Annotated in this window: 37 protein-coding genes and 2 tRNA genes (2 of these 39 running past the window's edge); 26 read left to right on the forward strand and 13 right to left on the reverse strand. The window is 24.7% G+C overall.

Features of this window, described 5'->3' with window-relative positions; genetic code table 4:
- On the forward strand, positions 1-2087 hold the 3' portion of the coding sequence (locus tag GE118_RS02175) for an ATP-binding cassette domain-containing protein (protein WP_158763818.1). 487 nt of this gene lie to the left of the window's left edge; 2087 of the gene's 2574 nt are visible here — the last part of the coding sequence; the start codon falls outside the window, past its left edge; its stop codon occupies positions 2085-2087.
- Positions 2077-2541, forward strand: coding sequence for a DUF3899 domain-containing protein (locus GE118_RS02180; RefSeq protein ID WP_158763819.1), 465 nt, complete (start codon positions 2077-2079; stop codon positions 2539-2541). The genes GE118_RS02175 and GE118_RS02180 overlap by 11 nt, the downstream gene beginning before the upstream one ends.
- Positions 2542-3242: 701 nt before the next feature.
- Here the strand turns inward: GE118_RS02180 and asnS are convergent.
- Both asnS and GE118_RS02190 read right to left on the reverse strand, forming a co-directional pair.
- Positions 3243-4595, reverse strand: coding sequence for an asparagine--tRNA ligase (asnS, locus tag GE118_RS02185; protein ID WP_158763820.1), 1353 nt, complete (start codon positions 4593-4595; stop codon positions 3243-3245).
- A gap of 8 nt (positions 4596-4603) precedes the next feature.
- The gene (locus GE118_RS02190) at positions 4604-5077 is read right to left on the reverse strand and encodes a YhcH/YjgK/YiaL family protein (RefSeq protein ID WP_158763821.1); all 474 of its coding nucleotides are present in this window, start codon (positions 5075-5077) and stop codon (positions 4604-4606) included.
- Between the two features lie 117 nt (positions 5078-5194).
- Between GE118_RS02190 and rsmD the strand changes: the two genes are divergently transcribed.
- Both rsmD and rlmD read left to right on the forward strand, forming a co-directional pair.
- Complete coding sequence (gene rsmD / locus GE118_RS02195; RefSeq protein WP_158763822.1) at positions 5195-5737, forward strand: 16S rRNA (guanine(966)-N(2))-methyltransferase RsmD; 543 nt, start codon at positions 5195-5197, stop codon at positions 5735-5737.
- Position 5738: 1 nt separating this feature from the next.
- On the forward strand, positions 5739-7055 hold the full coding sequence (gene rlmD / locus GE118_RS02200; protein WP_158763823.1) for a 23S rRNA (uracil(1939)-C(5))-methyltransferase RlmD: 1317 nt from the start codon (positions 5739-5741) through the stop codon (positions 7053-7055).
- A gap of 156 nt (positions 7056-7211) precedes the next feature.
- Here the strand turns inward: rlmD and GE118_RS02205 are convergent, their stop codons facing one another.
- From GE118_RS02205 to GE118_RS02235, 7 genes are all read right to left on the reverse strand, one after another.
- Positions 7212-8285: a hypothetical protein gene (locus GE118_RS02205; RefSeq protein WP_158763824.1), complete on the reverse strand. Its 1074-nt coding sequence runs from the start codon at positions 8283-8285 to the stop codon at positions 7212-7214.
- Between the two features lie 1143 nt (positions 8286-9428).
- Positions 9429-11093 (reverse strand): IS1634 family transposase, encoded by a 1665-nt coding sequence (locus GE118_RS02210; protein ID WP_158763451.1) that lies wholly within the window; start codon positions 11091-11093, stop codon positions 9429-9431.
- 253 nt (positions 11094-11346) lie between these two features.
- Positions 11347-11420: transfer RNA gene (locus GE118_RS02215), tRNA-Trp, on the reverse strand.
- 11 nt (positions 11421-11431) lie between these two features.
- Positions 11432-12532, reverse strand: coding sequence for a redox-regulated ATPase YchF (gene ychF / locus GE118_RS02220; RefSeq protein ID WP_158763825.1), 1101 nt, complete (start codon positions 12530-12532; stop codon positions 11432-11434).
- Positions 12533-12612: 80 nt separating this feature from the next.
- Positions 12613-14484 carry an ABC transporter ATP-binding protein gene (locus GE118_RS02225; protein ID WP_158763826.1) on the reverse strand — a complete coding sequence of 624 codons (1872 nt, stop codon included), beginning with the start codon at positions 14482-14484 and terminating at the stop codon, positions 12613-12615.
- Positions 14477-16207: an ABC transporter ATP-binding protein gene (locus GE118_RS02230; RefSeq protein WP_158763827.1), complete on the reverse strand. Its 1731-nt coding sequence runs from the start codon at positions 16205-16207 to the stop codon at positions 14477-14479. Before GE118_RS02230 ends, GE118_RS02225 begins: the two co-directional genes overlap by 8 nt.
- A 43-nt stretch (positions 16208-16250) precedes the next feature.
- The gene (locus GE118_RS02235; protein WP_158763828.1) at positions 16251-17435 is read right to left on the reverse strand and encodes a phosphoglycerate kinase; all 1185 of its coding nucleotides are present in this window, start codon (positions 17433-17435) and stop codon (positions 16251-16253) included.
- Between the two features lie 296 nt (positions 17436-17731).
- On the opposite strand from GE118_RS02235, the gene GE118_RS02240 reads away from it, so the two are divergent.
- Positions 17732-17995, forward strand: a complete 264-nt coding sequence (locus GE118_RS02240) for an HPr family phosphocarrier protein (protein ID WP_158763829.1) — start codon at positions 17732-17734, stop codon at positions 17993-17995.
- Between the two features lie 72 nt (positions 17996-18067).
- On the opposite strand, the gene GE118_RS02245 is transcribed toward GE118_RS02240, so the two are convergent.
- A tRNA-Leu gene (locus GE118_RS02245) sits at positions 18068-18152 on the reverse strand.
- Positions 18153-18321: 169 nt separating this feature from the next.
- On the opposite strand from GE118_RS02245, the gene GE118_RS02250 reads away from it, so the two are divergent.
- The 9 genes from GE118_RS02250 (at position 18322) to GE118_RS02290 (ending at position 29264) form a co-directional block, all read left to right on the forward strand.
- On the forward strand, positions 18322-19548 hold the full coding sequence (locus tag GE118_RS02250) for a replication-associated recombination protein A (protein WP_370452021.1): 1227 nt from the start codon (positions 18322-18324) through the stop codon (positions 19546-19548).
- Positions 19538-20491, forward strand: a complete 954-nt coding sequence (pheS, locus tag GE118_RS02255; RefSeq protein WP_158763830.1) for a phenylalanine--tRNA ligase subunit alpha — start codon at positions 19538-19540, stop codon at positions 20489-20491. The genes GE118_RS02250 and pheS overlap by 11 nt, the downstream gene beginning before the upstream one ends.
- Entirely contained in the window at positions 20481-21143 is a 663-nt protein-coding gene (locus GE118_RS02260) for a uracil-DNA glycosylase (RefSeq protein ID WP_158763831.1), read from the forward strand. The genes pheS and GE118_RS02260 overlap by 11 nt, the downstream gene beginning before the upstream one ends.
- A 9-nt stretch (positions 21144-21152) precedes the next feature.
- The gene (locus tag GE118_RS02265; RefSeq protein ID WP_158763832.1) at positions 21153-23315 is read left to right on the forward strand and encodes a phenylalanine--tRNA ligase subunit beta; all 2163 of its coding nucleotides are present in this window, start codon (positions 21153-21155) and stop codon (positions 23313-23315) included.
- Between the two features lie 10 nt (positions 23316-23325).
- On the forward strand, positions 23326-24597 hold the full coding sequence (glyA, locus tag GE118_RS02270) for a serine hydroxymethyltransferase (protein WP_158763833.1): 1272 nt from the start codon (positions 23326-23328) through the stop codon (positions 24595-24597).
- A 169-nt stretch (positions 24598-24766) separates the two neighbouring features.
- Positions 24767-25909, forward strand: coding sequence for a PstS family phosphate ABC transporter substrate-binding protein (locus GE118_RS02275; protein WP_158763834.1), 1143 nt, complete (start codon positions 24767-24769; stop codon positions 25907-25909).
- On the forward strand, positions 25896-27770 hold the full coding sequence (locus GE118_RS02280; RefSeq protein WP_233262739.1) for an ABC transporter permease subunit: 1875 nt from the start codon (positions 25896-25898) through the stop codon (positions 27768-27770). Before GE118_RS02275 ends, GE118_RS02280 begins: the two co-directional genes overlap by 14 nt.
- On the forward strand, positions 27733-28584 hold the full coding sequence (gene pstB / locus GE118_RS02285) for a phosphate ABC transporter ATP-binding protein PstB (protein WP_158763836.1): 852 nt from the start codon (positions 27733-27735) through the stop codon (positions 28582-28584). The genes GE118_RS02280 and pstB overlap by 38 nt, the downstream gene beginning before the upstream one ends.
- Positions 28584-29264, forward strand: coding sequence for a PhoU domain-containing protein (locus GE118_RS02290; protein ID WP_158763837.1), 681 nt, complete (start codon positions 28584-28586; stop codon positions 29262-29264). The genes pstB and GE118_RS02290 overlap by 1 nt, the downstream gene beginning before the upstream one ends.
- Positions 29265-29304: 40 nt before the next feature.
- Here the strand turns inward: GE118_RS02290 and GE118_RS02295 are convergent, their stop codons facing one another.
- Positions 29305-29868 (reverse strand): hypothetical protein, encoded by a 564-nt coding sequence (locus GE118_RS02295; protein WP_158763838.1) that lies wholly within the window; start codon positions 29866-29868, stop codon positions 29305-29307.
- A gap of 629 nt (positions 29869-30497) precedes the next feature.
- Between GE118_RS02295 and GE118_RS02300 the strand changes: the two genes are divergently transcribed.
- The gene (locus GE118_RS02300) at positions 30498-42425 is read left to right on the forward strand and encodes a hypothetical protein (protein ID WP_158763839.1); all 11928 of its coding nucleotides are present in this window, start codon (positions 30498-30500) and stop codon (positions 42423-42425) included.
- A gap of 166 nt (positions 42426-42591) precedes the next feature.
- Here GE118_RS02300 and GE118_RS02305 read toward each other — a convergent pair whose 3' ends face one another.
- Positions 42592-43062: an L-threonylcarbamoyladenylate synthase gene (locus GE118_RS02305; RefSeq protein WP_158763840.1), complete on the reverse strand. Its 471-nt coding sequence runs from the start codon at positions 43060-43062 to the stop codon at positions 42592-42594.
- Positions 43063-43101: 39 nt separating this feature from the next.
- Between GE118_RS02305 and GE118_RS02310 the strand changes: the two genes are divergently transcribed.
- The 6 genes from GE118_RS02310 (at position 43102) to GE118_RS02335 (ending at position 51904) form a co-directional block, all read left to right on the forward strand.
- Positions 43102-44394: an amidohydrolase gene (locus tag GE118_RS02310; RefSeq protein ID WP_158763841.1), complete on the forward strand. Its 1293-nt coding sequence runs from the start codon at positions 43102-43104 to the stop codon at positions 44392-44394.
- 137 nt (positions 44395-44531) lie between these two features.
- Complete coding sequence (locus GE118_RS02315; RefSeq protein WP_158763842.1) at positions 44532-45857, forward strand: BMP family ABC transporter substrate-binding protein; 1326 nt, start codon at positions 44532-44534, stop codon at positions 45855-45857.
- 75 nt (positions 45858-45932) lie between these two features.
- Positions 45933-48209 (forward strand): ATP-binding cassette domain-containing protein, encoded by a 2277-nt coding sequence (locus tag GE118_RS02320; protein WP_158763843.1) that lies wholly within the window; start codon positions 45933-45935, stop codon positions 48207-48209.
- The gene (locus GE118_RS02325) at positions 48196-49806 is read left to right on the forward strand and encodes an ABC transporter permease (RefSeq protein ID WP_158763844.1); all 1611 of its coding nucleotides are present in this window, start codon (positions 48196-48198) and stop codon (positions 49804-49806) included. Before GE118_RS02320 ends, GE118_RS02325 begins: the two co-directional genes overlap by 14 nt.
- A 1-nt stretch (position 49807) precedes the next feature.
- Positions 49808-50770 carry an ABC transporter permease gene (locus tag GE118_RS02330; RefSeq protein ID WP_158763845.1) on the forward strand — a complete coding sequence of 321 codons (963 nt, stop codon included), beginning with the start codon at positions 49808-49810 and terminating at the stop codon, positions 50768-50770.
- Positions 50771-50836: 66 nt separating this feature from the next.
- Positions 50837-51904 carry a hypothetical protein gene (locus tag GE118_RS02335; protein ID WP_158763846.1) on the forward strand — a complete coding sequence of 356 codons (1068 nt, stop codon included), beginning with the start codon at positions 50837-50839 and terminating at the stop codon, positions 51902-51904.
- A gap of 16 nt (positions 51905-51920) precedes the next feature.
- Here GE118_RS02335 and GE118_RS02340 read toward each other — a convergent pair whose 3' ends face one another.
- Positions 51921-52769: an HAD-IIB family hydrolase gene (locus GE118_RS02340; protein WP_370452023.1), complete on the reverse strand. Its 849-nt coding sequence runs from the start codon at positions 52767-52769 to the stop codon at positions 51921-51923.
- Between the two features lie 39 nt (positions 52770-52808).
- Between GE118_RS02340 and GE118_RS02345 the strand changes: the two genes are divergently transcribed.
- From GE118_RS02345 to GE118_RS02365, 5 genes are all read left to right on the forward strand, one after another.
- Positions 52809-53288: a hypothetical protein gene (locus tag GE118_RS02345; protein ID WP_158763847.1), complete on the forward strand. Its 480-nt coding sequence runs from the start codon at positions 52809-52811 to the stop codon at positions 53286-53288.
- Positions 53266-53799: a DUF4231 domain-containing protein gene (locus GE118_RS02350; RefSeq protein WP_158763848.1), complete on the forward strand. Its 534-nt coding sequence runs from the start codon at positions 53266-53268 to the stop codon at positions 53797-53799. The genes GE118_RS02345 and GE118_RS02350 overlap by 23 nt, the downstream gene beginning before the upstream one ends.
- A complete protein-coding gene (locus GE118_RS02355) occupies positions 53786-54166 on the forward strand; it encodes a hypothetical protein (RefSeq protein ID WP_158763849.1) in 381 nt (126 codons plus the stop codon). The genes GE118_RS02350 and GE118_RS02355 overlap by 14 nt, the downstream gene beginning before the upstream one ends.
- Before the next feature lie 67 nt (positions 54167-54233).
- A complete protein-coding gene (locus GE118_RS02360; RefSeq protein ID WP_158763850.1) occupies positions 54234-56171 on the forward strand; it encodes an endonuclease in 1938 nt (645 codons plus the stop codon).
- Positions 56172-56307: 136 nt separating this feature from the next.
- A protein-coding gene (locus GE118_RS02365; RefSeq protein ID WP_158763851.1) for a ribonuclease J crosses the window boundary here: on the forward strand, positions 56308-57671 show its 5' portion. 289 nt of this gene lie beyond the right edge of the window; 1364 of the gene's 1653 nt are visible here — the first part of the coding sequence; the start codon lies at positions 56308-56310; its stop codon lies off the right edge, out of view.

A 57671-nucleotide genomic window follows, 5' to 3' on the forward strand; every position in this document is an offset into this window, starting at 1 on the left:
TAAAAATTTCTAATCAATATTGAGAACCATTTTTAACTAAATGACAAAAAGAATTTCAAAATATTGAGTTTTTAACTAATGAAACAAATGAAGATATGTTTAATTCATACTTCTCATATTTAGAAGAAAAAAATAAAATTAATTCAATAGTAATTAATAACTTATATAACAATAATGAAAAATTAATTAATCTTTATAATCAAAAACAAAAAGATTTTAGAGATCAAAACATTGATTTTGATGAAGTAGAACTTGAAAAAGCTAAATCAGAATACAAAAAAGCACTATTACACGCTAAACATACAGCTAAATACTATGAATTAAAACAAAAAATCGCTCACCAAAAAGAAAAAATAGCTGATTTAAAAAGCGATATGGAACAAGTGGTTGATATTGCTACTAACTCATTAAATAACTTCATTAATGAGTTAAAAAATGAAACTTTAATGTATCGTAATGAAGCTTTTTCAGCTACTATGTTAGATTTATATTTACACAAATATAAGTTATATATCACTAATAAAAAAATTCTTAAAGAATTAAAATTACAACGTAGTTCATTAAAATACTTAAGTTTTAATGAACTAAAAGATTTAAGTGCTGATTTAAACACTTATTTAAAAACTTTTTATCAAAAGCATTTAAATATTAATCCTTTAACTTTTGAACAAAACACTAAATCTTCTACTATTGAAATTTCTGATGTTAGTTTTGAAGAGCAATTTAAAAAGATTAAAGTAGCTAAATTATCAGATATCACTAATCATTTTAAAACTCTTGTTGAACAAAATTTTGATTTTGATTTTGAGAGATTTATTACTATATCTAACCAAAGACATAATAAATATAATCAAGAGTTAAATGAACAAAATGAAATTCTAAATGCTTTAGTTGCTGAAGCAGAAACAGAAAAAGCTATTTCAGTTTCAGATAATCAAGATACTATTGCTAAAGCTAAAATTAATATGGATCAAGCTCAAAAAGTGTTTGATCAAGAATTGGCTAAATACATTGAACAATATAATGTAAGAATTGAACAATTAAGAAATGAAATTGATCAGCAAACTAAAAAACGTGATGAATTAGTTTCTTTAGAAAAAGAGCATGATAAAACGTTTTTTGCAACTCACAAACAATTTGTTCAATTCTATAAAGAAAATATGATTAATGTAGCTAAAAAGAAAGTATTAGATTGTGTTAAAACTTTATCATTAAAAGATAAAATTCAATATTACATTAATCCAAACAAATTATTAAATCCAACTTTTAAACCAATTTATGTTAACTATCGTCAAAAATTAATTGAATTAAAAGTTTATGAAACTAATGTTACTCAAAGATTAAATGGTATAGATTCTTTTGGTGTTGAATTAAAAAACCTTAATAAAGATTTAAATAAAATTAAAACTTTATTAGGAATTAATTCATTAAATATTGCTGGATTAGATAAAAAATGAAGCAATGTGCTTGATTTAGTACTAAAACCAATTAGATTAAGTAATCTTAAGAAACTATTTATCAAAAATACCATTTATAAAGCTTTAGAAGATGTTGGGTTATTAAAACAATTTGCTTATAGATATCCTCATGAATTCTCGGGAGGACAAAGACAAAGAATTGTTATCGCTAGAGCTTTAATTACTGAACCTAAAATCATTGTAGCTGATGAACCAATTGCTTCATTAGATATTTCAATTCAAGCTCAAGTTGTTAACTTGTTAAAAGATTTATGTAAAAATAAAAATATTGGAATGGTCTTTATTGCTCATGATTTATCTATGATTGAATATATTGCTGATCAAGTTCAAATTATGCACTTAGGTAAAATTGTTGAATTTGGTGATACTGAAGCTATTTATGCTAATCCAATTCATCCATACACAATCAACTTATTTAAAGCTATTCCTAAAATTTCAAATGCTAATGAAAAATTCCAAGATGTTAAATTTGAAATTTCATACTTACAAGAACAACAATATCCAAATATCCCATCAGTACATTGTGTTGAAAAAGATAAACACTTTGTATTTGGAACAAAACAACAATTTGATAAATGAATGAAATTAAATTATCACAATGAAAAATAAAATTAAAAATAAACTAATTAAAGAATTTGGTTCATTAAGATTTTGATTAATTAATTTAGGATTCTTAATATTAGGAATAACCTTATTCTTGCTATCATATTTTTATAAAAACAGTGATTCTAACTATGCTAGAAGAACTTTATTAGATAGTATTAGTTTTTCATCTTATATAGTAGCTTTAGTAAGTATCTTATTTATTGTTTTTAAACTAGGATTTTTATCTAATGTTATTAAGAACTTTAAAGAAGGTAGAGCAAGTTATAAAAAAGCTGCTGAAGAACGTAAGTTAAAAAAGATGACCCCAAAAGAGAAAGAAGTTTATTTAAAACTCCAAAAGAAAGATCTTGAAAAAAAGCAAAATCAACCTAAAAAAACTTTATTTCCTTTTATCTTTGTTTTCTTACTCTATGGAATTCCATCAATTGTTTTTATTATCATTGCATTAACTGTATAGAAAAAAGCGCCGGATTATGAAGGCGCTTTTTATAATAATTATTTTATATAAAATATGTAAAAATATGTGTAAACATTAAGAAAGGTTTTATTTATTTATTTAAAAAAGAAATCATAAAATAAATAAAATCAAAAAAAGGAGTGTAAACTAAAATATATCTTTAATATTTAATGTAAAACCTTGTACTATATGTTCCTAGAAAGATAATTTTTATAAGAAAATCATGATCTTTGGCGAGTGCCATAAACATACAAACATAACACTTACTAATCTTTTTAAAAAATATTTGGAATAACGTATTGAAAAGTAAAGTAACCAATTAAAAAATATAAATGAGTCAACAAAATTAATTTTACAACGAGTTTTGATAATTAATAAATATTTAAACTTGATATATAACGATTTTTAAATGATATTTAATTAATAGAATAGATTTTTATAGAATTTTAATAAATAATAAGAATGATTTGATTTTGTACGAATTTTGTAAATTTATAAATAAATATATATGAGGTGTGGTAATTGTTTAGTACCACAATTTTGTCTAAACAATGAGATATTTCTATCTCATAAATATTATAAAATTTATTTAGAAAAAATTATTTAAAATATTTTTAATTTTTTTTAATTGTGAAACTTATGATTAATAATTTAAATCATACTTTTATGAATAAAATAAAAACTAAGTTTTAACTTAGTTTTTACATTCTTATATTTCCAGTAGTTCTTGGATAAGGGATAGCATCTCTAATGTTTTCGATTCCAGTTACATACATTACTAATCTTTCAAATCCTACACCAAATCCAGCACTTTGCATATGACCAAATCTTCTAAGATCTAAATATCATTTTAAATCTTTTTCATCAATGTTTAATTCTTTAACTCTTTGAACTAATTTATCATAATTTGATTCACGTTCACTTCCACCTACTAATTCACCAATTCCAGGAACTAAAAGGTCAAAAGCCGCTACTGTTTGATTATCATCATTTTGATACATATAAAATGCTTTAAATTCTTTAGGGAAATTAATTACAGCTATTGGACATTTATAAACTTGTTCAGTTAAATATTTTTCGTGTTCACTTGCAAGATCTAAACCAAAATAAATATTTTTTTCTTCAAAAATATCTTTAACTTTTTTTAATTCAGCTATTGCTTCTTTATAATCAACTATTTTTAAAGGCGATTCTAAAAAGTGCTCAAGTTTAGCAATTAAAGTATTATTAGAAACTGAATCTAATAACTCTAATTCAAATTTATGTTGAGCCATTGTGTTTCTAATTACTACTTTTAACATATCATCTGCAAGTTTAATTACATCATTTAATTTATAAAATGCAACTTCAGGTTCAATCATTCAAAACTCTGCTAAATGACGTTTGGTGTTTGATCTTTCAGCTCTAAAAGTAGGTGCAAAAGTATAAATTTTATTCATACCAATTGCATAACTTTCTCCATGAAGTTGTCCTGTTACACCTAAAGTAGCTTTATTTCCGACTCCAAAAAATGGATCTTTTTGTGAATCATCAACATTAAAAGTTTCTCCAGCACCTTCACCATCATTTGAAGTAATAATAGGGCTATTCATATAGTAAAATTCTCTATTAATAAAGAATTTATGTACTTCTTGAGCTAAAGTTGAACGAATTAACATAACTGCACGTAAAATGTTAGTTCTATGTCTTAAATGCGGAATTTCTCTTAATGTTTCAAGTTTCATTTCTTGGTTTTGGATCGGATAATCTTCATCAACATTTTTTAATTCGAGCAACTCATTTGCTACTAATTCAATAGGTTGTTTTGCATTAGGTGTAGCATTTAAAGTTCCTTTAATTACCATAGCAGCTCCAGGTCTAATGCTATCTAATTGTTCAAAATCAAAATCACCTTTAAATACAACTTGAAGGTTTTTAATGGTAGAACCATCATTTAGTTCAATAAAACGAATTTTTTTATTACCTCTGTTTGATGAAACTCATCCTTTAACTACAACATCAGTTCATCCGTCATAAAAAACTGGTTTTAATAAATATTTTTTAATTGAATTCATTTGTTCCTCTAATCTAATTTAATTTTTACTATTATTTTATTAATTTTACTTAAGTTTGAATCTGCTATTTTTGGAGCGTGAAATTCTTTTGGTAAAAATAAAGCAAAATATCCATCTTTTAAAATTACACTATTTTGATATTCATCAACTTTTACAAAAGCAACATCTTTATCTAAGAAACTATCTAATGTATTTTCTTTTGTAACTTTTGTATCATTATCAAAATAAATAATTTCATTACAATCTCCACCATAAAGATGAATATCAACAGTTCTTTGGTGAATTTCACCAAATTTTTCTTCATAATTTGACTCAAAATCTTTTTTAACTAAGAAAATACCATCCATTATTTCAGTCATTCCTGCTGAAATTTTATTGATATCAATTAATTGAATTAATGATAAAGCACGATTAATTTTTTGTCCATTAGCATCATCACTAAATTGATAATTACTTGCATTGATTATTTTGTCATAAATCATAATTTAAACCTTCTTTTTTTGTATAATATATTTTCAATTATAACATATTAAAAATAATATATATAAGCATAGTTTTATGCTTATTAATTAATATAATAATCAACTTAAAGGAGTATTATGCTAAGAATAATTGCTGGAAAACATCGTAATAGATTATTAGAACAACCTAGTAAATCAAACACAAGAGCCACAACTGAAAGAGTAAGGGAAGCAGTATTTTCTTCAATCCAATTTGATTTAGTAGATAAATCATTTTTAGATTTATTTGCAGGAAGTGGTGCTTGAGGACTAGAAGCTATTAGTCGTGATGCAAGTTATGTAGAATTTGTAGATAATAATAAAGAAGCATTTAATGTAATTTCTGCTAATGCTAAAAGTTTAAAAGAAAATAATTTAAAGATTTGACAAATGAGTGCTTTAGAATATTTAAAAAGAACAAAACAAACTTTTGATTTTATTTTTATTGATGCTCCATTTGAAGAATATGATTTAGTTAATCAAGTTTTAAGTTCAATTAACGAACTTAAAACTTTAAATAATAATGGAACTATCATTGTAGAAACTAATAAATTAGATCAAATTATTTTACCAGCTGAGTATGAAATGATCAAACATAAAAGATATGGAAAAATTGATATTTTATATATCAAAGAAAGATAATATGTCTAAATTAAACAATGTTAAATGTAAAGAATTAAGCTATGAAGGGTTAGGAGTGGCTAATTTAGATGATAAAAAATTATTTGTTTATAATTTCTTACCTAATGAAGTAGCTAATATAAATATCATTAAACAAACTAAACATATTTCTTTTGGTATAGCAAAAGAAATATTAACCGCTTCAACAGATAGAATTAATAATGATTTTTCATATTCTTTTCCATTAGAAATCTTAGATTATCAAAAACAATTAGAAGCTAAAAATAACTATTTAAATAGTTTATTTTCTAGAAATTTAAATCTTAAAAATAAGATCTTAAAACCAATTATAGCTTGTGATAATAAAAATAACTATAGAAATAAAGTAAGAATTGCTTTTGATACAAAAATAGTAGATAATAATCCAAGGTTAATCTTGGTTGAACATCAAGGTAAAAGTGAGAAATTGGTTGAATTAAACTCAATTAATCAAACTAATTTTATTAAACCTCAAGTTTTAGAAACTATTTTTAATCTCTTGCAAACTTATGTTAAACCTTCAAGTTATAAAATGCTTAAAGGATTAACTATTAGAATAAATCAATTAAATCAAATTGATTTATTAATTTTAGTTAATAATGATTTTGATTTACCTAAGCAATTAGTTTCAAATATCATTAATACTTTTGGTTCTAATAAAATTAAACTCCAAGAAGCTAAATTAAACCATAAAACTAATACTCAAAAAATTAAAATAATTAACAATATTGATTTTAAAATGCAATTATGCAATCAAAATTTTGCTATTGACATCAATTCATTTTTTCAAGTTAATAACTTTATTGCAAATAAAATGTTTGAATACATTCAAAATCTAACTAAAGATCAAAACAGCAATACTATTTTAGACCTTTATTGTGGTAGTGGTATTATTGGGCAATTAATTGGTTCTAATAACAAAATTATAGGTATTGATATTGATAAAGATTCAATTATTCAAGCTAAAAATAATGCTTTAATTAATAACAAAATCAATAGTAAATATTACGCAGGAGATGTTTATAAAGTTATATCTAAGTTAAATTTAGATCTTACTAATGCATTAGTAATAGTAGATCCTCCAAGAAAAGGTTTATCAAAAGAATTTATAGAATGGTTTAACTCTAATAAATTTACTCAATTAATTTATATCTCTTGTGATCCCAGAACATTAACAAGAGATTTAATAGAATTACAAAAATTAAATTATCAAATTGATTCAATACAACCATTTGATATGTTTCCAAACACTTTTCACTTAGAAAATGTTGTTTTAATTTCTAAAAATAAAATAATATAAAAGATGGATAAAACCAAAACAAAAAAGATGGATATAAATTCCATCTTTTTTGTTTAATTCTCTATTGATTCAATAGTATTATTCTTGACAAATCAAGAATAAGAATTATGAAAACAATTTAAAAAACATATGTCTTTTGATAAAGACATATGTTTTTTATTGGATAATATTTAAACTATCGTTTTCGATCACTTTTTTAACATATTTATCTTGTTTAATTTTCGATCATAAAAATAAACCAAAAAACAATAATGAAAGTGTTGGGATTAAAAGGAATAATGCAAACAATCCTTTTAAATCTGCATAAGAACCTAATGAAGTTTTTAACCAAATAGACACTACAACACCTAAAAATAGCAACAGTAGCACAAATACAATATTTAAATAGTGTTTGAAGTTTATTCACTTTAGTACATCATCATTTTTTACATCAATTAATTCCAAATCTTTTGATTTCAAAGTGAATTCGGTATTACTTTGTCTCATTAACGAATTAAAGAATTTATATTTTTGGTATGAAACATAACCTGTATAACCGTTATAAGTCATTATAGATATTGACAATATAAAAAACATTGCATATAAAATCATTAACTCTTTTGCAATTTCACTTCTATATAAAAGTGTCATTATTAAAATAAGTAATAAACCTATATTAAAAAATATTAATGATAAACTAATTAAATATCTTTGTCTTAAATGTGGTACTCTTAAAAATAAATAACCTTTAGAAACAATTGTTGTTTGGTTTTGATCATTAAATGAGTTAAAGATATATTTTTTATAATTATCAATTGTAATAACAGTGTAAAAAATATAACTAATAAACATTGCATAAAACATCAATGGTATTATTGGACTAGTTTTTCATGCAAGAAACGTAAATTGAAGTTTAGTATATATTTCAACGATAAATAACACCCCATAAACAAGTAAGTTTATTAAAGTTGCTACTCTAAAAATCAAATATTGTTTATCTTGATATTTGCTTATAAGTTTAATTATTTTTAAATTTATATTCCTATTAAATAGTTTTAACAGAATTCAAAGATTAGACAAACTCAATAACATCAATAAAGCTATATTGAAAATTATCATCCATCAAAAATCACCTTTTATTATTGTGATGGTTATTAAAAATATAGATATAGCTAAATTGATAAAGAACAAAATAATAGTTAGCATAATGTTATTTTTATTAATTAAGTTGTTTTTGTTTTCGTTTTTCATTATTCCACCTTTTTTATAAATATTTGATACACAATTTATCTACTGAATTAGATCTTTAAAAATACAAATCATACTTTAGTTTTTTATTTAATTTACAATGGTTAAATTATTAACTATAGTACTGGTTTTGTTTGTAATTTGACTTATTTATTTTTTTATCATTTCATATTTTTATAACAAACACAATACTATTACCCACAAATAAAACACAACTTAAACCAACATATATGATGAAAGATATTCCTTTTGAAAAAAATGATAAAAATAAAACCCATTCAAACACTGATAAGTGAAACATTAATATAGATAGTACAAAAAGAATAAATGTTAGTATTAAAATGAATCCAAATTTAAAGTTTACTCACCTTCTTATTTGAATATTGTTAGAATCTAAGTATTCTATTTTATCGTACTCAAAAGTAATTTCATTTTGTTCTACAAGAAACAAACCGTTTAAAAAATTAAATTTATTATAAGCACTTCTTGCTGCTCTAGCATAAAAATATCAACAAAACATTAACAATACAATTACAATGCTAGAAACCATAAAATATATATATTGAACACTTGACATAATACCGATAAATAATACAAAAATTAGCATAATAGAAGACCCTAAGAGTCCAAACATTATAAATTGATGTACATTTCTACAGCTTTGATTGTAATAAACTAGTTCTTCTTTTGTTAAGGTGATAGTATTTATTTTTTTATAAAATAATGGTAGAATAATATCCTTGTAAGTTTTCATTGTCATACAACAATATAGCAAAAATAATATAAATAATAAATAGTACATTATTGTTAATGTATCACTTGCTAATAACGCTCTTCTTGCAATAAAATAATTACTTAAGAATAAATCAGCAATATATAATAAACTATAAATTAAAAAACTAATTAAGAAACTTAATCTAAAAAATAAATACTGTTTATCACAAATTCTTAATAATAAAATTACAATTTTTGATGACTTTCAATTTTTAAATAAACTTAATAGCATAATGATATTAGGTCAACTAATGAAAACAGTAATTAAAACCCCAATTATTAACCATCATCAAAGTTTATCATCCAACTTAAACTTTTAACAATTTATAACGACTAAACGATTTTTTAGACCTTTGAAACACCATTTAAAGGCTATTGATCGTTTAGTTTTTTTATTAATTTTAGTACGTAATTTTCATCAATATCAAAGCATTCATAAATTCGTTTTTGTTTGCTTGTTAATCTGTATTTTCTTTTAATTTTTCCGTCTTCGTTTACCACAATATATTTAATTAGTTCACCTAAAATTGTTGGTAAAGTTACGTTGGAATCCATACTTCTTAATTCTTCGGTTTTGTGATAAATTGAAGATGAAATTATTGTCGAAATAAATCCAATTAACATCTTTGAGCTAAAGATACTTGAGTTAGTTGAATAGGTTTTGTAAAGGTCACATTGTGACTTTAAAACCTTAAATGTTTTTTCGATATTGTCTCTTCTTTTATAAATTTTTAACACTTCTTCAGGTGTTAAATTTTCATTAGAAACAATTACAAAATAACCAGATTGATCAATCACTTCTTGTAATTTTTCTTTATTTATTCCGATATTTGTAATACGTTTTGTTGTTTCATCAAATTCAATAGTTAAATAATTTTTAGTTTCTAAAAGCATTTGTTCATTAACTTTTTTAACGTTTGAAAACTGTTTCTTTAACACCTTTGCAACGTTTTTAAAATAATTAATTTCTCTTTCTGATTTTGCAGCACTATAAAAAATAAAAGTATTGTATTTTTTATTAATTGCTTTGTAAACAAATTCCTTAGATTTAATTCCATAAACATCAAAATCTTCAATATAGTTAGCTGTGTTTAAATAAACATCTTTCTTAAATTTGTTAATAAGTTCTTTGATAGTTTTGATGTAAGTTTTAGCCATACATACGAATTTATAACCTTTTTTATCTATAAAACTTAGGTTTTCAGCACTATAGTAACCTCTGTCCGCAACAAAACATAGGTCTTTAAAACCTAAATTATTAGCTTTTTCAACCACCATCGAACATTGTGTTTGATCAGTTATTGAACCCGGATAAACATCGTGAAAAAGTGGTAATCCGTAATGTTGATCATTTAAATAAACTACATTAATGATTGGATTATTTTCTTGATCTTTTGCATAACCATATTCTGCAATATCGATATTTGGAGAACTGAAATTGAAGTTTGTACCATCTAAATTTACAAATACTTTCTTAATGTTGTGTAGTAAAGACTGAGCGTGTTTAGCTCATTTTGTATTAAATTCAGCAATGGTTTTATCGTCAATTTCTTTGTTTAAAATGTTAGAAATTGTACCTTGTGAGGGAACTTTATTTAATCCACAATAATTGTTAAATGCTCATTTTTCAAAATGTTGAATTTTTGAATTTTTGTTTTCTAAAAAGTAGTATGCAAGTGCTTTTATAATCTCCGCTCTATCTCCAAAAACTTCTTCAAAAATCTTATCAAGTCCTAGATCTTCAATAATCTTTTCAAATAAAGCATAGTGTCCAAAATTTTGTGAAAAATTAAATTGTTGATTTTCACATTCATCAATTTTTTCTTTGTTTGGAAAGATCTCAAAGTATCTATCATTTGGGATTAATTTCTTTGGATCTTTTGGGTCAAGTTTTCCAATTAAAACCCTTTTATCAAGACTATACTTTTTACCTTTTTGATACTCTGAAGATATTGAAAAATAAACATATTTTTGATTGTTTTTATTTGTTAAAATTCTTGTTCTTGGTGGTAAGTCAACTGATGTATATTTAGCCATTTTTTCTCCTTCGATATAGTAGTTATATTATATAACTATTATATCATAAAAGTAAAGAAAAAATTCACGAAAAATTAACTTTTTTTGACAATTTTTCGTGAATTAAATCAGTTTAACAACTTTAGTTATAATTTGTTAAAAGTTTAAGTAATAAGTTTAATAACTAAAGCAAAATAAAAAGCATAGATTAAGTAATCTATGCTAATAGTTTAATTAAAAATGTAAAAAATGTATTTTGAATTGTAAGAATTGTTGGCGGGGGTTAAAGGAATCGAACCCTTATCATCGGTTTTGGAGACCACTATATTGCCATTATACTAAACCCCCATTTTGGTAAATTATTTACCAAAACGAAAGTGACATACATCACCATCTTTCATTATATAATTTTTTCCTTCAGAACGAAGTTTTCCAGCAGCTTTAGCTCCTGCTTCACCATTATTATTAATGTAATCTTCAAAGGCGATAACATCAGCTTTAATGAATTTTTTCTCAAAATCTGTATGGATAACTCCAGCACATTTAGGAGCGGTTCAACCTTTGTGATATACTCAAGCTCTAGCTTCTAAAACTCCTGCAGTAAAATAAGTTTCTAAATTTAATAAATCAAAAGCTTCTCTAGTTAAAACATCTAATCCAGAAGTTTCAATTCCATACATTCCAAGTAATTCAGCTTTTTCTTCTTCGTTTTCAACTTCAATTAATTCACTTTCTAATTGAACACAAATTGGAATGATTTTTTCATTATCTTTTAATGAGTTTTTTAAAGCACTAAATAAAGGATCATTTGCATAATTAGCAAATTGGTCATTGCTTAAATTAGCTACATAAATAATAGGTTTAAAGGTTAATAAATGATAACCTTTAACGTATTTTAATTCATTTTCATCAAATTCTAAATCTCTAACAGGTACTTCAGTTTCTAATGCTTGTTTAATTTTTAAAGCAGCATTTTGCTCGATAATACCTTCTTTATCACCTGCTTTAGCTTTTTTAGCAACCCTATTTAAAACATTGTTAATAGTTTCTAAATCTGCAAGCATTAATTCATAATTGATGATTTCTTTATCTCTAACAGGATCAACTGAGTTAGCAACGTGCATTATGTCTTTATTTTCAAAACATCTAACTACGTGGATAATAGCATCAACTTCACGAATGTTAGCTAAGAATTTATTACCTAAACCTTCACCTTTTGACGCTCCTTGAACTAATCCAGCAATATCAACAAAGTCAAATGTCGCATAGATAATTCTTTCAGGATTAATAATTTCTGCAATTTGTTGTAATCTTTTATCAACTAAAGGAACTGATGAAATATTAGGTTCAATAGTTGTAAAAGCATAATTACATGATTCAACTTGTTTTTTAGTAATTGCACTAAATAAAGTACTTTTTCCTACGTTAGGTAAGCCTACAATTCCTGCTTTTAATGCCATAATTTCTCCTTAATTAGTATATTATGCATATTTTACTAAAATTTAGCAAAAATAAAAATGTTTGTTTGACCAAACATTTTTTAGTTTTCTTTTAATCCAACAGTGTTATTTGTTCATAGTTCATAATAAAGTTGTTTATTTTTAAGTAGTTCCAAATGAGTACCTTTTTCAAGAATTTTTCCTTGATTTAATACTAAAATTAAATCACACTTTTTAATAGTGCTTAATCTATGAGCAATAATCAAAGTGGTTTTATTTTTGATTAATTTATCCATTGCGTTTTGAACTACAAATTCAGTTTTAGTATCGATATTACTTGTTGCTTCATCTAACACTAAAATAGGAGCATTTTTAAAGTTAGCTCTTGCAATAGAAATTAATTGTTTTTGACCTTGAGATAAGGTGTTACCTGAGTTTTTAATCAATGTTTCATATTTATTTTTCATTTTATCAATATGAATATCTAAGTTAGAAATTTTAGCTGCATTTTGAATTTCTTCTTCTTGGTTTTCGGTTAAAGTTTCACCATAAGTAATATTATTTTTAACTGTATCAGTAAAAATAATAGAATCTTGTAAAACATAAGATATTGCTTTACGCAAGGAATCTTTTTCAATATTTTTAATATCAATCCCATCAATTGTTATAGTTCCTTTAGTGATTTCGTAAAATCTAGCTAAAAGATTAATAATAGTAGTTTTTCCTGCACCTGTATGACCTACTAAAGCTACTTTTTGACCTGGCTTAACACTAAATGAAATATCTTGCAAAATTGTAATATCACCATATCCAAAACTAACATTATCAAAAACAATTTGTCCTTTAACTAAAGTTAATTGATCATTATTGTTTCAAGCTAGTTCATAATTTGGGTCATTTTCAATATAATCAATGATTTGATTATTTTTATCTAAAGATACTTTTTGAATTGAGATTGTTCCACTATCTTGTTCAATTGGTTGATCTAAAAGATTAAAGATTCTTCTAGCTCCTGCAAGTGCAGAAGCAAAAGAACTATAATTTAAAGCAATATCAGAAACAGGGTTAGCAAATGATTTAGAAAATTGTGTGAATGAAATCAAAGTACCAACACTTAGAGTAATAAAAGTTCAATTACCTTGATTTAAAACAATTATTCCACCAATTAAAGTAACAATTGCATATCCTATATTTCCAAGGTTAAATGATGTACTTCAAATAATTTTACTAAGCATTGATGACTTAGAATCATATTGATATAAGTTATCATTTTGACTTTTAAAATCATTAATAACTTTAGTTTGTTGATTAAAAATTTTAATTGTTTTTAAGTCATTTAACATCTCTTCAGTAAATGAATTTAATTTACCAATAGATTGTTGTTTAGATTTAAATAGTTTTTTAGATTTTTTGCTAATTAATAAATCAATAACAAAAATCATCATTATCATAGCAATCATAAATAAAGTTAATAATCAATTAAGATTAAACATTATTATTATTGAGCTGACAATAATAATAACTGAACGAATTAAAGTAGGAAAAGTTTGATTTAGAAAAACTTTTAAAGTATTAATATCAACAGTGAAATTAGATAAAATATCACCTTTTTTATTTTGATCAAAATAACTTACTGGTAATTTTTGTAAATGTTGATACATTTTGATTCTTAATTTTGACATTGTATTATAAGTGATTTTAATCATAATTCGAGTTTGTATAAATGAAATTAATACACTTAAAATAAAAATTAAAAATGAATAAAATAAAGTTCAATAAAACTTAGAATAAGGGAAGGTTTTAACTGTGTATTGATTTGAAGCTAAAAATTGTCCAATTATAATTTTACCGATAAATACTTGGTTGTAAATAATACCTGCAGAACTAAGTAAAATTAAAAATGCAACAAAAACTAATCATCATTTATTATCTTGTCATAATAATTTAATTAATCTTTTAGAGTTATTATTCATTATTATCTCCTAACTCCATTTGCATTTGATATAGTTCTTGATAATATTTACAATTTTTTAATAATTCTTGATGCGTACCTATTTGTTCAATTTTTCCTTGATTTAGCACAATAATTTGATTTAAATCAATAACTGAAGAAATTTTATGAGAAATGATTACTTTAGTTAAGTTATTAATTTTATTAATGCTTTGTTTAATTGAGTTTTCAGTTTGACTATCTAAAGCACTAGTAGCATCATCTAAAATTAATAATTGTGGTTGTTTAATTAAAGCTCTAGCTAGTAAAAATCTTTGTTTTTGACCACCACTAAGATTATTACCTTGTTCTTCAATCATTGAATCTAATCCATCATTTTGCTCAAGAACATATTGTTGGTACATATTTGCTTCTTTTAATACTTCAATCATTTGTTCATTAGTTGCATTAGGATTAGCAAAAAGTAAATTATCTTTAATGCTTCCGGAGAATAAAAAATTATTTTGAAATACTGCACTAATATTATTTCTTAAAGAATGAGGATTAATTTGATTAATATCAGTATTATTGATTAATATTTTTCCATCACTAGCAGGATAAAAATTAGCCATTAAATTAATAATAGTACTTTTACCGCTTCCTGTAGCACCTAATATACCAACTGAACTATTAAATGGAATTTTAAATGAGACATTATTTAATATTTTAGTTTTATCTATTTGATAACTAACATTAACAAATTCAATATCACCAATAAAATCAATTTCTTGTCCATTATTAGCTTCAGAAGTTTGATATTTAAATATTTCATTTACTCTTTTTAAAGAAGGTAAGCTCATTAAAGCTCGACCAAAGGTATTGATTAATCCAATTAATGAACCTGATACCATTCAAATATATGAACCAAAAGCAACTATAGTACCAATTTGAATTTTTTGGTGTAATACTTGCATAGTTCCAATGTATGCTAATGCTAAAATACTCATAAAAATTGTACCCATAATAATAGGACTAATTCATGAAATGTATTTATCTGCTTTAATGTTAGTGTCTTTAACATCGTTAGTAATTTGAGTTACTTTTTGATTTTCATTACCTTGAGCAACATAAGATTTAATTACTCTAATGCTTGAAATATTTTCTTGTATTTTAGAGTTATATTTATCATAAGTTTTTTGAACTTTTTTAAATCAAGGATAAGCAAATCTTATAACTATAATAAATAATATAGTCATTAATGGTAAGCTTACTGCAAAAATAGTTGATAAGCTTAAACTTTCATTAATTGAAAAAATTAAAGCTAAAATCAACATAATTGGGGTTTTAAAAATACCTACAATAGCTTGATTAAAAGCAAATTGAATATTATTAACATCATTATTGATTCTATTAATAATGCTAGCTTTAGAAAAATGATCAACATCTTTTAAAGCAAAAGTTTGCACTTTAGAAAATAATGAATATCGCATATTTCTAGCAAAACCTGCAGCAGATTTAGTTAAACAAACATTTGCTATGATGCTTACTAGAAAAATAACCAATGCCATTATTACTAATTTAACACCGTATTCTAAAGTTTTTTTATAATCACTATTATTTAGGCCTTGATTTATTAAATTTTTTAATAAAGTAGGTAAATAAACTTGGAGGGTAATTTCGACTAAACTTAAAATAATTCCAATTAAGATTAATCAACGAAATTTATAAGTACATTGTCAAAGAGAAATTTTTTGATTTTGTTTCATTATAAAGTTGTATAAGAAAAAAAGCGTTATAAACGCTTTTTAATTATTTATCTTGAACAGCATCTACTCCTGGAAGTACTAATCCTTGTAATAATTCTAAACTAGCTCCTCCACCTGTAGATACGTGTGAGAATTTTTCTTCCATTCCAAGTTTTTCAACAGCAGCAACACTATCACCACCACCAACAACAGAATAACATCCATCTAATGCAGCAATAGCTTTACATACAGCTAATGTACCATTTTTGTAGTGTTCAAATTCAGTAACACCCATAGGTCCATTTCAAACAACTGTTTTAGCTCCTTCAAGAGCTTTTGAGAATAATTCGATTGATTTAGGTCCTAAATCTAATCCCATGTATCCTGCAGGAATATCACCTTCGAAGAATTTAGGTTCTTCATCAGCGAATTTTGTAGAACAAGCATGATCAACAGGTAAAATAACTTTATCTGAGTATTTAGCTAAGAAATCTTTTGCTAATTCTACATAATCATCTTCTACTAATGATGTTCCAATTGTTTCACCTTTAGCTTTCATGAAAGTATAAGCCATACCTCCACCAATGATCATTTTATCAGCAATTTTTACTAAGTTTTCTAATACTTGAATTTTATCTGAAACTTTAGCTCCACCAATAATAGCTACATAAGGGTGTTCTGCACCTTCAATAGCTTTTCCTAATGAACTAACTTCTTTTTCCATTAAGTATCCTAAAGCTGATTCTTTAATGTTTTTAGCAATACCAACGTTTGAAGCGTGAGCTCTATGTGCTGTACCAAAAGCATCATTAATAAATACATCTCCTAAAGAAGCTCAGTATTTACCTAATTCTGGATCATTTTTGCTTTCAGCTTTGTTGTTTAAATCTTCAAAACGTGTGTTTTCAACTAAAACAACTACACCATCTTTCATTTCATCAATAGTTTTTTCTAATAATTCACCACGTGTTTGGTTTACAAAAACAACAGGTGATCCTAATTGATTAGCTAATTCTACAGCAACTGGTTTAAGTGATTTTGATAATTTATCTTCTTCACTTTTAACTCTACCTAAGTGAGAAAATAAGATTGGTTTTCCACCTTCTGCAAGAATTTTTTTAATTGTTGGTAAAGCAGCTGTAATTCTTTTGGTTGAAGTAATAACACCATCTTTAACTGGTACATTAAAGTCAACTCTAACTAAAACTTTTTTACCTGATAAAACAACATCATCAATTGTTTTTTTCATAATAAATTACTCCTTAAAATATTTAATTTTTAAAAATTATAACACTTATAATAAACATTTTATGATTAAATAAATTTAAAATTTTTATACTTTAAAATAGTATTTTAAATAATTAAATTTATTAAAAATACTTAAAAAGTTGCATTAATCGCTTAAAAAATATATTTCATTAATATTATTAAATATGGTAAAATAAAAAAACTATGCTGCTTATTTTAATAAGTAGCTATGTTTTAAATGTGGTATAATTATCATAGTATTTTTAAACTACACAATCAAGTAGAAAGGTTTGTTTTATGAAAGAAATTACAGTTAAAATTATTGATCCTGTAGGTATTCACGCTCGTCCAGCAACAATGTTAACAGGTGCTGCTACAAAATTCAAATCAGAATGCAAAATAATTACAGGACAAAAAGAAGCTAACCTTAAGTCAATTATGAACGTTATGGCTTTAGGTGTTAAATGTGGTACAGATATCACTATTAGAGTAAATGGTGAAGATGAAGATGCTGCATTAGAAAACATTGAAAAAGTTTTAAAAGACAACAATTTAATTTAATTATCATAAACTACCTTCAAGGTAGTTTTATTTTAAAAAAATGTAATAAAAAAACTACCTAGAAGGTAGATATGGTGCCCAAGACAGGACTTGAACCTGCACGGATTGCTCCACTAGATCCTTAGTCTAGCGTGTCTGCCAATTTCACCACTCGGGCAATTGATATTATTATACCATTATATTTAATAGTTCAAAACTATTAAAACAAATAATGATAGTAATTTTAATACTATATTTAATTACTTAATTTTTATAACTCAAATACTTAAAATTAAGTAATTAAATATTAAATAAAAATGAATTAAAAGTATAATTTAAAATAAATTATGAACAAGAATTTAGCTAATCAACTTCGACCTAACAAGATCGATGATATTGTCGGTCAAACTCATGTTAAAAAGTTATTAAAACAAGTTGTAAAAAACAACCTTACAACTAGTTTTTTATTTTTCGGTGAAAGCGGTATTGGCAAAACCACTGCAGCAATGTGCTTAGCTAATGAGATGAATTTAAATTGAGGTTATTTTAATGCTAGTGTGGATGCTAAAAATAAATTAATTGAAATTTTAGATAATTGTGATGTAGTAATTATTGATGAAATTCATCGTTTAAATAAGGATAAACAAGATATTTTGCTTTCTTATTTAGAATTTGACAAAATCATAGTTTATGCAACAACTACTGAAAACCCATATTTTAAAGTAGTTCCTGCTTTAAGAAGTAGAATGCAAATTTTAGAATTATATAAATTAAGTATCAATGATATAGTAGATGGTTTAAGAAAAATAATTGATCAAAATTTTAACAATCTAAATATCAGCGATAAAATGCTAATTGAATTAGCTAATTATTCTGCAGGAGATTATCGTTCTAGCATTAATAATTTACAAATGTTAGCTTTGTTAAAATCAAATAATGAACCAGTATCTTTAGCCGATTTAAAAGATATTATTCCTAATATTAATTTTTATAGTGATGCAAATTCAACAGCTCATTATGATAATTTATCAGCTTTTCATAAATCTTTAAGAGGAAGTGATTATAATGCTGCTTTATATTATGGTTTATTGATTTTAAAAAGTGGTGATTATGATGGTTTATTTCGTAGAATGCTTTGTGTAGCTTATGAAGATATTGGATTGGCCTCTATTGGAATTGGATCTAGAGTCGAAAATGCAATTAAAGCTTATGAAAGATTAGGAATGCCTGAAGGAAAATTACCTATAACTTATGCAATTATGGATTTAGCTTTAGCTCCTAAATCTAATTCAGTTTATCAAGCAATTAATCAAGTTGAGCAAGTATTAAATCAAGGTCAAATTTATCAAGTTCCTAAACATTTAAAAGATGCTCATTATAATAGTGCTAAAAAATTAGGATATGGATTAGAATATTTATATCCACATGATTATCCTAACAATTACATTAAACAAGATTATTTACCTAAGGAATTACTAAATTATCAATTTTTTGAATTTGGTGATAATTTAGTTGAAAAAAAATTAAAGCAATATTGAACTAATATTAAAAAAGGAGATAAAGATGAAGTTTAATTTAGAAACAATTAATACTTTAGAAGATTTAAAACAAATTAAAGCTAAAGTATATTCAAATGATGGAGAAATATTTCAATTACAACAACAATTAAAATCTGCACCAGTAGATCAAAAAAAAGCTATTGGACAACAAATTAATGTTTTAAAACAAGAGTACCAAAAATTCTTTGATCTAGCTGAAGCTAGAATCAAAGAATTAGAAATTAATCGTAAAATTAATTCTGAATTTATTGATGTAACTACACCAGTATTAAAAACCGCTTCATTAAATCCTATTACAATTATTGAAGAAAGAATGAAAGATTGATTTCTTGCTCATGGATATTATCAAGAAGAAATGGGTGAAATTGTTTCAGATTTATATAACTTTGAACGTCTAAATATTGCAAAAGATCACCCTGCTAGAGCTATGCATGATTCATTATATTTAAATGCAACTACTTTATTAAGAACTCACAACACAGGAATTACAGCTAAAGTTTTAGAAGATAATAAAAACAAAGTAATATCAACTTTTGCAATAGGTAAAGTTTATCGTAATGATGAAGATGATGCAACTCATAGTCATCAATTTACTCAAGTAGATTTTGTAAGTGTTGGAAAAGTTAGTTTTTCTAATTTAATTTGAACTTTAAAATCATTATTATCTTATGTTTTAGAAGCAGAAATTGAAATTAGATTAAGACCTAGTTATTTCCCTTTTACTGAACCTAGTGTTGAAGTTGATATGTTTTACAATAATAGATGAATTGAAGTTTTAGGTGCAGGAATGCTTCATCCACAAGTGTTAAAACTTGCAGGATATTCAAACGAATACAATGGATTTGCAGCAGGAATAGGAATTGAAAGAATTACAATGATTAAATATGGATTTAGTGATATTAGAGATTTATATAAAAATGATTTAAGAATAATGGAGCAATTTAGAAATGAAAGATAGTTTTTTAAAAATATTACAACAAGAAGGTCAAAAAGAATATTTCACTAATATTTTAAATTCCCTAAAAGCTGCTGAAATTGCAGGATTAGAAGTTTATCCACATCAAATGGATTTATTTAAAGCGTTTGAATTTTTCCAAACCAATGAAACTAAAGTTATTTTTCTAGGTCAAGATCCATATCATACTAAAGGTGTTGCTGATGGTTTGAGTTTTAGTACCAAAAGTAATAAAACTCCACCAAGTTTAAATAATATCTTTAAAGAATTAAAGAAAGATTATCCTAAAACTAAAATTGAAACTAATGATTTAACCGCTTGAGCTAAACAAGGAGTTTTATTATTAAATACTAGCTTATCCGTGATTGCAAATAAACCTAATTCTCATAGTAAAATCGGTTGAAAAACTTTTACTTTAGAAGTAATAAAGCAGGTTCTATTAGCTAATCCTAATGTTATTGTGGTGCTTTTAGGAAAAGAAGCTCAATCATTTGTTAAAAGTTTAAATATTCCAAGTCAAAATAAAATTGAACTATCTCATCCAAGTCCATTTAGTTATAAAAAAGGATTTGAAAATAGTGGATTATTCAAATTAATTAATAAAAAATTAAAACAAACTCATCAAACACCAATTAAATGAGATTTAAAGAAATAAGGAGAGTGTATGATTTTATCTTTTAATCACTTAAAAAAATACTTACCAAATTATAAACTTTCAACTAAAGATGTCGAGTATGCATTAAATGAGCTTGGAATTGAAGTTGAAACAGTTACTAAATTCTCAGATGTTGAAGGTCTAGTATTTGCTAAAGTTTTAGATGTTTATCAAAATCCTGAATCTGATAGATTAGATATTGTTAAGCTTTTAACTAAAAATGGTGAAGTACAAATTCAAACTAATAATAGAATTTTAAAACCTGGAGATTTAACTATTTGCTTTCCTGTAGGGGCAAAAAAAGGAGATATGACCTTTAATGAAGTTGTGCTTAAAGGTCATAAATCTCAAGGGATGATGGCTGCTTGAAGTGAAATTGGTTATGATTGAGAATTATTAGCAGATAAAAATCAAGTTTTAGTTTTACCTAATGATTTTGCTACCATTGAAGATGATGCAATGGCAAAATTAGGTTTAGATGATTATTTAATTGAAATTTCAACTACAGCAAACAGAAATGATGCTAATTCTTATTATATTATTGCAAAAGAACTTGCAGCATTTTTTGAAACAGATTTTGTTTTTGAAATTAATCCTGTTGAATCAAATTTTGAATCAAACTTTAAATTAGTTAATAATGAAGCAAAGGTAGATTATTTATCATTTGTTGAGGTTAAAGGTAATAAAGAAACTTCATTAGAAGATAAAATGCTTTTAGCAAAACATAATATTAGTTCAAAATTTGCTTGAAGCATTAATTTAACTAACTTATGTTTAATTGAAATAGGAGCTCCTGCTCATGTTTATGATGCAAGTAAAATTACTGATGATTTAGGTACTAAAATTACAAGTGATAAATTTGTAATTTTAGGTAATAAAGAAGTTGAAGTAAAAGATGTCTTAACTATTTGTGATAGTGAGAAAAATATTTCTTTAGCTTGTGTTATGGGATTAGAAAATACTAAAACTGAAGAATCAAGTAATGATTTATTATTTGAAATTGGGGTATTTGATCCTAAATTAATAAGACATGGAGCTAAAGAAATTAAATTAAATTCAAACTCATCAAACCAAGGTTCAAGAGTTATCACCCCAGAAATAGCTAATTTAGGTATTAATTTTATTCGTTCATACTGCAATGGTTTAGCAATCTCTCAAACTATTAATCCAATAAATGTACCAAATAAAAAAGAAATTCAACAAAATGATGAATTAATCAAAAGATATGCAAATATTAATGATTTATCAGTGTTTGATGACGCTAAAAAGAAATTAACTAAATTAGATTTTGAATTTATTGATAATAAAATATTAGTTCCTAATTATAGATATGATGTAGAAATTTTTGAAGATATTATTGAAGAAATTTTTAGATTTTACTCATACAAAAACTTTGAACCAGCTAAATATCTTAATGCTCCTATAGCAACAAATCAAAGAAATATTACTAAAGAAAAGTTTACAGCTGTAGGATTTAGTGAAGTTAGAACTTTTACCTTAGTTTCAAAAGAAAAGAATTTATTAAACATCTTTGACTTTGATGCAAATATAAGCTTGATGACTTATGTTTCAAAAGAACGTGAGCAAATTCGTAATTCAATCATTACATCAATGCAAGAGGTAGTTGAATACAACCAAAAACGTAAAATGACTAATATTAATATCTTTGAAAAAGGAATGGTAAATAATAATCAAATGGTTTATGGATTAGCGTCAACTACTATGTCATTTTTAGAATTAAAACAAGTTATTATTAATTTCTTAGATGATAGAGAATTAGAATTTAAACCATTAAACGATAATCAATACATTCATCCAAATGTATCAGCATACATTCATAAAAATAATGAGTTAATTGGTTGAATTGGAAAAATTCATCCTTTATATGATCAAACAAATGCTTTTTATGCTGAATTTAAAGAAATTCCAACTAAAAAAGCAACAAAATTTAATTCAGTAGATAATCAACAATTAAAAACTTTAGATTTAACTTTTAGTATTGATTTAAAAAATAATATCGGACAAATTATTGACCAAATTAAACAATTAGGTGATGTTTTTGAAATTATTCAAGTGGATAATTATATTAAACAAGACCAAAGAAATGTAACTTTAAGAATTACTGCTAATGAGCAAGTAATTCAAACAATTAATAACACATATAACAAATAGAGGTGCAATTATGTATCAAAAACTAACTTTAAATGACAAAATTGTTCAAGATGCTATTAATAATGAACTTATTAGACAAGAAAATCACATTGAATTAATTGCGAGTGAAAACTATGTTTCAGATGATGTTTTAAAAGCTCAAGGTAGTGTTTTAACTAATAAATATGGTGAAGGATATCCAAATAAAAGATATTATGGAAGCTGTGAAAATGTTGATGTAGTTGAACAAGCAGCAATAGATCGTTTAAAACAAATTTTTAATGTGAAATATGCTAATGTTCAACCTTATTCAGGATCAGTAGCTAACGCTGCTGCTATTGCTAGTGTAGTTCCTAGTGGTGGAAAAATTATGGGTCTATCATTAGATTGTGGTGGACATTTAACTCATGGTTATAAAATTAGTTTCAGTGGTATTTTTTATGATTCAGTTTCATATAAATTAGATGAAAATGGATTTTTAGACTATGATGCAATTGAAAAATTAGCAATGGAAGAAAAACCAGATTTAATAATTTGTGGTTATTCTGCTTATTCAAGATTAATTGATTTTAAAAGATTTAAAGAAATTGCTGATAAATGTGGAGCTAAATTAATGGCTGATATAGCTCATATAGCAGGATTAATAGCTGCTGGAGAACATCCTTCACCTGTTGGTTATGCTGATATTATTACTTCAACAACTCATAAAACTTTAAGAGGTGGTAGAGGTGGAATTATTATGACTAATGATGAAGCTATTGCTACTAAAATGAATCGTTGAGTATTTCCTGGATATCAAGGAGGACCTTTATTTCATGCTATTGCAGGAAAAGCTGTAAGTTTTTATGAAGCTCTTCAACCTCAATTTAAAGAATATGCAAAAAATATTAAATTAAATGCTCAAAAATTCTGTCAAGCTTTTATTGACAAAGGAGCTTATATAGTAAGTGGTGGAACTGATAATCACTTATTTATGATTGATGTTTTAAAAACATATAACATTAATGGAAAACAAGCAGAAACTTTATTAGAAAAAATTCATATCACTATCAATAAAAACACTATTCCTTATGATACATTATCACCTACTTTAGGTAGTGGAATTAGATTAGGAACAGCAGCTATGACAAGTAGAAAATTTACTAAATGAAATGAATTAGCTGATATTATTGATTATGTTTTAAGAAACTGTGAGTGATTAGAATCAAATGATTCTGCAGCTTTAGCTAAATTAGCTGAATTAAAAAATCAAGTAATTAAGCTAACTGAAGAATTTCCAATTATTAAAAATTATTTAGTTTAAAATGGACTTCTTGTCCATTTTTTTGTCATAGCAAAAGCATTATATTTATCAAGTTATATAAATTAACTAAGGTAATGTTTTTATTTTATTAGAAATAGAAGCAAAATTGATATGGAAAAAATGATAATTTTCTAAGAAAAAATATCATTTTGCTATAATCATTGCAAGAATGAAAACAAATATAAAAAAGACATTTAAGAAAAAAAATTTTCTTTTTTCACTTGCTTTAGCTCCAGTAGTTGGGGCGGTTGTTTTGTTTGCAAGTACATGACAAAACGCAAAGGTTGTCACTGCATCTGGATCGAGTGCAGTGCAGCCTTTTTTTGACCTTTTAGCTAAGCAATACATTAATGAATCGAAAAAAAACATTGAAATTAGTGTTCAAGCTGGTGGAAGCGGTACAGGAATTAATAATGTTGCAAGAAATAAATCTACTATTGGACTTTCAAGTAAATCTCCAAGTAAAATGGTAAAATCAAGTACTCAATTACAAGAATTATGAACTAAAAATAAACTTAAAACTATTACTATTGCTCATGAAGGGATTGTTTTAATTGCTAAATTACCTAAAGATGTTAATTTAACAATTAATCAAAACAATATCGCTAAGATTTATCAAGCCTTTAGTGGAAATGAACAAGTTTTTATTAATGATTTAATCAAAAATCCAATTAGAAATAATTTTAGTTTAAAACCATTTGCTAGAGAAGGTGGAGGAAGTACTAGTGGTACTGCTCAAGCGTTTTATGAGGATAATGGTTTTAAAAATATTAATTTACCAACTAAAGTTAAAGATATTCTTCAAGGTAAGCAAAATTACGGACCATATACAACTTCAACTAGTGAATCAAATAGTCAAACTTATGAATTATTTGCAAAAGATGGAAATCAAGATGGTTCAATCACCTATTTATCTTTAGGTTATGTATTAAATAATAAACAAAAAATACTAAATGATGGATTTACTATCTTGTCTTATGAAATTAATGATCAACAATATCAACCCACAGTAGCAAATATTCAAAATAATTTATACAACTGAAAAAGACCAATTGATTTAATTACTTCGATTAACAATTATGGTCAACGAGGAATTATTGAATGAATTTTATTTGATGATTCAAAAACAAAAACCAAGATTTTTAACGATAATGGAATGGTACCATTATCGTTAGAGCAATTAAGTTCAATGTTTTATGATTTAAATAGTTCTAAAGAATTAAGCTATGAATATTTAAAGGAAAATTTAACTAAATTTTGAGTTGATGATAATCAATTAAAAAGTTTTGGAGTAAATGATGAACAAAATTAAAAATAAATTACTAAAATCCATTTCACAAAGTGCTAGTTTTTTAGTAATTTTGTTATTTATTGCTATTTTAATTACAATTATTATTTTTTCAATTCCGGGTTTAAAAACTTATGGATGAAGTTTATTTAGTTTAAATTTTAATTTAAATAAAGACCAAGCAGGGATTTGATTACCATTATTAATTACACTGGTTTTAGTCTGTTTTGGAGTAATTTTAGGAACCTTTATTGGAATTAATTTTGCTTTATTTACTTTTTATAAATTAAACAATAGATTAAAAAGAATTATTGAAGTAATTATGAGCATTTTTAGTGCTTTACCTTCAGTTGTTTTTGGACTTTTTGCTTTAGAAATTATTGGACTTTTTGTAACTAAAGTTCTAGGAATGAAAACTAGTTTAAATTTAGTTAATGCTATTATTATGCTTGGTTTTATGGTTGTTCCTAATATTTTTTCAAGTGTATATAATGCTTTAAAAGTTAATAATCAAAACTCATATTTAACAGGAATTGCTCTAGGTATTAAAAAAACTACAGTAGTTCATAAAATTGTTAAAAAGGAAATTAAAAATGAAATAACTACAGGAATAGTTTTAGCAATTGGTAGATTAATTGGTGAAACTATGGCATTGAATTTTATTTTAAATAGTCAAAATTATGATGCAGGATTTGAAAGTGGATTTTTAGGTTTTTGAAATAGTGGTTTAAAAACATTAAGTGTTGTTATTGCATATAACTTTTTCTCTGAAAGTGGAGGAGAAAGTTTAAAAAGTATTTTATACTTCTTTGGTTTAATTATTTTTATTATTACTACTATTATTAATTTAGTATTACAAATTCTTAATAATCCTAAATTATTACTTAAGAGTAAAAAACTTCAACAATTTAATCAAAAATTAGTAGCTATTATTAGTTGAATACCTAGAAAAATTATTCAACCATTTATATCTAAAAATCAAAATTATAATTCTAAAATCTATGATATTTATAAACAAGTTATAGAAATTATTGCTTTTGGATTAATTACATTATTTATTACAAGTTATGTATTATTTATTGTGATTAATGGTGCTCATGCTTTAAGTTTAGAATCTAGCAGTGTCTTTAGTTTTGGCTCAGATTCTACTGGTAGAGCAATCATAAATACTTTAGTAATTATTTTCTATGCTATTTTAATCACAGTACCATTTGCGTTATTAAGTGCAATTTATTTATCAGAGTATTTAAATAATAAAGCTATTAAAAACATTTTTGTATTCTTTATTGATGCATTAAACTCTACTCCTACAATTATTTTTGGGATTTTTGGTTTAAGTTTCTTTGTTGAAACTTTAGCATTAGGACCTAATGGAAACCATAATGCATCATTAATTGCAGGTATTTTAACTATATCATTAGTGATCTTATCACAAATGATTCGTGGATTTTATAATGCATTTAGATTAGTACCTGATTTATATCGTATTAATGCAATAGCTTTAGGGATTAAAAAATATCAATTTATATTTAAGATCTTATTACCTAAATCATTTGGAATGATTTTATCTGTTGTATTAACTGCTATTAGTAAAATTATTTCTGAATCTGCACCATTATTTTTAACTGCAGGATTAACTTCATCAAGAGATTTTGGAATTAATTTATGAGGTCAAACTTTAACCACTAGATTAATTAGTCAGCTATATTCAAACAACCCTAATGCAACTAATATAATGTATGAATGTGCTTTAATTGCATCGATTTTAATTGTGATTATTGTGCTTTTAGCTAAAGTTGTAATTCCAAACTGATCTAACATTAAACTTTGATTTAATAGGAGAAAATATGCAAGAAGCAATTTTAAAAAACAAACTATCAATTAAAGAAAAAAATGATTTAAACAACAATGTTAATAATTGTTGTTTAAAAGAATTTGATCCTAATATTATTTTCGATATAAGAAACTTTAATTTAGTTTATCAATCAGGTAAAAAAGCATTAAATAATATTAATCTAAAAATCAAAGAAAATATGGTTACTGCCTTCATTGGTCCTTCAGGTTGTGGTAAAAGTACTTTATTAAAATCATTAAATAAAATGCATGATCTAAATTCTAAAAATCAATTAACTGGAAATATGTATTTTAAGGATTTAGATATTAGATTTAAAGGTATTGATGATTATAAATTACGTACAACTATTGGAATGGTATTTCAAAATCCTGCACCTTTTCCTATTTCTATTTATGAAAATATAGCTTTTGCTTTAAGAAATAAAGGAATTACTGATACTAATCAAATTGATCAAATTGTAGTTGATGTTTTACAAAAAGTTAATTTATATAACGAAGTTAAAGATGATTTAAATAAAATAGCTACTGAACTTTCAGGAGGTCAACAACAAAGATTATGTATTGCTAGAGTTATTGCTTTAGAACCAAAAGTAATATTAATGGATGAACCAACTAGTGCCTTAGATCCCATTTCAGTAGCTATGGTAGAGGATTTAATCTTAGAACTTAAAGGTAAATATACTATTATTATAGTAACTCACTCAATGTCTCAAGCTCAAAGAATTAGTGATGAAACAGTGTTTTTATATAAAGGTGAAATTATTGAACATCAAAAAACAAGAAAATTATTCACTGACCCAGATTGTGAAATGACTAAGAAATACATTACAGGGAGAATGATCTAATGGCAATTAATTTTACTTTATTAAAAAAAGATGAAAAAATTATTAAAAAACAATTTATGGATTATGTTGCTCATTCAATTACTATGAATCAACATTTGATTAATGTAATTAATCAAATTAATAGTAATTTGACTAATGATGAATCATTTGTAAAAATTTATAACTTAGAGCAAGAATCGAATCACATGCATCAAACTATTTTAGATGATGCTGTATGATTAATTTCTAAAGAACAACCTATAGCTAACCACTTAAGATACTTTATAAGTATCATCAATTCCTTGTTTGATATCGAAAGAATTTGTGATTATTCAGATCGAATTGCAAGATTTTTAGAAAAAGAAATTAATAAAACTTCTAATTATGAATATGATTTAATGATTAGTTTAATTACCCAAGTAGTTGAATTTGGTCAAATGATTTATGATGCTTTAGATAGTCATAATGTTGAACAAATTTATTTAGAATTAAAAGTTAAATATGATTTATTTGTTAATATGTATAAATCTAAAACTAAAGAAATATTAAATCATTCTAATATTAATCAAATGCACTTATTATCATTTTTTACCTTATTAAAAAGTGTTGATCGTGCAGTAGATCATTATATTAATATATTAGAAAACTTCATTTTTGTTAATGATATTAACTTCTTTAATAAGCATAAAAAGATTAATTAAGTTATTAAACCAATATTAAAAATAGACAAATTATATTTGTCTATTTTTGTTTTATTGATAATTGAGAGTTTAATAAAATGATAAATTTTTGAATAGAAAAATCTTTTCTATGATGTTGTTTTAGGTATTTTTGATAAATCAAAATAAAGTTATCAACATTATTGATATTTGGATTATCCATTACATAACTTAAAGCATCTAAAATAATATCAGTTGATTGATGAATTATTTGTCAATTATCAAATTCAATTTCAAAATATTCATCACCAAAGATATCTTCCATTAAATCTAGATTCAATAAATCATATTCACATAAAGCTAAACAAAATATATTAATCTTTTTAGCTAAAAATAAAATAAATAATCAATAAAATTCTGGTTTATTGGAATTCTTAAAATTTATGATTTCTTTAACAACTTCTAAATCAATATATCAATCATTTGATATTTCACCTAATGAAACCAGTTCATAAAACATATCATAATTATCATCAATTATTTCATCTAGCTCATTTTGATACTTAATACATTTATTAAAAATTTGATCAATTTTTAATAAATAATCTTGACATTGTTTAAATATTGCGTTTTGTTTATTTATCATAGTTTTTACTCCTTTGTTATTAAATTGTATTAAATTAAAGAAGAAATTATTTGATTTAAACTTATTAAAATCCTTAATTATAAAAAATGATAAAAATGAACAATATTTCACAAAAATTTGTTAATTTCATATTTGATTTAAAATTATTTTTTATAATAATTATGTACTCACGCATACACAGATACAAGAATTATTAAGGTGAGTATAATATTGTGAAACGTGAGAATTTAAGTAAAATAACTTACTTGTTAGCACCAACTCACGAAAATAAAATATGGTAGCGATAAGATGGGTCTTATTTGATAAGCTCCATCTTTTTTCTTTTAATTTTCTACAATTGATCTAATGGACATATGATTGTTCATTTTTTTATTTAACAAAATTTTATGAATATAAATTTCATTTATTTTGGGTCTAGTTTTTATAAATAAAATGTATATATTTCCACAAAAAGTATATTTTTACTTTCTTTCAATACTAAAATCCCACTTTTTGGGATTGATATATATATATATATATAATTTTCCATAATTCGTATTTTGTAAAGTTTTTTACAAAATCCAAAACATTTTAATAGTTTTTTAAATAAATTATTCAAATGTTTGAAAAAGATTGTAAAGGGAATAATTATGGATAGAAGACTAAAAAGAATGCTATTAGTTGCTCCTGCAACTATACCTTTTGTGTTCACTAGTGCCGCAAGTGTGATTGTAGCAAACAATAATATTGAGTATTTAAATATAACTGATGGTCCTTGAAAAGGAGCGTGAGAACCAGTTTATAACAATAACATAATTGACTTTACTACAACTTCATCAAATCAAGTAAGATCAAGAACACAAGATTGAACTATAGTTATTAATAATTCTATGGGAGATAAAGTAGGCGATAAGAAAGATAAAAGGGGAATAATCACAATTACATCTGCAACTGTGACAATAGAAATTCCTAAAAACATACCTATTTCTTTAGTGAGAGATAGAATTTGAATAAGTATTGATTCTCCATATAGTAGTAGACCAGATGGTTCTGGATACAACAGATGAGGTGCTGTCAATAATCATCCTTTTGTATATAACGATAGTTCAAAAAAGTGAATAAGTGAAAGAGATTATCACAATCACAATATCGGAAACGCAAATTATATAGGTGCTGTTAGAGGTGGCTCATATATTCAATTTGGAGATGATAACGTTTATTATGGACATAATAATGCTTACAATATAGGGACTAACTGGGGTAATCATGGTGGTAGCGATGGTCCTGATTGAGGAGGTTTTAGACGTCAAGGGAATGGTCAAAGAAATGATCGTATAAAAATCGATAATATACATCAACCAAATGATCATTCAATTAGTTTTGATATAAAATTTGCTAACGATTTAAAACGTATTAATTGAGAGAAAAATGGAAAAGTAACATTTAAATTTAAAACTAAAATAAATGAAAATTTTTATACTTACTCAAGTAATAGAAATTATGGAGCAATAAAAGCTACATTTAATATCCCTAATACAAATGGACAAAAAGCTGAACAATTTTCACAATCTTATAATATAGGAGCATCAGATCAAAGAATAATAACAGTTAAATCAACAAAGCAAAATGATGCTATAAGTAGAGAAATTAATGATGTGCCAAATTTTTCATACACTATTAAGCAAGATCATTCAAGAGTTTCAAATTATGCTAATAGTAGAGATAAAATTATTCTTAATACAAGATATATTCCTTCTCCATTAACAAATACAGCATCAAAATTAGATGCTAGTAGTACAAGATTTAGTAATTCAAATTTAAACAAAAAATATAGAGTTGTCTCAAATTTAACAAGCAATCATTTTACTGTTGATAATCCAGTTATTGATAATAGTTATAGATATATTTATACTAATACATACAAAGAATACATTAAAACAAGAAATGGAACTGATGATGGTTCAATTTCTAGATTACCATATAGTGATGATGTAAAAAATGCTTTAAAGGATACAATTGATCGTATTTATAATGATTTAAATGGTAATGATACTGATGACAGAAATTTAGGTATCTTACTAGATCATTGAAATAAAGCTCTTTATACTGCTATTGCTCTAAGTGAAATTTATAACAATGGTAATAATTTAGAAACTAATATTAAAACAAAAGCTAGAAATGAAATAATTGGAATTAGCAAAGATTGAGATAAAACAAGATTTGATAATAAAGTAGATGAAGTAAAAAACAAATATATTACACTAAATAGTAAGGTTAATGACCTTAAAAGTACATTATCTAAATACAAAGATGTATTAAATACGGATAATTACACTAATTCAACTAATAAACAAACTTTAGATACTGTAGTAAGAAATCTTTTTAGTGACTCTAATGCTTATTTAAGTGGTTCAACAATTACTACAAATACTAATTTTGATAATATTAAATTAAAAAATACTTCTGCAACTAGCACAAATATAGATACTAAACGTCAAGAAATAGAAATGCTTTTAAATCAATTAAATGGTGCAATGAAATTAACTGAAGCATTTATGGAATTAGATGCAGCTTTATTAAAAGCTAATATATTAAAAAATGAAAATGATTTAGATCCTAATTTTGCAAGAGATTTGCAAGTTGCAGTTGATACAGCAAATAGAGCTAGAAGTACTTATGCTCATAATGCTGTATCTTTATCTAGAGCTGCAAACACTTTAGATCAAGCAGTAATAAAAATTAAAGCAAAATATGCTGAAGCTAGTGTTGAAAAATTTAATAGAACAAAGAAAAATAATGAAGTAAATACAAATAATTTAAATAATATTAATAACAATTTAAAAAACTTAATTAATAAAGGTGTTATTGATAATAACTTAAATAATAAAGCTGATGAAACACTAAGAGAATTAAAGAAATCTATCAAAGAAGACATTGATAAAACTTTTGATAAAGCATTAGAAAAAGCTAAAAAACTCAATGAAAAGAATCAAAATAATCCTGATTATTCAGCTGGTGGTAATTCAAGTATTAATTCTACTTTACATAAAGCAATCCAAGCAAATCAAAATAAACCAAGTAATAAAGATTCTTGAACTAAAGAAAATATTAAAGATGTAGTTGATAAAACTAAAGCATTACAAGATGCAACACATAAAGCTTTAGTTGATATGTTAGAAAAACAAAAAACTAAAGCTCAAAACATTATTAACGAATTAAATAAAACTCAATACAATAAAGAACCTTATAGAACTATAAAAAACAATTTAACAACTAAATTAAATGATGCAAAAAGATTAAACACTAATTCTAATGACACAGAATTAGAAAATAAATTAAATGATTTAACATCAGCAATTAATACAGCAAATACTCAAATCACTGCAGCTAATAATAAAACTGCAAATATTGAAAAATTAAAACAATTAATTAATACTGCAAATGGTTTAAAAACCAAAGTAGAAACCAATACTAATGATTATCCTTCAACTAAATTAAATGATTTAAAAGCTGAATTAACTAAAAACAATCATAATAATTACAATTCTTTAACTAATGAAGAAATTGAATCAAGAATAAATACATTAAATACTAAAACTAATGATTTCTTAAATGATTTATTAGACAAACAAACTAAAAAAATAACTTCTTTAGTTAATTCTAATAATCCTAGATTAGAAGAATCAACTAAACAAACATTAAATAATTTAAAAAATTATGCTAATACTGCAAAAACTGATTTAGATTTGACATCTAAATCTAATAAATTAGACACAGTAGTTAAGGGAATCAAAGTAGCTTTAAGCAAAGATTCTATTCTTAAAAAATTAAATGAAGCAACCAATTTATCCAATGATACAAATTTAACCAACAATAATAAAAGAGAATTATTAAACAAAATAACTGAAGTTAAAAATGCTATAGCATCAGTTAATAATTCAACTGATTTATCCACATTAAATAATCAAAAATCAACTTTAGATACTAATTTCACCAAGATAAATAAAGCATTAGATAAAGCAAAAATTGACATTGCAAAAGAAAAGTTAAACCAAACTATTGCTAAAGCTAAAGAAGTTAAAGAAACTTTAAAAGATAATGATATTAAAACTGACTTAAATAGCAATATTACTAGTGGAGAAAATGCAAAAAATAGCTCAAATGCTACTGAAGCTAGTTTAAATGCTGCAAATGATAAGTTAAATAAAGATTTAACAATAGCTTTAGCAAAACAAACTATTAAAGATGCTACATCAACTAATGATGATTTAATTAATAAAGATGTTGATTTAAGTGATCTAAATACTAAGAAAAATAAATTAAATAATTTGATCACTAATCCTTCAAGTAGTAATCAAGCAATTAATGATGCTAAAAAAGAATTAGATACAGCTATTGATTTAGCTAAAACCATTGCAAAAGCTAAAGAAGCAATTAAAAAAGTTAATCCTGCAAATTCTAATACTAAACTAGCAGATAGCATTAATGATAATAATGATCTTAAAGAATCATTAAAAGCAGTAGATAATGCTAAAGCTACATTAGACAATAGTATTAATAGCTCAAATAAAAACAAAAACACTATAGAAACAAATACTTTAAACTTAAACAATGCTATAGATAATGCGAAAAATAAAATAGTTGAAGAGGTTAAAAAATTAACTCATATTGATGATGGAGTAAAAACTAATATTATTAGCAATATAGAAAATCCTAATAATGATTTAACCAAAAAACTAGAAGAACTAAATAAAGCTAAAGCAATTGATACTAATGTTGATCAATTAAATAAAACTATAGCTTTAGCAAATAAAAATAAAGACAATAATAACTTAAGAGACAAAAACTTAAACGATTTAAATGATGCAATTGCTAATGCAAATGCAGCGTTAAATACCAATAAAGATAATCCAAATGGATTAATTGAAGCAAACAAAACCTTAAATAAAGCAATAGTGAGTGCTAATGTTGACCAAGTTGTAGATGACGCAAATAAAGTTATTGATAGATTAAATGATTTAAATCTTAACGATGCAGCAAATGATTTAAAAAATAAAGTCAATCAATTAGTTAATAAAGCAATTAATGTCAATAATATTAATGAAATTGAACCTGATTTAACTAAGGTAAAAGAATTAATTGATTTAAATCAAACCAAAATTGCTGCTGCAAATACTTTAAATAAAGTCAATGATAAAAATCATTGAAATGATACTTTAACAATTACTGATCCTAATAAATATCATGATTTAAATAATTCAATTAATGAATTAAATACAGCAAAAAGTGATTTATTAAACACTTTAAAATCTACTACTTCTACAAAAGATGATATTAATAATAAAACAACAACTTTAAATAATTCTATAGATAAAGTTAAAAATAAAATATTAGATATAGTAAAAGGTTTAACCAGTATTGATCCAGTAGTTAAAAATCAAATTATCAATAATATTAAAAACGATACTAATAATATTGGTGCAAAATTAAAAGAGTTAGATAAAGCTTTAAAAATTAATAAAAGTTCAAGCGATCTTAAGAAAAGTATTGAACTAGCTAAAGAAACCAAATTAGATAATGATCTTAAAGACACTAATTTAACTGATATTAATTCTGCTATTTTAGAAGCAACTAATGCTTTAGTTAATCACAAAGATGATTTTACTAAGTTAGATCAAGCAAATAGTGAATTAAATAAAGCTGTTATTGATGCAAATGTTAATCAAATTGAAGATGATGCTAATAAAGTTATTAAAAACTTAAGTGATTTAGGTTTAGATCAAAAAGTTAATAAATTACAAAAAGCACTTAATGATTTAAAAGAAAAAGCAAATAATGCTAGCTCAATTAAAGATATAGAAACTAATATTGATAATATTAAAGGACTTATAGGGTTAGATAATACCAAAGCTAATGCTATTAAGCTTCTTAATAAAATTAATGATATTGATCATTGAAATAATAATTTAACTATAGCTGATACAATTAATCATCCAGATTTAGTAGTTAAAATTAATGATTTAAATAATGCAAAAGATACTTTAATATCTGCAATTGAAGGTACTGATGAATCTATTGTTAAACAAAAAACTCAAGATCTAACTACCAAACTTCAAGAAGTTAAAAATCAATTAACTTTAGAAATAGCTAAAAAAGATAATGTTCCAGGAGTTATAGTAGCTAAATTTAAAGATTATATTAATGATTCAAACACTAATTTAAATGATGCATTAAAAGCATTTGATAAATTAGATAAATTGAATTTAGTTGATAAAGAAGTTCAAGATCAAATTACCAAATACCAAAATCTCAAAAACAACAATAGTATCAATTATGATCTAAGTTCACAAGATGATAAAAATGCATTTGATAATAGTTTATCTAATGCAAAAGATTTATATGACTATATTAAAGATGAAATTACATCAGCCAATGATCAAATAGTAACTAGTGATGAAGTATTTGAGGATTATTTAGCTAAATTAAATGCTGAAAAAGATAATCTAAAAACTTCTTGAGATAATTTAACTGGTAATAAAATGGTTGATAAAGCAACTAAAGATTTTATTAAATCATTATCTGATGCTTTTGATACTAAAAAAGCTATTATGGATAATGGATTTGATAATAATAGTGCTTTAGATAATTTATACAATAAATTATCTAACAAGGATACTAATAGCAACATCAAAACAATTAATGACTTAACTGATCATTCATCATTTACTAATGACAATATTACTCTTGATATTGATATGGTTGATAAATATAACAAATTAGTAAAAGACACTAATGAGTTAAATAAGGTATCTAAACTTGTGACTAAAGAAATTCTTAACCAAGAAAATAATAAAGTTATTAATGAAAGAGCTAAATATGATTCTAATGGTGAATATGATTTAGATAAATATCATAATGATGATTTTAATAATTTAAAAGATCAATTAGATAATTTAATCAATAATAAACAAGCTTTTGATCAAGAAATAGTTAATAAAAATAATGTTGAAATTGTTAATAAGGCTAAAGAAATTAAAGACAGTTTAATTAAAATCCAATTTAATACTAATCAAGCTAAAGCAAAAGTATCAATAGATCAATTACAAAATTTAGATACTACTATTAAAAATCAATTAAAAGATCAAATAAATAATGCTCAAAATGATACTCAAATCAATGACATAGTATCTAAAGCTATGACTTTAAATAATCTTTATCAACGTTTAAAAGATAAATTACAAGAATACAACACAGTAATTAATAATGATATTTTATTTAAAAACTCATCAAAAAACCTTCAACAAGATCTTATGAATGCATTTAATTTGATTAAAGATAGTAATTTAATTAATAATTTAAATGATGTTTTAGGAACTAGTTTAGATGAAAATGATGTATTAACTAAGATTAATAATTTAACTAATGCAATAAATGCTTTAGATGGAATAGCTAGATTAAAACAATTTAAAAATGGAGCTAAAGTAAAAATTAATAATTTATCTAGCTTAAATAATGCTCAAAAAACAGCTTTAATTAATCAAGTTCTTGCTAGTGATTTAATTGATCAAATTACTGGTGTAAATCAAAATATTAATTTACCAGATGCAGATTCAATTTTAGATCTAGCTAATAAGTTAAATGATAAAATGCAAGAATTAAATAATTTTGTTAATCCTAGTGATCAAACAAATACTACTAATGGAATTATTGATTCTTATAAAGATCATACTCATCCAAGTTACAAACTTGCAATTGCTGATAAACAACAAACATTTGATAATGCTTTAATAAATGCTAATAATTTATTAAATAAAACTACTGGTAATAATTTAGATATATCAAAAGTAAGCGATATTTTAGACAAATTAAAAGAAGCTAAAATGAATCTAGAAACTTCTTCAAGTAGCTTTATCGATAAATTAATTAATAATATTGATGTGCATCTAAATGATTCGTTAATTACTGATCCTTTAGTAAAACAAGATTTAAAAGCAAATATTAAAAAAGCTATTTTGAATATTGATTCTAGAATTAATGCTACAGATATCAAATCTCAAGCATTAGATATTATTAATACTATTAGTTTTATTAATTCAAAAATTAATAAACTTAATTCTACAGTTAATAATAATACAATTTTCAATAATCCTAGATTTAGCAATATTGGTAATAATTTAAAGGATGAAATTAATAAATTAAAAGCTACTGTTGATGCTATTATTGACAATTGAAAAGATGGATTTGGTTCAAAAATAGAAAATGATACTATTAGCAAAATTAAATTAGATACTAAGCAAAATATAGATCTTACAGCTAAAGTTACTACTAATGCAAATGATAAACTAAATGCTAAATTAGATAGTATTAATGATATTAACTTAAATGCTGCAAATAAAGTTGTTAAATCAAATTTAATTTTTGATTTAACTAAAAATCAAGCTTTAAAAGATATTTTTAAAGATATATTAACTAGTGATCAATTAAACTTATTAAATTCTTTAGATCTAGCAAATAATATTAAAAAAGTTTTAGATTTAGTCCAAGATGACCCAAGTTTATTAGCCAAATTAAAAACTAAATTAGAACTTAATGATAATGAAACAATTGATAAAGTTTTAGAACAATTAAGCAATAAATTAAATAATAATAAATACTTTAAAGAACTTGTTGAATCAGTAATTAATATTACTCCTAGTGCTTTAAGTGATGATAATAATCAATTAATCAATCAAGCAAATAGTATTTTAGAAAATAATTTATCTAATAAAACCTGATTAAATGAATTAGCTAATAGTTTAAATCTTGAATCTTCAAATATTGATGCTATTAAAGCTAAAATGCAAGAAATTATTACTAATTCTAATGATAATTCAGCTAATAGTAAAGCTAAATTAAACTTATTAACTAAACTTCAAGAACCAGAACTTATTAATAATTTAAATAATAAGCTAACTGAAATATTTAATACTGAATCTAAAGAATATGCATTAAGCTTAATCAATAAAGATAATTTCAAATATCTTTCAGATAATGAAATTACTAACTTCATTAATGAAATTAAAGATGCTAACATTGATTTAACTGCTAATGATCAATCATTAGATTACAATATTGAAGCTATAGTTAAAAAAGCACAATTATTAGATTTAGCTAATAAAGCTAAATTAGCTATTAAAAATGTTGATAATGGAACTAAGGATTTAATTGAAAATAAAATTAATGATTTAATCAATGAAGCATTTAAACTAACCAATACTAAAGAATTAGTAAAAAATGATCCAACTGATTTACTTAATACTTCAAAACAAAAATTAATTAATGCTGAATTGAATTTAGATAAATTAAATGCAACTACAAGTAATTTAATTAACAAAATTAATCTAGCAAATAATGCAAAAACCACAGTAGATTATTTAAATGCTAAAGATTATACAAATGATCCTGTAGTAGATAGTACTAATAGAATTAATTTTGATAACAGTTTAGCTAATGCTTTAGCTCATACTAAAGATTTAGCTAATGAAAATGTTGATGATCAAATAAATAAACCAAATAATTTAGTTATATCAATTCCTAATATTAGTGATGACAATTTATTTACTGCTGGAGGAATAGAAAACACTAATGACAATGAAACTAAATCAATTAATAGTGAATTAAATGATTTATCAAGTGATTTAGTTGCTAAAACTAATGCATTAGATGGGCAAGAAATTCTTCAAGCAGCTAGAGTCAATGCAACTAATATAATTAATTCTTTAACTAATTTATCTAATAAATTAAAACAAGAATTAATTAATCAAGTTAATACTGTAGAATCTAATCCTTTAGTAGATGATATAGTTAATCATGCTAAAGAGTTAAATGATAAATATATTGAATTAAATAATTTATTAAAACTCAAAGATATTATTGCTAATACCAACCACTGAATCAATAATACTAATACCAAAGATAATCAAAATCTTAAAGATGTTATTGATCAAATGATCAATAACCTTTTAGATAATAATGGTTTAATGCCTAATCATTTAGGTAATATTGATAATCTAACAGCAATTAATGATAATATCAACCAACTAAGATCATTATTAAATGAAAATAATGATAATCCTAATGGATTAAATGGTTGAAATAATACTATTGCTAAAAGTAATGAAATTATTGATAGCTTATTCAATACTGCTTTAGATACAGATAAAGTATCTAATGAAGATTTAACTAAGTTAAATGATGGATATAAAGCAATCTTAAAAGATATTATTGATAATGAAATTACTAAAGCTAAAACTTTAGAAAATGAATTATTAGATCTTAAAAAGCAATATGAAAGTACAACTGATGCTGATACTAAAGCTAAATTAAATCAAGCAATTAATGATAAGCAAAATCAAATTAATGCTATCAAAGATCAATATTTAAATGCATTAACTAATGCTAGAAGCAAAAATAGATTAAGAGATTTAATCAATCAAGCAAATGATTGATTAAACAATAATACTTCAAGCAAACAAACAGTACTTAGAGGTAATTTACCAGCTATGATTGAAGAATCATTAAATCATTTATTAGATTTAACTAATGATAATAATCAAACAGATATTCAAATAGATAAAATATCTAAAAATCTTGAAGAGGCAAAAACTAGATATATAAGATTGAATCAAAATATTAAAGATTTAAATGATTTAATCAACCAAGCTAAAGATTATATATCTAAAATTACACCTGGATCAAGCTTAATTGATCAATTATTAAATTCAATTCATCAAGCAGAATCATCATTAAACAATGATGATTCAACAGTGATTGATTTAGCACATACTAAATTAGCTAATGATTTAGCTAACATTATGCTTAAAAATCAAATAGAAAAAGCTAAAGCTTTAAAAGAAAGCTTAATTAATAATCTTGATTATCAACCTTTAGTCAATAAGTTAAATAATGCAATAGATCAAGCAAATAATTTATTAAATCAAGTTAATAATATTTTACATATATCTGATCAATTAAGAGATTTAGAAATAACTAAAGCAAATGAACTTGAATTAACTATTGCAAAAGTTAAATTAAATAAAACTATTATTGATAGTAATAATTTTGTTAATACATTAAGTGATTCTAAGTTCAATAATATTAAATCAAGCTTAATTAATGCAATTAATCAAGCTCAAAGCAACATTAATAATAAATCTAGTGATTTATTATTAAAAGAAAATGATAAATTAGCTAATGATTTAGCTAATGCTAAGTTAGATAAAGTTAATCTGGAACTTAATGATTTAATTAAGAAATTAAACCAAGCAAGCCCTAAATATATTGATATAGTAAGCAAATTAAACAAAATTATTAAAGATGCTAATAATATTAATCGCTCTAATACAACTGATGTAGAACAATCAGTTGTGAAATTAAATAATGCATTAAATCAAGCAAAAGTTAATAAAACAATTAAAGATGCTAATAATGCATTAACAGATTTAAATCATTCATTAGTAGATCAATTAAATAAAAATCAATTAAATCAAAAAATCAATGATTTAATTAAAAAGCTTAATAATAGTATTAAAAATAATGATTTAAATAGCAATAAAATTGATAAAACAATCCAAAAAACTAATCAAGTAATTCAAGAAATTAACAATCAAATAGCCAAAGCTAAATTCAATGATGCAGCAAATAAAGCTAATAAATTAATTAATGATAATCAATTTGATCCAATTGCTAAAGATCAATTAAAAAATAATTTAACTAAAGCTAAAAATGACTTTAATACAACCAATACAGATAAAATCATTAATAATCTTGCAGATAAATTAATTAATGATTTAGCTAAAGCTAAATTATTAGATCAAATTAATAAATCAAATCAATTATTAAAAACAATATTAAATGATTCAAATATCAATTTAATTCCAAAAGCTATACTTCAACCTATTATTAATGATTTAACTAACAATATCAATTTAGCAAAACAAAAATTAAGAAATAATTTAAATAATGATACTTTAGATCAAGCAAGAATTACTTTAGCAAATAAAACTAAAGCAATTAATAAGTTAATAAATCAATTAGTTATTGATTTATTAACTAAAATCAATAATGCAATTAATGTAATTAATCAAGCTCAAAATCTTGAACCAGAGTTAAAAACTAAATTATCAAATCAAGCTAAAACTCTTTATAATGATCAAGATTTTAATGATTTGATTAATAAAGTTAGATCTTTAGATAAGTTATCTAAAGATCTCATTGATGCATTTATTGAAGCAAAAAATATTCAAGCTAGTGATATTTATATTAAAACTGCTATAGCTAAAAAATCATTATTAGATGATGCAATAGCTTTTGTAGAACAAAATCAATTATTAGGAATTAATACTAAAGGTAATTCTGAGCAAATAGAATTAATTAATTCTGCTATTGAGCAATTAAAACAAGGAATTAGTAGCATTGATGGTAAGGGAAACAAAACTCCTTGATGATTGATTATTACTAGCATTTTAGGATCAATTACCTTTATATTTGGTTCATTTCTTGCTTTAATTAAAAAGAAAAAAGATAATAAAGATAAATAATTTTAATTTTTAGTTAATCAACTAAGTATACAAAATGGACAAATTTATATTTGTCCATTTTTTAATTAAAGCAAAATGATAAATGTATTATTAAACTATATAATTTATTTAATCAAATAAAAAATCAATACTTAATAACAAATTAAGTATTGATTAAATTGATTAATTATTTTCGAACGATAACTTGATTGGTATCTAAGTTATAAATAGTACTTGAAACATCACTACAAGGTCCAAAATCATATATCTTAGATACTTGGGGAAAGATTTTTTGTGCTTGAATAATAGAATTAACTGGTGTTTGACCTGAAATATTAGCACTAGTCATATACATTGGACCATTTTCTAATAAATATTTAATTAATAATGGTTGATTTGGCATTCTAAAACCTTGATCATTAACAATAATACTATAAGCTCCAGGTCATAATTTGATGGCTAACTGTTCTGCTTTAGTGTTTCATTGTTTAAAAGATCTAGCTTGTTCAATACTGCCTACTAGTATCATTATTTTTTTATCAATTGGACGTTGTTTTAATTGATAAATTAATTTTAAAGTTAAATCATCTACAGGACCACCAATTCCTCAAACAGTATCTGTACTACAAATAATAATATTTTGATATAAATCATTCATATCAAAATATTACATCAAAAATAAAAAGAAGGTAAAAAAATGAAAATACTAATTAAAAATGCAACTATAGTAACTATGGATTTAGAAAATGAAGTTTTATACAAACATCATATTTATATTCAAGATAATTTAATTCTTAAAGTCTCAAAAGATTTAGATTATACTTTTAAACCTGATATTACTATTAATGCTAATAATGATATAGTAATGCCGGGTTTAATTAATATGCATACTCATGTTCCAATGACTTTAATGCGTAATTATGCTGAAGATGTGAATTTAGAATCTTGATTATTTGATCATATTTTTCCATTTGAAGATCAAATGACTTATGATGATGTTTATTATGGGGCTAAATTAGGAATTATGGAAATGATCCAAACTGGAACCACTAGCTTTTTAGATATGTATTTTCATCCTCAAGCAATTATTCAAGCAGCTAAAGAAATAGGGGTTAGAGCTTTTATAGCTCCTGGTTTTGTTAATAATAATTTAGAAACTAGAGTTAAAAATCAATTAGAGTTATTTGATAAATACCATTTATCAAATAATGGTTTGATTCAAATTTTTACTGGACCTCATGCAGTTTATACTAATGATGCTAATTCCTTAAAAATAGCTCATCAATTAGCCTTAAATACCTCTAAAACCATTCATATTCATTTAAATGAATCTTTAACAGAAGTAAATAATTGTTTAAAAGAAACTAATTATCGACCTATGGAATATATTAATCACTTAAATTTAACTCAAGATGTTAATCTAATAGCTGCTCATGCAATACATTTAGATCAAAATGAAATGCAAATAGCTAAAAAGCACAATATTTCATTAGTTCATAATCCTAGTTCTAATTTAAAAATTGCTTCAGGGGTAATGGATATAACTAAATATTTAAATTTTGGTATTAATGTTGCTTTAGGTACTGATGGAGCAGCTTCAAATAATAATTTAAATATGTTTAATGAAATAAAATTAGCTGCATTATTAGCTAAAGGTATTTATCATAATTTAGAACATATTAAATCTTATGATATTTTAAAAATGGCTACAGTAAATGGGACAAAAGCATTAAAAATGGACCATATTTTAGGGAAAATCAAAGCTAATTATCTTGCGGATCTAATTATTTTAAATCATAAGAGCATAAATTTTCAACCACAAAGCAATTTGATTGACGCTCTTGTATATTCATGTAATGCAAAAGATGTTAAAACTGTTATTATAGATGGGAAAATTGTTCAGAAGAATTATAAATTGCTTATAAACGATTTTTCTAATACGATAAATAAAGTGAATGAAGCATACAATAGAATTATTAAAGAATTATAAAATATGGAACAAATTTATATATTTCCACATTTTATAATCAAATGCTTGTGATAGTAGTTTAATCAATATTTATTATGTATAATAAATATGTTATTACATAACTAAATTATCTATATGAAACAAGGAGAATGACCTATATGTCAAAACTTAAAAGAATATTATTAACATTAACAGGAACAGTAAGTGCGGTACTTCCTATTGCTGTATCAGTATCTTGTGGATCTAGTGAAGATGGTAAACCATCACAAGGTAGACCTTCACAATACATTCAACCAGATCAAAGGGTTGCAAAAGTTAATGCCAATCCAGCTATGACTGCAGAAGTAGCAAAAGCTCATCCAGATGCAAAATTAGTATATATTACAGATTCAGGACAAATTACTGATAAATCATTTAATCAATCTTCATGAGAAGCTCTTAATTTAATTGATGATCAAACATCTACAGGAATTGATTACAAAGCTATTCAATCAGAAGGTCAATATGAAATTGCATATAATAATGCTTTAGCTGATGGAAGAAATGTATGAATTTTATCTGGATTTGGACATGGATCACCAATTGCTCAATTCATTAAAGCTCATGTTGCTGACATGAAACAAAAGAACATTAAAATCATTATTGTGGATACTAAAGTTTCAACAAAAGATTTAAGTGATGATCAAGCAGCATTAGATTATGTTAAAACTAATGTATATTCAGTTGAGTTCTTAACACAACAAGCAGCTTATGTTGTTGGTTATGCTTCATCACAATATTTAGCAGATAAATATGCAACAGATGCAGCAAAAAGAAAAATTTCAATGTTTGGTGGTGGAGCAGAACCAGGAGTTACAAACTTCATTACCGGATTCTTAAGAGGAATGCTAGCATGGAATAAAGCAAATGCTGATAAAAAAGTTACTACAAATTCAGCAATTAACTTGGATTCAGGATTTGTTCCAGGTTCAAAAATGAATCAAGTTATCCAAGACTCATTACAACAAAATCCATCATTTGTTATGGCTGTAGCAGGTCCTGCAACAAGTGCTGTTATTAAAGCTCTTAGTGATGGAGGAAGCAAATATAGTGAAGTTAGTGTTGTTGGAGTTGACGTTGATCAATCATTAGCTGATCAAGCTAACAAAAAAAGATACGCTACATCAATTACTAAAAACTTAGCTCAAGCTGTATATGATGTTGTTCTAAAAGTTGTTTATGGTTTAGGTACATCTTCAACAGAAGTAAATCATAATCAAATAGAAGGATTACTTCAAAACTGAGTAGGATATGCACCATCACAACTTAGTGGTGAAGATAAAGCAAAAATGGATAATAATTTACAAGCAGCTAAAGCAAAATATGAAGCATTAGAAAATTCTGAAAAAGAAGCAATTATTTCTAATAAATTACCAGATGGTTCAACAGATGCAGATTCTCAAACTGCACTTGTTAATGCATTAGCAGCAGCAGTAAATTCTTAATTAAATAAATAAAATAAATAATAGGAAAAACCCTATTATTTATTTTATAATTTACAAATTTTATAAAGGAAACTTATGAAAAAAACAAATGCAATAGAATTCTTAAGCATTTCTAAGTCATTTGGTTCTATTAAAGCTAATCAAGAAGTAAGTTTTTCAGTTAAAAAAGGTTCCATTCACGCCCTTATTGGAGAAAATGGAGCTGGTAAAAGTACTTTAATGTCAATATTATTTGGTTTATATGAACCTGATAAAGGATCGATTAAAGTTGATGAAAAAGAAGTATTGATTAAAGGACCTAATGATGCTAATCGATTAGGTATTGGTATGGTGCATCAACATTTTAAGTTAGTAAATGTTTATACTAACTTAGAAAATATTGTACTTGGAGATGAATCTTATAATAAAGTAACTAGAATCATTGATTATAAACCAGCGATTCAAAAAATTAAAGCTATTCAGGAAAAATTCGATTTACATTTTGATTTAAATGCAATTACAGGTAGTGAAACTGTAGCAACTCAACAAAAAGTTGAGATTATGAAAATGTTATATCGTGATTCAGATATTTTAATTTTTGATGAACCTACTGCGGTTTTAACTGATGAAGAAATTCAAGGTTTATTACAAACCTTTAAATTATTTAGAGAACAAGGTAAAACTATCTTATTTATTTCACATAAATTAGGTGAAATAAAAGAAGTAGCTGATAATGGTACTATTTTACGTCATGGTCGGGTAATTGAAAACTTTGCAATTGCAGATGTTTCAATTGAACAAATGGCCAATATGATGGTTGGTGGAGAAGTTAAATTAGCTAGAAATAGTTATACTGATGCTTCTGCGAATGATATTATTTTAAGTTTAAAAAATGTATCAACTGAAGGTAAAAAACCTTTACACAATGTTTCTTTTGATATCCATGCTGGTGAAATTCTTGCTATAGCAGGGGTTGAAGGTAATGGTCAAACTGATTTAGAATATGTAATTAGTGGTATTAAAAAACCAGTTACTGGTAAGATAATGCAAAAAAGAACCAAATTGGTTGAAGAAAAATTCAAAACTTTACATAAAGCTAAAGTTAAGAAAAACTACTATTTAACAGCAATATCATTGCTTGTGTTAACTATAGGAATTTTATTATTAGCTTTAAATCAAAAACAAGCTGATATCAATATCATTAATAAAATTGTTGGTGGTATTTTAGTTGGTGGATTTGTTGTATTAGTAGGAAGTATTTTTAATGGTATTTATGGTAATAAAATTCAAAATATTACTACTAATGGTAAAGATAATTTAAAACATAAATTATCAAAAGAAAATAACTTTATATTCAAATCCATTTATTATATTAATTTATTATTTGCAGGAATTAGTATAGTTTTAATTTTAATAAGCTTACTTTACTTAAATAATCAATTATATAACTGATTTGTTTTTGCTGGTGTTTTAGGATTTGTATGAATTTTTGTACTTAATGCTTTTGGGCTATGAAAATTCATTAGCTTATCTAAAAAAATGTATAGCAAAAAAATGAGTTTTGGATTTGTCTTTACTGCTTTTGTTTGATTATTCTTCTTTGTTGAAGGAATTATAGGTTTATTAACTAATTTAAATCTTGAATCAAATCAAAATAACCAATTAACTATCATTTTAACAATTATTAGTGTAATCTCAATACTTGGATTATTAGTTGCTGAAAGTGTAGCTAAAAAGATGGTTTATGCAATGAATTATGTTGATGTAAGTCAAAATAATGATTTAGATTATATTGACTTAAATGAATTTGGAGTTTATGATATTTCAAAATTAGGACTTTCTTATATTCCAAGTGATAGACATAAACATGGTTTAGCTTTAGATTACACTATTAAACAAAATACTGTAATTAGAAAATTATGAGATAAAACTTATTCATTTTTATCAATTTTTAAAAGTAAAGCTATTAACCAAGAAACTCAAGAAATTATTGAAAAATATGATGTTCGTGGAGCTAGACAAGGATGATCTATGGCTAGATCACTTTCTGGTGGAAACCAACAAAAATTTATTGTTGGTAGAGAAATGAATTCAGAGCATGATTTCATTTTAATTGTTCAGCCAACTAGAGGTCTTGATGTTGGAGCTATTAAAAATATTCACGAACGTATTATTCAAGAAAAACAACAAGGTAAAGCAATTTTATTAATTTCATATGAATTAGATGAAGTATTTGCTTTGGCTGACCGTATTGCTGTACTTAACGGTGGAGAAATACAAATTGTACAAACTGCTGATAAATTAACCAGAACTCAAATCGGTATTTATATGGCAAGTAAAAAACAACAAGGAGATTTAAATGAAAACAACTAAAATCAAAACTTCTCCTAAACAAACTTTAGAAAATGTAAGATCTTTTTTAATGTTTGATAATAAAAAAGATTCTAGAAAAAAAATATATGCATCATTATGAGCAATTATTTTTGGTTTATTAATCGCTTCAGTAATTTATGTAATTATTGGTAGAACTGGAGCAAGTGCTCAAAAAACTGGATTATTTACCTTTGTTAATTATTTAATTAAAGGAGCATTACAATCTACTCTTAGAAAAGATTTATATTTACTGATTATCTTTTTTGGATTTTCAGGTTTAGCAGTAGCAGTCAGTTTTAAATCAGGTCTGTTCAACATTGGGGTACCTGCTCAAATGACACTACCTGCTATTCTATTCTTTACTATTATTATTTCTAATAATATTAATCCAGATAAATTAAGTATTAACTACTTAATTGGAATGTTCTTTGTTTTCATTCTTTTAGGATTATTAGTTGGTGCTATATCTGGTATATTAAAAGCTTATTTTAATGTGCATGAAGTTATATCAACTATTTTCTTAAACTGAATCATTACATATTTAGCTTCTTGATTATTTAATAAAAGTAACTTTATTTTCTTTACTCCAAATCAACAAGATCTAACTAATAGATATTTTTCAGATATTTTAGGATTAAGAAAAATAATTATTAGCAATCAAATTACATATCAATTTATTTATGTTGGATTTGCATTATTAATCCTTTTAGCTTTAGGATTATGATTCCTATACAACAAAACTACTTTAGGTTATAAAATCAAAATGGTTGGTATTAACCCTTCAAATGCTGAATATGTTGGTATTAATCGTAAATTAACTACTATTTTAGTTATGTCATTCTCTGGAGCACTTGCGGGATTATCTGGATTTTATTACATAATTTTAAAAGAAGGAAAACTTTCAGGAGATCCTGCACCTTTAAGTATTGGATTTGAATCTATTGCTATTTCATTAATTGCTTTAAATAGTCCTATTGGAGTATGTTTTAGTTCAATGCTATATAGCTTTATTTATAATGGTGCAGTATCATTCCAATTAAAAAATGGATCAGAATCTTTAAAACCAGAGTTCTTCTTATTATTAACTGGTTTAATTATCTTTATGGCTGCTTTATCGGTAATGTTTTACAAATTTAAACCTTTAAGAACATTAGCCAAATATTCTTATTTATTTACCAATAAAGATTATTGATTAAACTTTAAAACTTATCATATTAGTAAAATCAAATACTTATGAAAAGAACGTTTTGTAGTGTATAAACATTTCTTTACTCATTTAAAATTAAAAGCAAAGTTTGCTAAAGAGCAAAAAGAATATGAAAATCAAATCGCTCAGTTAATAAAAAATAAATCGCAAATGAGCAATGATGAAGTAATTGAAATGTATAGTCAAATTGCTAAATTAAAAGTTGAATTTAGAAACAAACAAGTTGAATTTGGACTTAATGAATATGTTGATTTAAGAAATAGATACAAAAATACAGTATATTCTCATAAAAGTCAATACAAATTAATCAAAGAACACTTATACAACCAATTCGTTCAAAATAAAATTTATGCTAAGTACCAAAATTGATTAAATAAAGGGGTGAATTAGTATGACTTTAATTATTACTTATGGATTAATGTTCTTTGCTATTTTAATCCTTGGAACAATTTCTGGTATTTTTTCTGAACGTGTAGGGATTGTAAACATTGCGATTAATGGATTTTTAATTTTTGGTGCTATAAGCTATTTATACATTAGTGAATTTTTATGAAAAGCAATCACTGGAGGAAACTCTGAACTTAAAATTAGTGCTTGATATCAAATTATCGCTACTTTGTTTAGCGCAATTTTAACTTCATTATTTGCAGTATTATTTGGATTTGCAACTATTAAATTAAAATCTGAACAAACTATTTCAGGTTTTGCGATGAACATTTTAGCTGTTGGTATTGCTGCTTTATTAATTATTGTTTTAACAAAACTTCAAGGTCAAGGTTCACAAATTGCTTCAAGATATAAAACAGAATTAGCTCTTAGTGGTGCTCCTGCAGATTGAAGAAATATTATTTCATTTAAATTATTCATTGCTATCATAGTATCAGTTTCAGCTTGATTTGCATTAAGAAAAACTAAATGAGGATTAAGATTTAGATCAATTGGGGAAAACCCTCAAGCTGCTGATGTTGCGGGAATTAACGTTAATAAAACTAAATGACAAGGTATTATTATTGCAGGATTTGTTGCAGGAATTGGTGGATCAATTTTTGCTGAAATGAATAGTGCAGAATTCTCTGTAACTCATGATGTTCAAGGGCTAGGATATATTGCTTTAGCAATTATGATTACTTCTAGATGAAAAGTTTCATTATCTATTTTAGTATCATTATTCTTCTCATTATTATTATCTACTTCATTCTTTGGTGTTTCATTGTTTGGAGCAGGATTTAGTAAATATAAAGAATTATTCTATACCTTACCATATATTATCACACTTGTTATTATGGTCTTTGGAAGTAAAGGTTCTGTTGGACCTGCAGCTGCTGGTGTTCCATATGATAAATCTAAGAGATAGAATTAATAACTCACATAAAGTGAGTTATTTTTTGTATAATTAAAAAAATATCAAAAGGAGAAACGAATGAATTTAAAAAAATATTTATTACTTAGCTTAACAACTATTGCTCCATTAGCTAGTGTTGCAGCAATTGCTTGTTCGAATACAAAAAATGATAAACCTGAACAACCTGGTGCAGGAAATCAAGGATCACAAACCCCAGGATCAGGAAACTCAGGAAATCAAGGATCACAAACCCCAGGATCAGGAAACTCAGGAAATCAAGGATCACAAACCCCAGGATCAGGAAACCAAGAGTCAGGAAACTCAAACAACCAAGGATCACAAACTCCAGGATCAGGAAACCAAGAGTCAGGAAGCTCTAACAATCAAGGATCAGGAGCAGGGGATCAAACTCAAGTTACTGAAGAACAAAAAAATGCATTATTAGAGAAAGTAGCTACTTTTAAACAAAAAGTAACTTCTAAAGTGGATGAATTATTACAATCATCAGATGCTCAAAAACTTGAATCTAATCCTGCTTTTGCAGCTTTAAAAACACATTTAGAAACAAGTAAAACTATTCCTGCAAACTTAGAAACTGAAGCTCAAAATATCACTACAACAGCACAACTAAATCAAGTTAAAACACAACTAACTCAAGCAGAAGCAGCTTTTGATCAATCGATTGAATTGCTTAAAGAGACATTCAAAACTCTTGTTGAGGCTCTTCCTGGAGTTGATAACGCTCAAGAAGCAACTTTATCATTAGAAAACAACTTTACTACTAAAGCTACTGCTTTAGCATCAGTAGAAAAAGCTGTTAACTTTGTTAATGAGTTATTTAAATATATGAAAGAACAAAACGCAAGCTCATCATTTACATTTACTGCTGCAGGAACTGCTCATTCATATACTAAAGAGCAACTAATTGAAAAATATATGCCTACTTTAGATGTATTTAAAGAAGGTGGAACTCATGGAACTACACCTGAAACAGCTTTAAATGGTTTATTAACTAAATTAAATGGTATTAAAACTAAAATTCAAGCAGTAGCTGAAGGTTCTTGAGATGATTCAAAAGAAGAAATGCAAGGATTATTTTTAGACTTTTTTGAAAATAATTTAAATGGTACATTTGCTGAACAATAATAAAAAATATCGAGATTTATCTCGATATTTTCTTTTTACCCTGAGAAACCATTCGTTTTAATTCAAAATCACTACGGTATAAATAATCATCAATTGCTTCAACTAAACCATCTTGTTTAACATCTGAAGTGAAGAATTTTGCATATCCTTTAGTGTGATTATCAGCATTATCCATAACATAAGCATAATCTGATAATTCAAACATTGAAATATCATTTTGACTATCTCCAACAGTCATTGCGTCTTTAATATTCATTTCAAAAACATTATCACACAATCATTTAGCTCCTGTACCTTTAGAAACATTTGATTTAGTTATTTCTATATGTGATTTAACATCACATATATTTAAATCAATATTACGTTCTTTAGCTAAATTATAGAAATTAACTAAATTTTCTCTAGGTCCATAAATTTCAACTTTGTGTACATCATTTGGAATTGAACCATCAGTGATTCAATCGTTATACTCACAAAATTCAGATATAAATTCTTTAAATTCTTGAGTGTATAAATGTAAATAATATTGATGAGTACCAAAGTAATATAAACCAACATTTGTTTCTTTAGCTACTTGGAATACTTTTTCTACTTCAGCAACAGGCATATATTCAACATGTAAGATTTCTTTAGTTAAATTATCAAATATCAATGCTCCATTAGAACATACAATATATCTTGATGATAATTGATCACATAATCTTTGAATTTTATTAAATGGTCCATTACCAGTATTAATAACAAAAGGAATGTTTTTTAAACTTAATTCTTTTGTCTTATTAATGGTATTTGTACTTAATGTCTTATCTGGGAATGGGTAAATTGTCCCATCGACATCACTAAAAATTGCTCATTTATTAATCATAGTTATTTAATTATAAATAAAAATGTATAAAATAAAATTATGAACAATATAATTAATATTTTGCAAGCTAAAATTAAAAGAGATAAAAACAAACTTATTGTATATCGTTTTTTAGATTGATTTTTTTCAATTTTAATTGCGATTTTAAACATTACTTTGATTTCTATAGCAATTTATACTCTAGTAAATTTGATTCATATTACTAATTTACATAAAAAAAATCCTACTGAACAATATAAAATTGATGCATCATTTTATTTATTAATTGCTTTGGTGATCTTAATTATTACTTCTTTGATGCTTACTATTGTTTTAGCCGTTTATAAACAAAATACTAATCAAGCAACTTATAAAAAACTTTATAGTACATTAAAATATGTGCAAACCAAATATGAAGCAAACAAAATCACTTATGAGCAATATCAAGATACTATTGAGCAGTTATATCAAAGAGCTAAGTACAAAAATAAATTTGTGATTAAAAAGATAGTAAAAGATGAAATGGTTAAATGAGGTTAAAATGAATGTCGAGTTTTTAAATAAAAAAATTGAAAAAATATATAAGAAAATTAAATTACAATATTATGTTTATGCTACTTTTTATTACATTTTAAATATGATTACTATTTTTGCTGCTTTAGTAATAGGTGTATTAGCTGTATATTATCTTGCAGGAAGTAATAAGCTAGGAGAAAGACAAAATATATTAAATAACCCTTGATATAATGAAGTGCTTGTAGGGGTTGGGTTTTATCCAGTATTAACCACTAGTATCAACTCTTTTATTGGTTTTGTATCAGGGATATTATCATTTTTTGTTGTTAACAAAAAATATCAAGATCGCAAAATACAATCTAAAAAAATTCAATTACATATTTTAATTTGTAAAGAGCAATTATCGATATATAAAAATATCGATAATGAAGGTGAAAGATTATTTATGTTATACAAAAATATTTTAAATATCTTAGAAATTGATAAATACAGCTATCAAGATTTAATTAATGAGGATTTCAATGAAACAAAATAATTCAAATAATATCTCTTTAAAAGAGAAAGAAAAGTTTATTAAAAACAAATATTTTAAAAGTAAGTCAATATTTATTATTTTAAGTATTCTTTCAATTTCTATTGCTTCATTAACTGTTGTTTTAAACTTGTTTTCAATTAGATATAATGAAGCAAATAACACCATAATGACTTTGTTTATTACCATAGCAATCATTAACGTAATTGGTACTTTTTGTGTATCGATTCAATCATTTTTTAATATCACAAATAAGAAAAATATTTTAAATGAAAATATTGAACAAAATCAATTAACTATCAAAAATATTCAAGAAAATAAAGATATTACTGAGAAAGATTTAGAAAACATTATTCAAACTTTTGAATAATGTTTTTATTAATTTGAAAAAGAGTAAAATTTAAATAATATATATAAATTTTATTAGGAGTAATATCATGAATTTAAAGAAATATTTAGCACTTAGTTTTGGTGCAATTGCACCATTAGCAACTATTGGGATGGTTGCTTGTCAAAATCCAACTAATAATGGAGATAATAAAAATAAAGGTGGTAACAAAGATAATAATGTTACACCAGATCCAAAATTAGCAACCCAAGACCAAAAAAATACATTAATCCAAAAAATTAAACTTAAACAAACTAATTTTTCTACACAAATAGCTCAACTTTTAGAGAAAGTTAATGATAAAATTAAAAGCATTGATGGAACCAATCCGTTTGAAGCATTAAAAACTCAAATAGAAGCCTTTAAAAATACTCCAGCAACAGTTTGAGAACAAAGAATTAACTCTGCTACAAAAAAAGATGAACTAGATCAAATTGAAAAAGATTTTGATAAAGCTATGGAAGCTTTAGATACATTTGTAAATAATCTTACACAACAAATTGAGACTTTATTAAAATATGATAGTGAAAAAACAGCAGATGATAATCCAAATAAAAAAGAAGAATCATCAAATAACTCACCAACTACACCAGGTACATCAAACTCTGCAAATGAAAGTAAATATATTTACACATATGATGCTAATAACGATTACTACAAACCTTTAGAAGGAAAAAGTGGTAAAGAATTATTTGATGCAATTTTAGCTTTACAAAAATCTAAATTACATCCACATTCTGGAGCTTATAATGATCTTGTGAGATTTTACGTAGAAAGTAAAGCTTTTAAAGATTTATATTATGAAAAAGATGGAAGTTTATTAGATATTTATTCTGAAAATCCTAATGGCAAAGATCCGTATGAATATACAACATATCAATCAGGAAATTATAAAAAAGAAGGTGATTCAACCAATAGAGAACACTTAATTCCACAATCATGATTTAATAAAGAAGAACCAATTAGATCTGATAGTCAATTTGTATGACCTACAGATAGTAAAGTTAATGGCATTAGATCTAATTACCCTCATGATGTTGTTAAAACCGTGTCTGAAACATCAGAAAATGGATCAAAATTAGGGACTAATGCTGATGGTCAAAAAGTTTTTGAACCAATTGATGCATTTAAAGGAGATGTAGCAAGAGCTTATTTATATTTTGCGGCCACATATTCATTTGGTAATATTAACGGATTAAGCATTTATATGAAGAATAGTATTTTTGATAGAAATGATACATTTGGACTTCCTTTATACTGAATTAATTTATATGTAAATTGAGATAAAAAAGATCCAGTAGATATGTTTGATATTACAAGAAATAATGAGAGTGCTAAATACGAGTCTTTACGTAATCCATTTATTGATTATCCAGATTTATATAACAACTTATTTATTGAAAATCCTAAACCATTTGTTAATAAAGGAATATTAATTAGTGCTAAATTAAATCCTAATTATAAAGATACAAATAGTTCATCAAATGTTAATATAAATATTCCGGATAATAATACTCCAAGAAATAATTCTTCAACAACAAATAATAGCCCATCTAACAATGGAAATTCATCAAGTTCTATGGATAACAGTGCTAATTTAGATCAATACGCTGATGCATTTAAAAATGGGTATCAAATTGATCAAGCTAAAAAAGAAGAATTAATCCAAAACTTAAATCAAAATCATGTTATTAGATTTGATTATAAAAATAATTCACTAATTATTCTTACAAACAATTCAAAACCCGATTGAAAACAAGAAACTAATATTTTAAGATTTGCAACATTTAATGGTAATTTACCAAGAGGGATACAAATGGCTAATGAAGAATCAGAAAATGGTGATACAAGATTCGGATCAAACTTATCATATACATTTACTGATAATAAATTAACCATTAAATTCAAAGTTGCTAAATATAAAGGTAAAAATAAAGCTCAAGATGTATCTAATACAATCAATACATTAGAATTTACTTTAAGTTAACAAAAAATACAACCAAAATGGTTGTATTTTTCTTTGCAAAAACTAGCAATATTAATAACTTTGCTATAATATAACTAATATTTTTATTTAATAAAAATAACATTCATTTAATTTTAATAATTAATTTAGGAGATATATGGAAAACGTCAATATTTTTGCCTTAGGAGGGCAAGATGAAAATGGTAAAAATTGTTATGTTTTAGAACATAACAATAATATTTATATCATTAATACAGGGGTTAAAATACCAATCAACTCACAAAATGGAGTAGACACATTAATTCCTGATTTTAGTTATTTAGAAAAAAATAAAAACAAAATTCAAGGTGTTTTTATTAGTGATATTAAAAATGAAACTTTTTCTGCTTTACCATGATTGGTAATGAAAATACCTGGATTAGTAATCTATACTTCTGCTTTTAATAAGGTTTTAATTCTTGAAAGATTAAGTAAATATAATATTTCAGATGCTAATTATAAAGTTCAAGTTATTAATCAACCAATTAAATTAGGTCAATTAACAATTAAACCATTTGCTTTAAGTGGAAGTTTACCTGGTAATATTGGTTTTGATTTTATGACTAAAAATGGTGATTATTTATTTATGTTTAACTTTGTTGAAGGTAATTTAGGTATTTATGGAAAAACTTACTTTAAAGAATTAAGACAATTTTTAGGAAATAATAAAATAAATGCTTTGGTAGTAGATGCTGGAAAAAGTAATTTTAATTCTAAAGCAATTAATAAATTAAATAAAAGTGCTCAAATTGATCAAGCTTTTGAAAATGCAGATCCTAAAGCTAAAATTGTTGTTGGAGCATATGATGAAGAAATGGTTGTTTTAGAGCAAGTATTACGTAATGCTAAAAAATACAATCGTCCTGTAGCTATGTATGGTAAAACTTATGCTCAATTACTTTATTTAATTACCCAAGTTAATAATAAATTAGAACTTCCTCAAATCATAGATCATAAAACTATTAATAAAACTGAAAATGTAGTGGTTTTAGTTACTGGATCAATTGAGCGGTTATATGCAAGATTTTTAAGAATTACAGATAATAAAGATGTTTATTTAAGATTAAATAAAGCAGATACAGTTATAATGCTTGCTCCACCAGTAAATGGTTTAGAATCTCTAGCTGCAGTTACATTGGATGAAATTGCTAAAATTTGTTCTAAGATTTATGATATTCAAGAAAGTGAATACTTTAGATCCAGACCATCAAAACACGATATTTACAACTTAGTTAAAACATTAAAACCAAAAACAGTAATTCCTGCTCAAGGGTTATATAGATATTTAGTAGATGCTTCAAATTACTTAATGGAAGATAAAGAATTAAAGAAAAATATGCATCCTATAATTTTACAAAATGGTAAAGTTGTCCATTATGTTGATGGTAATTTATTTAGCTTAAATGGAAAAGTTAAAGAAGTTGGAGATACTATCATTGATGGATTTGGAGTTGGAGATATTTCTTCGGAAGTTATTGCTGA

Origin of the sequence: Mycoplasma sp. NEAQ87857 (genome assembly GCF_009792315.1) — a bacterium.
GTDB lineage: Bacteria > Bacillota_I > Bacilli_A > Mycoplasmatales > Metamycoplasmataceae > Mycoplasmopsis.